At 62.3% G+C, this 56,463-nt stretch carries 52 protein-coding genes, 1 other RNA gene and 1 pseudogene (1 of these 54 only partly in view); 31 read left to right on the forward strand and 23 right to left on the reverse strand.

Annotation, left to right across the window (positions count from 1 at the left end; all coding sequences use genetic code 11):
- Positions 1-204 (reverse strand): annotated as a pseudogene (locus ACHFFR_RS01640) (peroxide stress protein YaaA); the annotation flags it as partial.
- Positions 205-257: 53 nt separating this feature from the next.
- Here ACHFFR_RS01640 and rnpB point away from each other — a divergent pair.
- An RNA gene (gene rnpB / locus ACHFFR_RS01645) (RNase P RNA component class A) lies at positions 258-599 on the forward strand.
- 33 nt (positions 600-632) lie between these two features.
- On the opposite strand, the gene ppgK is transcribed toward rnpB, so the two are convergent.
- Together ppgK and map are read right to left on the reverse strand one after the other, a co-directional pair.
- Positions 633-1,403, reverse strand: coding sequence for a polyphosphate--glucose phosphotransferase (gene ppgK, locus ACHFFR_RS01650; RefSeq protein WP_394262528.1), 771 nt, complete (start codon positions 1,401-1,403; stop codon positions 633-635).
- A gap of 50 nt (positions 1,404-1,453) precedes the next feature.
- Positions 1,454-2,362, reverse strand: coding sequence for a type I methionyl aminopeptidase (gene map, locus ACHFFR_RS01655; protein WP_394262529.1), 909 nt, complete (start codon positions 2,360-2,362; stop codon positions 1,454-1,456).
- A 68-nt stretch (positions 2,363-2,430) separates the two neighbouring features.
- Here map and ACHFFR_RS01660 point away from each other — a divergent pair, with 68 nt between their 5' ends.
- The 5 genes from ACHFFR_RS01660 to ACHFFR_RS01680 all read left to right on the forward strand — a co-directional run bounded on the left by ACHFFR_RS01660 (position 2,431) and on the right by ACHFFR_RS01680 (position 6,946).
- Positions 2,431-2,664 carry a hypothetical protein gene (locus ACHFFR_RS01660; RefSeq protein WP_394262530.1) on the forward strand — a complete coding sequence of 78 codons (234 nt, stop codon included), beginning with the start codon at positions 2,431-2,433 and terminating at the stop codon, positions 2,662-2,664.
- Between the two features lie 119 nt (positions 2,665-2,783).
- Entirely contained in the window at positions 2,784-3,443 is a 660-nt protein-coding gene (locus ACHFFR_RS01665; RefSeq protein ID WP_394262531.1) for a histidine phosphatase family protein, read from the forward strand.
- A gap of 118 nt (positions 3,444-3,561) precedes the next feature.
- Positions 3,562-5,130, forward strand: a complete 1,569-nt coding sequence (locus tag ACHFFR_RS01670; RefSeq protein ID WP_394262532.1) for an FGGY-family carbohydrate kinase — start codon at positions 3,562-3,564, stop codon at positions 5,128-5,130.
- A gap of 5 nt (positions 5,131-5,135) precedes the next feature.
- A complete protein-coding gene (locus ACHFFR_RS01675; protein ID WP_394262533.1) occupies positions 5,136-6,176 on the forward strand; it encodes an NAD(P)-binding domain-containing protein in 1,041 nt (346 codons plus the stop codon).
- A gap of 8 nt (positions 6,177-6,184) precedes the next feature.
- Positions 6,185-6,946: a DeoR/GlpR family DNA-binding transcription regulator gene (locus tag ACHFFR_RS01680; RefSeq protein ID WP_394262534.1), complete on the forward strand. Its 762-nt coding sequence runs from the start codon at positions 6,185-6,187 to the stop codon at positions 6,944-6,946.
- A 2-nt stretch (positions 6,947-6,948) separates the two neighbouring features.
- Here the strand turns inward: ACHFFR_RS01680 and glnA are convergent, their stop codons facing one another.
- The 3 genes from glnA to ACHFFR_RS01695 form a co-directional block, all read right to left on the reverse strand.
- A complete protein-coding gene (glnA, locus tag ACHFFR_RS01685) occupies positions 6,949-8,337 on the reverse strand; it encodes a type I glutamate--ammonia ligase (RefSeq protein WP_394262535.1) in 1,389 nt (462 codons plus the stop codon).
- Positions 8,338-8,469: 132 nt separating this feature from the next.
- Positions 8,470-9,168 carry a DUF4191 domain-containing protein gene (locus ACHFFR_RS01690; protein ID WP_394262536.1) on the reverse strand — a complete coding sequence of 233 codons (699 nt, stop codon included), beginning with the start codon at positions 9,166-9,168 and terminating at the stop codon, positions 8,470-8,472.
- A gap of 69 nt (positions 9,169-9,237) precedes the next feature.
- Complete coding sequence (locus ACHFFR_RS01695; RefSeq protein WP_394262537.1) at positions 9,238-10,374, reverse strand: MFS transporter; 1,137 nt, start codon at positions 10,372-10,374, stop codon at positions 9,238-9,240.
- A 194-nt stretch (positions 10,375-10,568) separates the two neighbouring features.
- Between ACHFFR_RS01695 and ACHFFR_RS01700 the strand changes: the two genes are divergently transcribed.
- Positions 10,569-11,003: a hypothetical protein gene (locus ACHFFR_RS01700; protein WP_394262538.1), complete on the forward strand. Its 435-nt coding sequence runs from the start codon at positions 10,569-10,571 to the stop codon at positions 11,001-11,003.
- Positions 11,004-11,109: 106 nt separating this feature from the next.
- On the opposite strand, the gene sucB is transcribed toward ACHFFR_RS01700, so the two are convergent.
- Entirely contained in the window at positions 11,110-12,804 is a 1,695-nt protein-coding gene (gene sucB, locus ACHFFR_RS01705; RefSeq protein WP_394262539.1) for a 2-oxoglutarate dehydrogenase, E2 component, dihydrolipoamide succinyltransferase, read from the reverse strand.
- 14 nt (positions 12,805-12,818) lie between these two features.
- Complete coding sequence (gene lpdA / locus ACHFFR_RS01710; protein ID WP_394262540.1) at positions 12,819-14,192, reverse strand: dihydrolipoyl dehydrogenase; 1,374 nt, start codon at positions 14,190-14,192, stop codon at positions 12,819-12,821.
- Between the two features lie 147 nt (positions 14,193-14,339).
- On the opposite strand from lpdA, the gene ACHFFR_RS01715 reads away from it, so the two are divergent.
- A complete protein-coding gene (locus ACHFFR_RS01715; protein WP_394262541.1) occupies positions 14,340-14,669 on the forward strand; it encodes an oxidoreductase in 330 nt (109 codons plus the stop codon).
- Here the strand turns inward: ACHFFR_RS01715 and ACHFFR_RS01720 are convergent.
- A complete protein-coding gene (locus tag ACHFFR_RS01720; RefSeq protein WP_394262542.1) occupies positions 14,666-16,075 on the reverse strand; it encodes a leucyl aminopeptidase in 1,410 nt (469 codons plus the stop codon). The two genes, ACHFFR_RS01715 and ACHFFR_RS01720, sit on opposite strands and share 4 nt — an antisense overlap.
- Positions 16,076-16,200: 125 nt before the next feature.
- Here ACHFFR_RS01720 and ACHFFR_RS01725 point away from each other — a divergent pair, with 125 nt between their 5' ends.
- Positions 16,201-16,641 (forward strand): hypothetical protein, encoded by a 441-nt coding sequence (locus tag ACHFFR_RS01725; protein ID WP_394262543.1) that lies wholly within the window; start codon positions 16,201-16,203, stop codon positions 16,639-16,641.
- Here the strand turns inward: ACHFFR_RS01725 and ACHFFR_RS01730 are convergent.
- Positions 16,638-17,333 (reverse strand): DUF3043 domain-containing protein, encoded by a 696-nt coding sequence (locus ACHFFR_RS01730; RefSeq protein WP_394262544.1) that lies wholly within the window; start codon positions 17,331-17,333, stop codon positions 16,638-16,640. The two genes, ACHFFR_RS01725 and ACHFFR_RS01730, sit on opposite strands and share 4 nt — an antisense overlap.
- Before the next feature lie 106 nt (positions 17,334-17,439).
- Here ACHFFR_RS01730 and ACHFFR_RS01735 point away from each other — a divergent pair, with 106 nt between their 5' ends.
- The 4 genes from ACHFFR_RS01735 to ACHFFR_RS01750 all read left to right on the forward strand — a co-directional run bounded on the left by ACHFFR_RS01735 (position 17,440) and on the right by ACHFFR_RS01750 (position 21,497).
- Positions 17,440-18,783 (forward strand): dipeptidase, encoded by a 1,344-nt coding sequence (locus ACHFFR_RS01735; protein WP_394262545.1) that lies wholly within the window; start codon positions 17,440-17,442, stop codon positions 18,781-18,783.
- Positions 18,783-19,898: a hypothetical protein gene (locus ACHFFR_RS01740; RefSeq protein WP_394262546.1), complete on the forward strand. Its 1,116-nt coding sequence runs from the start codon at positions 18,783-18,785 to the stop codon at positions 19,896-19,898. Before ACHFFR_RS01735 ends, ACHFFR_RS01740 begins: the two co-directional genes overlap by 1 nt.
- A 135-nt stretch (positions 19,899-20,033) precedes the next feature.
- Positions 20,034-20,390, forward strand: coding sequence for a HesB/IscA family protein (locus ACHFFR_RS01745; protein ID WP_394262547.1), 357 nt, complete (start codon positions 20,034-20,036; stop codon positions 20,388-20,390).
- A gap of 60 nt (positions 20,391-20,450) precedes the next feature.
- Positions 20,451-21,497: an FKBP-type peptidyl-prolyl cis-trans isomerase gene (locus ACHFFR_RS01750; RefSeq protein WP_394262548.1), complete on the forward strand. Its 1,047-nt coding sequence runs from the start codon at positions 20,451-20,453 to the stop codon at positions 21,495-21,497.
- Between the two features lie 205 nt (positions 21,498-21,702).
- On the opposite strand, the gene ACHFFR_RS01755 is transcribed toward ACHFFR_RS01750, so the two are convergent.
- The gene (locus tag ACHFFR_RS01755; RefSeq protein WP_394262549.1) at positions 21,703-22,317 is read right to left on the reverse strand and encodes a superoxide dismutase; all 615 of its coding nucleotides are present in this window, start codon (positions 22,315-22,317) and stop codon (positions 21,703-21,705) included.
- 195 nt (positions 22,318-22,512) lie between these two features.
- Between ACHFFR_RS01755 and ACHFFR_RS01760 the strand changes: the two genes are divergently transcribed.
- Positions 22,513-22,947: a hypothetical protein gene (locus tag ACHFFR_RS01760; RefSeq protein ID WP_394262550.1), complete on the forward strand. Its 435-nt coding sequence runs from the start codon at positions 22,513-22,515 to the stop codon at positions 22,945-22,947.
- Complete coding sequence (trpD, locus tag ACHFFR_RS01765; protein ID WP_394262551.1) at positions 22,947-24,008, forward strand: anthranilate phosphoribosyltransferase; 1,062 nt, start codon at positions 22,947-22,949, stop codon at positions 24,006-24,008. Before ACHFFR_RS01760 ends, trpD begins: the two co-directional genes overlap by 1 nt.
- An 8-nt stretch (positions 24,009-24,016) precedes the next feature.
- Here the strand turns inward: trpD and ACHFFR_RS01770 are convergent, their stop codons facing one another.
- The 3 genes from ACHFFR_RS01770 to ACHFFR_RS01780 are packed head-to-tail and all read right to left on the reverse strand — an operon-like array spanning position 24,017 to position 26,514.
- Complete coding sequence (locus tag ACHFFR_RS01770; protein WP_394262552.1) at positions 24,017-24,295, reverse strand: Lrp/AsnC family transcriptional regulator; 279 nt, start codon at positions 24,293-24,295, stop codon at positions 24,017-24,019.
- A 49-nt stretch (positions 24,296-24,344) separates the two neighbouring features.
- On the reverse strand, positions 24,345-26,114 hold the full coding sequence (locus ACHFFR_RS01775; RefSeq protein ID WP_394262553.1) for a DEDD exonuclease domain-containing protein: 1,770 nt from the start codon (positions 26,112-26,114) through the stop codon (positions 24,345-24,347).
- 28 nt (positions 26,115-26,142) lie between these two features.
- Positions 26,143-26,514 (reverse strand): hypothetical protein, encoded by a 372-nt coding sequence (locus ACHFFR_RS01780; RefSeq protein ID WP_394262554.1) that lies wholly within the window; start codon positions 26,512-26,514, stop codon positions 26,143-26,145.
- Positions 26,515-26,671: 157 nt separating this feature from the next.
- On the opposite strand from ACHFFR_RS01780, the gene ACHFFR_RS01785 reads away from it, so the two are divergent.
- Entirely contained in the window at positions 26,672-27,895 is a 1,224-nt protein-coding gene (locus ACHFFR_RS01785; RefSeq protein WP_394262555.1) for a pyrophosphate--fructose-6-phosphate 1-phosphotransferase, read from the forward strand.
- 173 nt (positions 27,896-28,068) lie between these two features.
- Positions 28,069-29,421 (forward strand): class II 3-deoxy-7-phosphoheptulonate synthase, encoded by a 1,353-nt coding sequence (locus ACHFFR_RS01790; protein ID WP_394262556.1) that lies wholly within the window; start codon positions 28,069-28,071, stop codon positions 29,419-29,421.
- A gap of 33 nt (positions 29,422-29,454) precedes the next feature.
- Here ACHFFR_RS01790 and pknB read toward each other — a convergent pair whose 3' ends face one another.
- The 3 genes from pknB to ACHFFR_RS01805 all read right to left on the reverse strand — a co-directional run bounded on the left by pknB (position 29,455) and on the right by ACHFFR_RS01805 (position 34,675).
- A complete protein-coding gene (pknB, locus tag ACHFFR_RS01795; RefSeq protein WP_394262557.1) occupies positions 29,455-31,509 on the reverse strand; it encodes a Stk1 family PASTA domain-containing Ser/Thr kinase in 2,055 nt (684 codons plus the stop codon).
- A 66-nt stretch (positions 31,510-31,575) separates the two neighbouring features.
- Positions 31,576-33,051 carry a LysM peptidoglycan-binding domain-containing protein gene (locus ACHFFR_RS01800; protein WP_394262558.1) on the reverse strand — a complete coding sequence of 492 codons (1,476 nt, stop codon included), beginning with the start codon at positions 33,049-33,051 and terminating at the stop codon, positions 31,576-31,578.
- Positions 33,052-33,625: 574 nt separating this feature from the next.
- Positions 33,626-34,675 (reverse strand): polyprenyl synthetase family protein, encoded by a 1,050-nt coding sequence (locus ACHFFR_RS01805; RefSeq protein WP_394262559.1) that lies wholly within the window; start codon positions 34,673-34,675, stop codon positions 33,626-33,628.
- Between the two features lie 115 nt (positions 34,676-34,790).
- On the opposite strand from ACHFFR_RS01805, the gene ACHFFR_RS01810 reads away from it, so the two are divergent.
- The 3 genes from ACHFFR_RS01810 to ACHFFR_RS01820 all read left to right on the forward strand — a co-directional run bounded on the left by ACHFFR_RS01810 (position 34,791) and on the right by ACHFFR_RS01820 (position 38,428).
- Complete coding sequence (locus tag ACHFFR_RS01810) at positions 34,791-35,876, forward strand: DUF4192 family protein (protein WP_394262560.1); 1,086 nt, start codon at positions 34,791-34,793, stop codon at positions 35,874-35,876.
- 119 nt (positions 35,877-35,995) lie between these two features.
- Positions 35,996-36,400 carry a universal stress protein gene (locus ACHFFR_RS01815; RefSeq protein ID WP_394262561.1) on the forward strand — a complete coding sequence of 135 codons (405 nt, stop codon included), beginning with the start codon at positions 35,996-35,998 and terminating at the stop codon, positions 36,398-36,400.
- A 183-nt stretch (positions 36,401-36,583) separates the two neighbouring features.
- Positions 36,584-38,428, forward strand: a complete 1,845-nt coding sequence (locus ACHFFR_RS01820) for an RNA polymerase sigma factor (RefSeq protein WP_394262562.1) — start codon at positions 36,584-36,586, stop codon at positions 38,426-38,428.
- A gap of 132 nt (positions 38,429-38,560) precedes the next feature.
- On the opposite strand, the gene ACHFFR_RS01825 is transcribed toward ACHFFR_RS01820, so the two are convergent.
- Entirely contained in the window at positions 38,561-39,172 is a 612-nt protein-coding gene (locus ACHFFR_RS01825; RefSeq protein ID WP_394262563.1) for an exonuclease domain-containing protein, read from the reverse strand.
- Positions 39,173-39,546: 374 nt separating this feature from the next.
- Complete coding sequence (locus ACHFFR_RS01830) at positions 39,547-40,344, reverse strand: Rossmann-like domain-containing protein (RefSeq protein ID WP_394262564.1); 798 nt, start codon at positions 40,342-40,344, stop codon at positions 39,547-39,549.
- Positions 40,345-40,448: 104 nt separating this feature from the next.
- Here ACHFFR_RS01830 and ACHFFR_RS01835 point away from each other — a divergent pair, with 104 nt between their 5' ends.
- The 3 genes from ACHFFR_RS01835 to ACHFFR_RS01845 are packed head-to-tail and all read left to right on the forward strand — an operon-like array spanning position 40,449 to position 44,632.
- Positions 40,449-42,578, forward strand: a complete 2,130-nt coding sequence (locus ACHFFR_RS01835) for a type IIA DNA topoisomerase subunit B (RefSeq protein WP_394262565.1) — start codon at positions 40,449-40,451, stop codon at positions 42,576-42,578.
- Positions 42,579-42,620: 42 nt separating this feature from the next.
- A complete protein-coding gene (locus tag ACHFFR_RS01840) occupies positions 42,621-43,655 on the forward strand; it encodes a GNAT family N-acetyltransferase (protein WP_394262566.1) in 1,035 nt (344 codons plus the stop codon).
- A complete protein-coding gene (locus ACHFFR_RS01845) occupies positions 43,655-44,632 on the forward strand; it encodes a GNAT family N-acetyltransferase (protein ID WP_394262567.1) in 978 nt (325 codons plus the stop codon). The genes ACHFFR_RS01840 and ACHFFR_RS01845 overlap by 1 nt, the downstream gene beginning before the upstream one ends.
- Before the next feature lie 9 nt (positions 44,633-44,641).
- On the opposite strand, the gene ACHFFR_RS01850 is transcribed toward ACHFFR_RS01845, so the two are convergent.
- On the reverse strand, positions 44,642-47,050 hold the full coding sequence (locus tag ACHFFR_RS01850; protein WP_394262568.1) for a DNA topoisomerase (ATP-hydrolyzing) subunit A: 2,409 nt from the start codon (positions 47,048-47,050) through the stop codon (positions 44,642-44,644).
- 112 nt (positions 47,051-47,162) lie between these two features.
- Between ACHFFR_RS01850 and ACHFFR_RS01855 the strand changes: the two genes are divergently transcribed.
- Positions 47,163-47,720, forward strand: a complete 558-nt coding sequence (locus tag ACHFFR_RS01855; protein ID WP_394262569.1) for a DUF5998 family protein — start codon at positions 47,163-47,165, stop codon at positions 47,718-47,720.
- The gene (locus tag ACHFFR_RS01860; RefSeq protein ID WP_394262570.1) at positions 47,717-48,817 is read left to right on the forward strand and encodes an alkaline phosphatase family protein; all 1,101 of its coding nucleotides are present in this window, start codon (positions 47,717-47,719) and stop codon (positions 48,815-48,817) included. Before ACHFFR_RS01855 ends, ACHFFR_RS01860 begins: the two co-directional genes overlap by 4 nt.
- An 83-nt stretch (positions 48,818-48,900) precedes the next feature.
- Here the strand turns inward: ACHFFR_RS01860 and sepH are convergent, their stop codons facing one another.
- Positions 48,901-50,034 (reverse strand): septation protein SepH, encoded by a 1,134-nt coding sequence (gene sepH, locus ACHFFR_RS01865; protein WP_394262571.1) that lies wholly within the window; start codon positions 50,032-50,034, stop codon positions 48,901-48,903.
- Positions 50,035-50,215: 181 nt separating this feature from the next.
- Between sepH and ACHFFR_RS01870 the strand changes: the two genes are divergently transcribed.
- Genes ACHFFR_RS01870 through ACHFFR_RS01885 form a run of 4 tightly spaced genes read left to right on the forward strand, consistent with a single transcriptional unit; the run spans position 50,216 to position 52,098 of the window.
- On the forward strand, positions 50,216-50,515 hold the full coding sequence (locus ACHFFR_RS01870) for a DUF4193 domain-containing protein (protein ID WP_394262572.1): 300 nt from the start codon (positions 50,216-50,218) through the stop codon (positions 50,513-50,515).
- Between the two features lie 14 nt (positions 50,516-50,529).
- Complete coding sequence (locus tag ACHFFR_RS01875; protein WP_394262573.1) at positions 50,530-51,141, forward strand: DUF3710 domain-containing protein; 612 nt, start codon at positions 50,530-50,532, stop codon at positions 51,139-51,141.
- A complete protein-coding gene (locus ACHFFR_RS01880) occupies positions 51,138-51,383 on the forward strand; it encodes a hypothetical protein (protein ID WP_394262574.1) in 246 nt (81 codons plus the stop codon). The genes ACHFFR_RS01875 and ACHFFR_RS01880 overlap by 4 nt, the downstream gene beginning before the upstream one ends.
- Positions 51,376-52,098, forward strand: coding sequence for a DUF3159 domain-containing protein (locus tag ACHFFR_RS01885; RefSeq protein WP_394262575.1), 723 nt, complete (start codon positions 51,376-51,378; stop codon positions 52,096-52,098). The genes ACHFFR_RS01880 and ACHFFR_RS01885 overlap by 8 nt, the downstream gene beginning before the upstream one ends.
- Here the strand turns inward: ACHFFR_RS01885 and ACHFFR_RS01890 are convergent.
- Together ACHFFR_RS01890 and ACHFFR_RS01895 are read right to left on the reverse strand one after the other, a co-directional pair.
- A complete protein-coding gene (locus ACHFFR_RS01890) occupies positions 52,087-52,746 on the reverse strand; it encodes a potassium channel family protein (RefSeq protein WP_394262576.1) in 660 nt (219 codons plus the stop codon). The two genes, ACHFFR_RS01885 and ACHFFR_RS01890, sit on opposite strands and share 12 nt — an antisense overlap.
- The gene (locus ACHFFR_RS01895; RefSeq protein ID WP_394262577.1) at positions 52,743-53,411 is read right to left on the reverse strand and encodes a potassium channel family protein; all 669 of its coding nucleotides are present in this window, start codon (positions 53,409-53,411) and stop codon (positions 52,743-52,745) included. The genes ACHFFR_RS01890 and ACHFFR_RS01895 overlap by 4 nt, the downstream gene beginning before the upstream one ends.
- A gap of 45 nt (positions 53,412-53,456) precedes the next feature.
- Between ACHFFR_RS01895 and ACHFFR_RS01900 the strand changes: the two genes are divergently transcribed.
- Together ACHFFR_RS01900 and ACHFFR_RS01905 are read left to right on the forward strand one after the other, a co-directional pair.
- Positions 53,457-55,268 (forward strand): hypothetical protein, encoded by a 1,812-nt coding sequence (locus tag ACHFFR_RS01900; protein WP_394262578.1) that lies wholly within the window; start codon positions 53,457-53,459, stop codon positions 55,266-55,268.
- On the forward strand, positions 55,265-56,463 hold the 5' portion of the coding sequence (locus tag ACHFFR_RS01905; protein ID WP_394262579.1) for a class I SAM-dependent RNA methyltransferase. Its footprint extends 31 nt past the window's final position; only the first 1,199 of its 1,230 coding nucleotides appear in the window; the start codon lies at positions 55,265-55,267; its stop codon lies beyond the right edge, outside the window. The genes ACHFFR_RS01900 and ACHFFR_RS01905 overlap by 4 nt, the downstream gene beginning before the upstream one ends.

Here is a 56,463-nt window from a genome sequence, read left to right on the forward strand (position 1 = left end):
GATTTGGGCGCGGATCTCCGGCTCGATTGACGTGCCCACTTTGAGGATCGTCAGCGCATCGGCTCTGCTGGATACCTCCTGGAGCTCTCCAATGATCTGCTCGCGCAGCCCGTTGTGTGCCGAACCGGCAAGGGAGTCGAGCTCGAGCGCGGGGCCATCGTCCGGCGTCGTTTTTCCCGCGGAAGGCGGCAGAAGGATGAGCATACGTGTCCTTTCACGCATCAATCGGGTGGCTAACAGCAGGTATAATCGTATCCGCAGTTGGCCGGGCGGCCGCGTGTGAACACGAGGAACGTCCGGGCTCCACAGGGACACGGTGGTGGGTAACGCCCACTCGGAGCGATCCGCAGGCCAGTGCCACAGAAAGTAAACCGCCAGCCTCGGCTGGTAAGGGTGAAAGGGTGAGGTAAGAGCTCACCGCGGCCCAGGTGACTGGGACGGCATGGTAAACCCCACCGGGAGCAAGACCGAGCAGCGCGCTATGAGTGTCCCACTCGCGCGCGGGTTGGTTGCTCGAGCCCACTGGTAACGGTGGGCCTAGATAGATGGTCGCCACCGCTTTTGCGGAACAGAACCCGGCGTATAGGCCAACTGCACTGTGGCCCGCTTCGGCGGGCCACACGCATGTGCGGCTACTGCGTGAGCGTCTGCTTCGCGTACAGCGCCGATCCCACGATGCCGGCGGAGTTGAGCAGGTCTGCGGGCACAATCGGTGCGTTGGTGTCGATCAGCGGCACGAACTTCTTGTGCTGCTTGGAGACCCCGCCGCCGACAATGAAGAGGTCGGGGGAGAAGAGCATCTCGATATGGCCAAACACCTTCTGCAAGCGCTCGGCCCACTCCTCGAAGCTGAGCTCCTCGCGCTCGAACACGGCTGAGGACGCGAAGTGCTCGGCCTCCATGCCGTTGTCGAGAATGACGTGCCCAAGCTCGGAGTTGGGAACGAGCACGCCGTCCGAGACCAGTGCAGAACCGATGCCAGTGCCAAGCGTGAGCATGATGATGGTGCCCTTTTGCCCGTTCGCAGCGCCGTAGTAGACCTCGGCGTAACCGGCCGCATCGGCGTCGTTCATCACGGCCACCGGGCGCTTGAGCTTGCGCGAGATCACGCGAGCCGGGAACTGACCCTCCCACTCTTTGGAAAGGTTGGCCATGAACGGAATCTGCCCGCGCACAATCGGTGCGGGGAAGGACACGCCCACGGGAACCTCGTCGGGGAGCTCGAAGTGCTCGACGATCTGGCGGATGATCTTCGCGATCTCCTTCGGCTCCGCATTTTCCGGGGTCGGGATGCGGTAGCGCTCGTCGAGGAACTGGCCGGTCTTCAGGTCGACGGGCGCGCCCTTGATGCCGGAGCCTCCGACGTCCACGCCGATCGCGACTTTGCGATACTTCTTCTTCATTGTTCTCCTGCGGTTGGGGCGCTAGCTGCGGATGTGCTAGCGCCGGTTCGCTAACTTTGCGGGATTGCCCGGGTCGTCTGGCCCTGCGAGGGCAGGGTGAGGATCTCCGCGCCGTCGTCGGTCACAACGATGGTGTGCTCGAACTGGGCGGTGCGGCCGCGATCCTTCGTCAGCACGGTCCAATCGTCATCCCACTGCCACCAGTCGATCTCACCCAGGGTGAGCATCGGCTCGATGGTGAAGACCATGCCGGGTTCGATGAGCTGGTTGTAGCGCGGTGCGGTGTCGAAGTGCGGGATGATGAGCCCCGAGTGGAACGCCTCACCCACGCCGTGGCCGGTGAAGTCTTCGACTACGCCGTAGTCGAATCGCTTGGCGTAGCTCTCAATGACGCGGCCGATCACGTTAATCTCGCGCCCCGGCTTGACCGCCTTGATTCCTCGCATCATGGCCGTGTAGGTGCGCTCGCACAGGAGGCGAGATTCCTCATCGACCTCGCCGACGTAGAACATCGCGTTCGTATCGCCGTGCACGCCGTCAATGTAGGCGGTCACGTCAAGGTTGACGATATCGCCTTCCTCGAGCGGACGATCGTCGGGGATGCCGTGGCAAATCACCTCATTGATCGACGAGCAAATGGACTTCGGATAGCCCATGTACTCCAGCGTGGAGGGATAGGCGCCCTTGGAGACCATGTAATCGTGCGCAATCTTGTCGATCTCATCGGTCGTGACGCCCGGCGCGATGGCGGCGCCAGCCAAATACATGGCGTCGGCGGCGATGGTGCCGGCTGCCCGGATCTTCTCGACGATCTCGGGCGACTTCACGTCGGAGGTGGTGACCACCTCGGGACCATCGTGAAAGAGATACTCTGGCCGTTCGATGTGTGCGGGAACGGGCCGGATGGGCGATACGTTGCCCGGTTGAAGATTTCCAAGTGGAGCGCGATCTGCTTGCATGGCGATAAGCTTAGCAAGCGTGGCCGCGAGGTCGAATTGCAGGTGGCCACCGACGACGTAGGAGAGACATGGCCTTTTGGTACAACATGAACACTGGTGAGGTGGCCGAATCGACGGAGCCGCCGTTTGACGCCTCGGAGCGCATGGGCCCGTACGACACGAAGGACGCCGCCAAGAACGCCTACCTCACGGCCGCAGTTCGCAACGCCGACGCCGACATCAGCGAAAAGGCGTGGAAGACCGCGGGAGAAGATGACTTCGATCGCGACCAGCGCAAGTGGAAAGAAGCCTGGGATAAGTAGCGCCGCTGGTCACGCGGCGAGCGAAGCCGCGCTCACCAGCCCAAAGGGCGCTGATAGCCTGACGGCGTGCGCAGCGCCCTTCGGTGCGCGATGACAACAATTTGACGAGGAGTTAATCGGTGCGACTCATTCTTGTTCGCCACGGCCAGACCTACAACAACGCATCCAACACGATCGACACGGCTGTGCCGGGTGCAGTACTGACGGAAGAGGGCTGGACGCAGGCGAACGACGTCGTCGGCAAGCTCATGGCGTTTGCACCGGAAGCCGTGTGGGCGTCGAATCTCACGCGCACCCAGCAAACCGCCACACCGCTTTCCACGCGACTCAGCCTGGACATCAACGTTCACGAGGGCTTCCGCGAAATCGAAGCCGGCTCGCTCGAGGGAGGCACGTCCGAGGACGCTTACCGCGAGTACTCGCAAATCATCGTCGGCTGGATCCAGGGCGACATGGACGTGCCCATGGTCGGGACTGACGTGACGGGCACGGCGGTTCTTCAGAGATTCGACGACGCCGTCCGCGCGGCTGAAGCACAAGGCGCGGCAACCGCGGTGGTCTTCGCGCACGCTGGCATCATCTCGTTCTGGGTGGGCATGCGCGGGGGAGTGACCACCGACAAGGAGGATTTCGTCCCGCTGTCCAACACCGGAATTGTGGCGCTGAGCGGCTCATTGGACGAGGGCTACCGCCTCGAATCGTGGATGCATCTCACGTACGAGCTGCCCGAGGACGAGCCGATGAGGGAACTCGCCGAGGAGATCGCCGAAGAGCTCTAGCCGTGCTCATGTGAGCACGTTTTCCACTTTAACAATTTTTCTGTGTAATTCCACATTCTAGATGTTAGATTTGTGAATGCCCGCCATGGGATCCAAATTCAACGAGGAATGAGGGAATATGTCCAATCTCAATCACGACGGCCCACTCGTCATTGCCCTAGACTCATCGACCACGTCAACGAAGGCGATCGTTGTTGACACCTCCGGTAACATTGGCCACATCGCAAAGCGTAATATCCAGCTCCACACCCCGGCGATGGATTTTTACGAGCACACCCCCGAACGCTGGTGGGAGACCTCTCGCGACACGATCGCAGAGGTTGTCTCCAAGCTCAGCTCCCAGGAACGAGAGCGCGTTGCAGCGTTTGGTCTGACTCACCAGCGCGAGACCTTCGCACCGTTCGATGAGAACGGCAAGGCCATCCGCAACGGCATTCTCTGGCTCGATTCGCGAGCAGCCGACCAGATCGCTCGGTACGGCAGCGCTCACGTCCATGAGTTGTCCGGTAAGCCTGCGGGCGTGACGCCCGGCATCTACAAGATGGCGTGGGTGAAGGAAAACGAACCTGAATCGTTCGAGAAGGCACACAAGATCGTTGACGTGCTCGCCTACATCACGTTCAACCTGACCGGCCGATGGGCATCGTCCGAGGCCGCGGCAGACTCACTTGGCCTCCTCAACATCACCGAACGCGATTACTCAGACGAGCTGCTTGAGATCGCAGGCGTGCGTCGCGAGCAGATGGCCGATCTCGTCACGCCCACCGAGGAGATCGCTCCTCTCAAGGATGAGCTCGCCGACGAGTGGGGGCTCAAGAAGGGCATCCCGATCGTCGCTGGTCTCGGAGACGGGCAAGCCGCAGGAATCGGCGCGGCCGCCGTCACGCCAGAAATCGGCTACCTCAACCTTGGAACCGCGGTCAACGCCGGCGTGGAATCGCCGCACTACAAGTTCGATCCGGTCTTCCGCACCCACGTCTCGGGTATCCCCGGTAACTACGTGTACGAGGTGCTGCAGTCGTCGGGTTCGTACCTAGCCGGCTGGTTCCGTGAATCGCTCGGCGATCCGAAGCTGCTTGGCGAGCCCGATCCGGCGCTCGAAGAGGCTGCCGCTCACATCCCGCCCGGATCAGAGGGCCTGATCACCCTGCCGTATTGGAACGCCGTCCAGTCACCGCACTGGGATGCTCTTGCACGCGGCGCCGTCGTCGGCTGGCGCGGAACCCACTCACGTGCACACATGTACCGCTCGATCCTGGAATCGATCGGCTTCGAAATGCGGCACAACCTCGATTCGCTCGAGGCGGGCACGGGCGTCACGTTGCAGGGCCTGCGCGGCATGGGCGGCGGAACACGCTCGCCGCTGTGGCGCCAGATCATGGCCGATACGACCGGCCTGCCGATCACGATTACGCTTCAGGATGAGGTCTCGGCGCTCGGCGCTGCCGTGCTCGCGATGGCACACACGGGCGCGTTTGGCTCGAACGACGTCGCCACGGCAGCCAACGAGATGGCGCAGCTGGGCGACACGATCGAACCGAACATGGAACTGCACGAGCAGTACCGCGACGTGGCCGAGGTTCAGCGCAAGCTCTACCCGCAGCTGAAGGAGATCTTCACTGAGCTCCACGAGCTCAGCGCACGCTACCCGTCCACTCGCCCCGAATCACCGAAGGAAGAGGAGTAAACACGATGACGAAAGTAACGGTACTTGGAGCCGGAGCAATGGGCTCGGCCATCTGCAATCCGCTGGTAAAGGCCGGTTGGGATGTCCACCTGTGGGGCACGTGGCTCGATGACCACCTGATCGACGCGATCGACGCCGGTGAGCCGCATCCGCGCACGAACGCGATCATCTCGTCGGAGGTCACCACCTACCGCAGCGATGACCTAGAGCAGGCGCTCGAGGGCGCGAACGTCGTCATCCTCGCCGTTGCCTCTGTCGGTGTGCCCAAGGTGACCGAAATGGCGCTGGGTGGAATGTCGAAGGCGGATGCCGTGTGGCTGACGTCGAAGGGATTCAACCCTGATCCAGACGGCAAGATCGAGCTGCTTCCGGCGGCCCTTCGCCGAATTGCGAAAAACAACGGATACACGCTGCCGCCGATCGTGGCCGTGGCAGGCCCGGTCAAGGCCAACGAGTGCGCCACCGGCGAGCCAACGGCAACGATTTTCGGGTGCTCGGATCTGTCGGTTGCGCAAAAGTACGCGCGTGAGGCGACGACGTCGCGGTACCGGATCGAGGCAAGCGACGACGAAGTCGGCGTCGAGATCTGCGCGCCGATGAAGAACGTCTACGCGATCTCGCTGGGCATCGCCGATGGTTTGGAGGAGGCGACGGGCTTCCCTCACCACAACCTCAAGGCCGCAACCTTCGCGCAGGCGGTGAAAGAGATGTCGGTTCTCGGTCAGGCGCTCGGCGCCAAGCCAGAGACCGCATTCGGGCTCGCCGGCGTGGGTGACTTGGAGGTAACCGGACTCTCCGGGCGTAACAAGGTGTACGGTGTACGTCTTGGGCGCGGTGAGGCTCCGGCCGAGGCGCTTGCAGAAATGGAGCGTCTGGAACAGACTGTCGAAGGTGTTCCCGCTGCTGGTTACGCCAAAGATTTGGTCAGCCAGCTCGGAGTCACCGAGGAACAGGTACCGTTGTTCTTCGCCGTCTCTCGGATTCTCGACGGCGGGATTGACGACGTGAAGGAAGAAGTGGCCGAGGCCGTTCTTCCACGACACTAGGAGGCACCGTGGCATCCCCTTCGGCCAGACGCCAGCAGATCGTGGCTACTCTCGTGAAATTCGGGGAAACCACGGTGGAGGACCTTGCCAAGGAGCTCGACGTATCGTCCATGACGATCTATCGAGACGTGGCAGAACTGGAAGCCTCCAGCCTGGTTACGCGCCGCAGGGGAATGATACGTGCGACGGACTCGTCGTTAGTCGAGTCCGCCGCCGCCATCCGCATTGCCAGTAACTCCGAGGTCAAGGACAGCCTTGCCGAGGCCGTTGCGGGCTACCTTCGGCCAGGTCTTTCAATCTGTCTCGATGATTCGACGACGAACCTGGCTCTGCTGTCCTATCTTGAGGACTTGCAACCGGCCACGGTGATTACCAATGCCGAGTTCATTGCCAAAGAGGTGCGTGCCCAGCACGAAACCAACCTTATTTTGACCGGCGGCACCTACGAGACGTGGGCCGATGCATACACGGGGCTGGTGGCAGAGCTGGGACTGGCATCGGTCCGCGCGGATGTGTGCGTCATGTCCGCCACGGCCGTCGATCTCAAACACCATTTCCACCCCTCGCAGGCGATGGCCCGCGTCAAGCGCGCGATGTTGGCGTCGTCGCGATTTTGTATCCTCGCTATCGACGCGTCCAAGCTCGAGCGCTCGGGCCTGTTCAAAGTGGGCGACCTATCCGACTTTGATGTCATCGTGGTCGACTCGCGCCTTCCCGACGACTTCGTGAGCCAGCTCGAAGAGGACGGCCGCACCGTCGTGCGCGCCTAGCGCTAGAGGTCGTAATACAGCGCGAACTCGTAGGGATGCGGTCGGTGCCGGAGCGCTTCGATCTCGTTGACGCGCTTGTTCTCGATCCACGTGGCAATGAGGTCCTCGTTAAACACGCCGCCTTCGACGAGGTACGCGTGATCTTCTTCGAGGGCTGACAGCGCGACGTCGAGAGAGCAGGGCAGCTTCGCGATATTTGCCTGTTCCTCGGGCGAGAGCTCGTAGAGATCCTTGTCGATAGGATCGGCGGGCTCAATGCGGTTGCGAATGCCGTCGAGGCCTGCCATGAGCTGAGCGGCAAAGGACAGGTAGGGGTTTGCCGCCGGGTCGGGCGTGCGGAATTCGATGCGCTTGGCTTTGGCCGAGGATCCCGTCACTGGAATGCGAATGCATGCCGAGCGATTACCCGCCGAATACACGAGGTTGATCGGCGCCTCGAAACCGGGCACGAGCCGGTGGAACGAATTCACGGACGGATTCGTCAGCGCAAGGAGGGACGGCGCGTGCTTGAGCAGTCCGCCGATATACCAGCGCGCAATGTCGGACAGGCCCGCATAGCCGTCCTCGTCATAGAACAGCGGCTCGCCGTCCTTCCACAGCGACTGGTGGCAGTGCATGCCCGAACCATTCTCCCCGAACATTGGCTTGGGCATGAAAGTCACCGTGTGCCCAGCCTGGAACGCGGTGTTCTTCACCACGTACTTGAACTTCATCGCGTCGTCAGCCGCGCCAAGCAACGTGTTGAACCGGTAGTTGATTTCCTGCTGGCCTGCCGTTCCCACCTCGTGGTGGGCGCGCTCGATATCGAGACCCACGAGCTGACAGTTGCCCACCATCGCATCGCGCAAATCAACCATCTGATCATGGGGAGCGACGGGGAAGTAGCCGCCTTGGTATTTCGTCTTATACCCGAGGTTGGGACCCTCGTCGCGGTTCGTATTCCACCAGCCCTCGCGGGAGTCGATCGAGTACGTCGAGCGGTTCGGCGTATTCTCGAAGCGGACGTCGTCGAAAATATAGAACTCGGCCTCGGCGCCGAAGAACACCGTGTCCGCGATACCGGTTGAGCGCAGATATTCCTCGGCGCGTTTGGCGATCTGCCGCGGATCGCGCGAGTACGGCTCGCCGGTGAGTGGGTCGACGACGAAGAAGTTCATGACGAGCGTCTTGCGGTCCCGGAACGGGTCGACGTACGCCGTCGTCACGTCAGGCATGAGCTTCATGTCCGACTCGTGAATCTCCGTGAAGCCGCGGATCGACGAGCCGTCGAACATCAGACCTTCCTCAAGCTCCTCACGGGTGAACGCCTTTATCGGAATCGAGAAGTGCTGCATGACCCCGGGAAGGTCACAAAAACGCACGTCAATAAACTCGACGCCTTGGTTAGTCATGAAGACTATGGCTTCGTCCACGCTTGAAAACACGGGCTGCCCCTTGTGTAGGAGTTGTCTGACAAGGAGAATTCTACGGCCTAGGACAGGGTGCAAAAAGAACACGGCCACATAGTGGCCGTGTTCATGTGATTAGCGTCCGCGCATCGCCCGGCGATCGGGGCGGGCGTTGAACGGATCGATGCCCTTCGGAATCGGCAGGGCGTTCGTTGGAATCGCCTTCATGCGAGCCGAGACGGCCGCGACCTCGTCGTGGCTCATCACCTTCGGCAGGCGCTTGATGTGCTTTTCCAGCTTTCTGAGCTTGATCTGATCCTCACCGTTACCGGCCTTGATCACCTGCACGGGCGCGGAGGGCGCCACGCGCTTGATGGCCTTGCGCTCATCGGCGATCAGGCGGTTCACGCGCTCGGAGGGGCCTTCGGCAATGAGTACGACGCCGGGGCGCCCGATTGCTCGGTAGATCATGTCCTGGGTGCGGGCATTGAAGCGCACAGGCTCCTGCTCGATCACCCAGCCGCGCTTGATATTCGAGAGAACGGCGCCAACGGCTCCGGGCATGCCATCAATCTGAGAGTAGGAGGCGCGCTTGACCAGCTGGACGAGCACGAGCAGCGCGAGGGTCACGCCCATCATGAGGCCGATCAGCGGCCAAAGGATCCACTGGCCGGTCGTCACCGTACCAATAACGCCGATGAGAACACCGACGAGGAGACCACCGAGAATAGCCCACGGAGCCCACGAGTAGCTCTTCTTCGAAACGCGGTAGGCGTCCGCTAGGTAGCTATACCACCGCTTCTTCTTTGGCTTGTTCTTCTTGTCCTTGGCCATCGCACTTCCTTGCTTAGATAATCCGCTTTTGAGTTTAGTTGATGGATGCGACTTGCTCAAAAGCCGCACCTAGCGGGCAGCAAAACGCCGTGTATCCGCGCGGCCAATTGTTCCGGCGACGCCGGCCATGCCGAGCCCGCATAGGGCGGCGGCGAGGAAACCGACGTCGATATTCGTTTCCAAAAGTGGGCCAACGGCCGCGCTAGCTGCCGCGACGCCGAGCACGTTTGCCGAGACGATCACGGTGTTGGCCACGCCGTCGCCGCCCATCGGCGCCCACTGGCCCGCGAGCGTGAAGATTGAGACGCCGACTGGGCCGATAAAGATGCCCGCCATAAAGAGGAAGAAGGCGAGGTTTTCGCCGGAGGTTGCGAGCGTGCACGCCGAGGCGCCAATGAGCAGGCCGAACCCGCCGATGAGGATGCGCGAGACGAGGGTGAACCGCGCGGGAAGCGCCACGGCAACGAGCGCGGTGATCGCCGCGCTCAGGCCCATGGCCGAGTAGATGAGGCCGCCGAGCCCCTCAAGCCCGGTGGTCTCCGCGAAGGCCGTTACGGAGGTCTGCATGGCGCCGAAGTACATGCCCATGAAGACCATCGCAAGGAACGGGGTGCGTACGCGGCTGAGAATGTAGACGAACGAGGGCGTGCCGGATCCGTCGGCGGCGATTGACGGTCCGCGCGCGTGGCGCGAAAGCGCGAAGGGGATGACGCACGTGGCAACGAGCGCGGCCGCGACGAGGATGGGCGCGCCGGGGGAGACAGTGGCAGCGATGATTCCGACCGCGGCGGGGCCGAGCACGAAGTTGAGCTCATCCAGGACCGTCTCCCACGACATGGCGGCGGGCAACTGTTTGGGCGTGGCGATGGGATACCAGCGCACGCGCGAGAGCGGGCCGATCGGGCTCGTCGTGATGCCCACGGCCGCCGAATTGGCAACGAGTAAGACCGTGGCCGGTTCGCGCGATGCGAGCCAGACCAACAGAAGCATGAAGGCGACGTTGAGAGGCGCGATGATCAGAAGCGGGCGGCGCTGGCCGAAGGCGTCGGTCAGGCGGCCGATCAGCACATTTCCGATGCCATTCGCGATTGCGAAACCGGCCGAACAGTAGGCGGCAATCCCGACCGAACCTGTGGATGCGACGACGAGCGTGAGCACACCAATAATGACCATGGCAGTCGGCAGACGGCCAAGGAATGAAATCAATAGGTAGGGATACCCAACAAGCTTGGGGAGTTCTCGATATCCCGAAAAGGCCGAGCCGAAACTACTCAACGATGTCCGTTCTCTTGTGCAATGTAATGATCCTAGCGACGTCGCTAGGCGAGAGCCATATCTGTGGATAAAGATCACGCGCGGGCCATCGCGTGTGGTGGGGTAGCCCCATGGATGTTCGCCGGATGCCGAGGTGGGTTGTGCTCGCCGCGCTCTTTTCTGCCGTGCTCGGCGCCGGCGTGGGTATGGGTCGCACGACGACGGACTGGCTCGACTTCGCCCAGTCGCGCGTTGATGCCCGCAACGCCGCGCTCACGTCAGGCTCGTGGGACATGCTGGCGGCCCTCACGGCGCCCGATTCTCCTGCACGCCGGGCGGACGAAGAACTGTGGGACTGGCTCGAGGCCGATGGCACAAGCGTGGAGGCCATCGAAACGCAGGTGCACTCCGCCACGGTGATTGATCGGCGCGGGCCGGTGCTTGAAGTGATCTCCGTGCAGATCGGGGCGCATCTTTCTACCACCGACAGCAACAACGTGGGTGAACCGATGTGCAGGCGCTGGCACGTGCGCGATGGCGTGCTCGTCGATATCCGGCCCTGCCCGTCCTCGTGGCACTGAGTTAAAACACAGCATCGCAGAACTGCGCATAGCCCAGTGCCACAAAAGGGCGGGCGTGGAGAATTCCACGCCCGCCCTGTGATGCGTTCTAGTGAACGGCTAGTTCTTAGAGAACGTCTGGGAAGTCACCCTCTTCGAGGCGGAACTTGACGTCGCGCAGGTAGCGCGAGGCGTCAGCGCCGTCCACGATGCGGTGATCGTAGGAGATGGACAGGATGCACTTGTTGCGGATCGCAATGACATCGTTGCCTTCCTGGTCCTTGACCACGCCAGGTGCCTTGTAGATGATGCCCGTGCCAAGAATGGCAACGTTGGGCTGGTTGATGATCGGCGTATCAGCGATCGCGCCCGCGGAGCCGGTGTTCGTGATCGTGAAGGTCGAGCCACCCAGCTCGTCGGGCTTGATCTTGCCGTCACGGGTACGTGCAGCCAGATCGACGATGGCCTTCGAGATGCCGGCGATGTTGAGATCGCCCGCATTCTTGATGACCGGAACGAACAGGCCACGATCCGTATCCACCGCGATACCGATGTTCTCAACATCGTGGTAGACGATCTCGTTACCCTCAACGGAGGCGTTGATGATCGGGTGTGCCTTGAGCGCTTCGGTTGCGGCCTGGACGAAGAACGGGAGGAACGTCAGGTTGACGCCCTCGCGTGCAGCGAAGCCTTCCTTTGCCTTGGCGCGCAGGTTCCAAATGCGCGTGACGTCTACTTCCATGAACGTGGTCAGCTGCGCTGAGGTAGCCAGCGAGTCGACCATGTGCTTGGCGATAGCGCGGCGAACGCCGGTCATCTTGGCGCGGGTGCCGCGAAGCGACGCGACTTCCTTTGCCTTTTCAGCGATCTGCGACTTGACCGTACCCTGCGGCGCGGCCGCTGCCGGTGCAGCTGCTGGTGCCGACGCCGGTGTTGCCTCGGCCTGCTTGGCGGCCTCTGCTGCGGCTTCGACATCCTGACGGCGGATGCGGCCACCCACGCCCGATCCTTCAACGGATTCGAGGTCGACGCCGAGGTCCTTCGCAAGCTTGCGAACGATCGGGGTCACGTAAGCGGACTTGCCACCTTCGGGAGCTGCCGACTTCGGTGCCTCAGCCTTGGGTTCCTTGGTCTCGGGCTCGTCAGTGGGCGCGTCCGGAGTCTTATCCTCTGGCTCTTCCGTCGGCTCTTCTTCCGGCTCGTCCTTGGCTTCTTCAGCCGGTGCGGACTCTTCTGCCGGAGCGTCGCCGCCGATGATGGCAAGAACAGTGCCAACCGATACGGTCTCGTCCTCGCCAACCTTGATCTCAGTCAGGACGCCGGCCGCGGGGGCGGGCACCTCGGTGTCGACCTTGTCGGTCGAGACCTCAAGAATCGGCTCGTCTTCTTCGACCTCGTCGCCAACTTCCTTCAGCCACGTGGTAACCGTGCCCTCTTCAACGGACTCGCCAAGAGCGGGCATCTTCACTTCGACGCCCTCGCCACCGCCGCTTGCGGGCTTATCCTCGGCCGGCTTCTCAGCGGGTTCCTCGTCCGGCTCATCTGCCGGCTCCTCGGCGGGCTCGTCAGACTCGCCACCACCGGAACCATCGCCGATGTAGCCGAGAACGGTGCCGACCTCGACGGTCTCATCTTCGCCGACCTCGATCGACTCAAGCACGCCGGAGGCAGGGGAGGGAACTTCGGTGTCAACCTTGTCGGTTGAGACTTCGAGAATGGGCTCGTCGGCCTCGACGGTGTCGCCTACTTCCTTCAGCCACGTCGTAACCGTGCCCTCTTCAACGGATTCGCCCAGTGCGGGCATCTTAATGGGTTCAGACATAACTCACTGTCTCCTTAGTTGTTATGAAGTGGCTTGCCAGCGAGAGCGAGGATCGCTTCGCCAACGGCTTCGTTTTGAGTGGGGTGGGCGTGGACCAGAGCTGCGAAGTCTTCCGGCATTGCCTCCCACGCGACCATCAGCATGCCCTCGCCAACCTGCTCTCCCATGCGGGTGCCGATGGCGTGGAAGCCGACGATCGGGCCGTCCTTCTCGCGAACGATCTTGACGAAGCCCTGTGCGCCGAGCATCTGGGACTTGCCGTTACCAGCAAGGTTGAACATGGCGGTCTCCACGTTCTCCTTGCCGTACTTCTCTTCAGCCTTCTGCTGGCTCAAACCAACGGAGCCGATCTCCGGGTTGGAGAACGTGACCTTCGGGATGAGGTCCTCGTTGATGGCCTTCGGGTTCAGGCCCGCAATTTCTTCGGCCACGAATTCACCCTGGAGGTAACCGCGGTGGGCGAGCTGGACGCCCGGGACGATGTCGCCAACGGCGTAGATATTGCCGACGCCGGTGTGCAGGCGCTCGTTGGTGATCACGAACTCGCGATCGACCTTGATGCCCTGCTCCTCGTAGCCAAGGTTAGCCGTGGCAGCGCCGCGACCAATGGCGATCAGGAGGTATTCGGCGTCGTACTGCTTGCCGTCCTGCGTAAAGACGTGCACGCCCTCGTCGTCTTCCTCCACGCGATCGAACATCGTGTTCGTCTTGAAGTTGATCTTGCGGCGGCGGAACTGACGCTCGAGCATCTTCGACACGTCGAGATCCTCGTTCGGGACGAGGTTCTTCAGGCCTTCAAGGATGGTGACTTCGGCTCCGAGCGACTTCCACACGGAGGCGAACTCACAGCCGATAACGCCGCCGCCGAGGACGATGACCGAACCGGGCACCTTGTCCATCTTCAGCGCCTTTTCGGACGTGAGGACGCGATCGGTGATCGTCTGGCCGATCGTCTTCGAGTATGAGCCGGTTGCCAGAACAATGTTCTTGCCCTTGACCTGCTCGCCGTTGACCTCGATCGTGTCTTGCGCGACGAGGCGACCATAGCCTTCGTACACGTCAATCTTTCGCGATGCGATCAGGCCCGTGAGGCCCTTGTGCATCTGATTAACGACGCCGTCCTTGTAGCTGTTGAGCGTGCCCATATCGACGCCCTCAAACGTGCCGAGAATGCCGACCTTCTCAGAATCGCGCATCTCGTCCGCGACCTCAGCCGCGTGCAAGAGAGCCTTGGTGGGGATACAGCCACGGTGCAAGCACGTGCCGCCCAACTTGTCGCCCTCAATGAGCGCTACCTTCATTCCAAGCTGTGCCGAGCGAAGTGCTGCGGCGTATCCGCCTGAGCCCGCACCAAGAACGACTACATCGTATTCCTGTGAATCAGTCACTTACCTCTCCCTCGAGATTTCGTTGCGCTGGATGTTCCAGATTCATACAGGGGTAAGTATTCCACTTTGACGTCCAAAATGCTCGATAGTTTTCGCTAACTCGTCCAATGGCTGAACCCGAACCGCGCAACAGGCTACAATCGCCAGATGGCTCTCTTCTCACGGAAAAACAAAGGTGGTCCACTGTCCCAGCGTCGTGCCCGAAAAGACACGATCGCGCATCTGGAAGAATTTGCCGCCACGCGCGAGGAGGTCGCGGCCTATTACGAGGCGGAAACCCCGCGCGATCCGAGCGCCATCGTGCTCGTTGCACTCGACGGGGAGTGGACCAGACGCAGAATTCCCAGCTTCTCCGACGCACAAAGCGTGGCCGAAGAGCTGGGAATCTCGCTGTTTGACGTGGCCGCGACCGGCTACCCGCGCGCTATGCGCGAGTGGTCCATGAAGAACCCCGGCTCGCAGTCACGCGCTGACTAGACGTCCGTCTCGAGCGCGCCGAGCATCGTGCGCAGCATGACGCCGGTGGCACCCTTCGGGGTCGCGCCGCGAGGCTTGGATCGATTGAACGACGGGCCCGCGATGTCGATATGCGCCCAGTTCGGGGCGTCCACGAACTCCTTCAAGAACAGGCCGGCCGTGAGCATGCCGCCGAAGCGGCTTCCCGAGTTCTGCAGATCGGCGACGTCGGAATCCAACGATTCGCGCAGGTGCTCGGGCAGCGGCATGTGCCAGGCATCCTCGCCGACGCGGGTCGCGATATCGGTGATGGTCGCCGCGTAGTCGTCGGTTCCCATGATGCCGGTGGTGCGCTCGCCAAGAGCCACCATCTGCGCGCCGGTCAGGGTGGCAATGTCGATGATCTTGGTCGACTTTTCCTCGCTTGCCATGAGCAGTCCGTCCGCCAGGACGAGGCGGCCTTCGGCGTCGGTGTTGTTGATCTCCACGGACGTGCCGTTGCGGTAGACGATGACGTCATCGGGGTGTCCGGCCGTGCCAGAAACCATGTTCTCCGCGAGGCAGAGCCAGCCCACGGTCTTCTTTTGCACGCCCAGGCGAGCCGCCGCGATCAGCGTGTTGAGTACCGTGGCAGCGCCGGCCATGTCCGTCTTCATCTCCGTCATGGCATTGCTTGGCTTGAGAGAGTATCCGCCGGTATCGAACGTGATGCCCTTACCCACGAGCGCAGTCGTCTCACCCTCCACGCCCTCCGGGCTCCACTCGATGCGCACAAGACGCGAGGGGTTGGCCGAACCGCGGCCCACGTGTATGAGTCCGGCAGCGCCGATCTCCTCGAGCTCCTCCTCGCGGTAGACCTTCACGCTGAGCCCGGCCGCCGTCGCCTCGTCTTCGGCGATCTGCGCAAACGTCTCGGGCACGAGGTCGTTGGGCGCAAGGTTGACCAGATCGCGGGTGCGGTTGATCTGTTCTGCGATGATCTGGCCGCGGGTGAGGGCCTCGTCATCGTCGGTTGGAAGAACGAGCGCGCCAAGCGGAGTCTTCTTGGGCTCCTTGTACTCACTGAACACGTACGCGCCGGTGAGCGTGCCCTCGACAGCCTCGGCGACGTCGTCGATCTCGGTTGCCACGACGACCTCGTCCACGCCCGCCGCAATCCGGGCAAGATCGCCGAACGCGTCGCGCGTCGTCGTCTTGTCATCGCGCAGCACGACGAAGACGACCTTGGAGGTGTCCGTCGGATTCACGAGGCGAACCACGCCCGTCTTGGGCGCATCGAGCGTCGCGAGCGCGGTTTCAATACCGGCGACGACGTCGGAGTCATCAATGAGAGTGTCAACAGAAAAAGACTCGTCCGCCTTGTGCGCAAAAACTGCGAGGTGACGAGCGAGATCTTGGTTAAATTCTTGGGAAATAATTTGGGTCATGTGGCCAGTATAGAGCCGGACCATCGGGGGAGCGATTTCGCACCCTAGCCCGGGGGCTTACCCAGATGGTGGGGTGAAGTGATTAGAATCGCCATGAGTCATTGGATCAAGGAGATGAATCTGCAGTGAGCCAACAGAATTTGAGCGACACGCGAACCCGCGCGCACGGCTGGCCGCTCGCGATCATCATTGCGCTGTGTTTGGGCGCTGCAATCATCACGTGGCGCGCCGTCGTCGCCGCGACCGAGGCGTTCGTATCAGGGGAGTACCTGATCGGTGTGACCTCGATGTTGGCAGCGCTCCTGTGGATCCTTGGCTGCGCCGGAATCGTGCACAACGGCCGGCGCATGCGCGTCGTGGCCCTCGTGTCGTGCGTGCTCAACCTTGTGGGAGCCGGCATCGGGCTCGCCTCGCCCGATCTCTTCTCGCGTGTGAACCCGTGGTTCGAGGCGGGCGCAACGTACTTCTATCTTCCGACCATCGGCGCTGTTATCGCGCTGGGATGGCTCGTGTGGTCGCGTCCGGCCGCGGTCGCCGCTCGCCAGGTCGGCGAATCTCGCAGCTAGTCCTTGGCTTTCTTCGCCTTCTTGGCCTCGCGCTTAGCGCGCCGAGCCTCGGCCAGATCGTCAGGGGTGCCACCCTTGGGGTATTCGCCACGGGCAACCTGAGGAGAGGGGAGGCGCCAGCGGCGCAGGTAGAACCCGCGGCCGATCATCTGCATGAGAAGACCCTTGGGTGCCTCACCGAAGCGATACTCGACGAGATCCCTCGCGCGCCTGCCGGTAATAAACGCGACGATCGCCATGAGGATGAACACGCCGTAGAGAACCCACACGATTGGGGTAACGATGTTAGGCCAGCGTGGCAGAAGGATCATGATGGGCAGGATCAGCAGGGCGATCGGCATGAAGAAGGTGGAGATCGGAGCGCTGGCATCGACGTAGTCGCGTGCCAAGGCGCGCTCGGGCCCGCGGTGCTGGGGTGGCATGTCGCGCTGATTTCCCGTGCGCATCGCCTCTTGCTGCTTTTGGTAGAGCTCGCTGGATTGCGCGCGCCGTTCGGCCTTGTGAGCGCGCTTTTCCTCGCGGCTCATCGACTTCGTATCGGAGACGAGGGGGCGACGACGCGCCGCTTCCACATCGCGACGGCGCGGGGTCGGGGCACCCTTTGAGGGGGTGTATCCCTTGGGAGTCTGAGCCTTGGCAGGCTGAGTTTCCTTACGCGGGAATTCTTCCGGCTTCTTCTTTGATCCGAACACTATATTCCTTCAACTGACGAGCTGTCCGCCCTCAGTGTAGTTGTTGCACGCCACAATCGCCGATTCATTTCGGGTTAATCACGCCACCCGGGGCTAGGCTACAGATATGACTTATCAGGATGTAATCGCTTTCGTCGATGAGCGCATGGCGCAGTCCACGGAAGATCTCGTTGACCTCGTTTCCATTCCCTCCGTCTCTGCCGACACGTTCGATCAGGCTCACCTGAGCGACTCGGCAACGTGGGTGGCCGAGCGCGCGAAGGCTCTGGGCTTGGACACCCAGATCATCGAGCTCGTCACGGCATCTGGGAAGAAGGGGCGCCCGGCCATTCTCGCTACGCGCGATGCGGCGCCCGGTAAGCCCACCGTCATGCTCTACGCCCACCACGACGTCCAGCCTCCCGGCGATTCCGATCTGTGGGATTCTGAGCCCTTCACCGCGGTCGAACGCGATGGTCGCCTCTATGGCCGAGGTACGGGAGACGACAAGGCCGGCGTCGTCGCACACCTTGCCGCCATCGCAGCGGCCCGCCCAGGCGTCGGAATTACGCTCTTTATCGAGGGCGAGGAGGAGATCGGCTCGCCCACGTTCGTCGACTTCCTCGAGACTTACAAGGACACGCTCGCAGCGGACGTCATCGTCGTCGCCGATTCGAACAACTGGCAGGTGGGAACCCCCGCGCTGACCACGTCTTTGCGCGGCGTCACGCAGGTCACCGTCACGGTTAGCGCGCTCGACCACGCCCTGCACTCGGGCATGTATGGCGGCCCCATTCTCGATTCCGTCACGCTCGCCGCGCGGCTCATTTCGACCCTGCACGACGAGAAGGGGAACGTGGCCGTCAAGGGCCTCGTCTCCCGCGACGACACCGACGTCGACTATCCGGAGGAGCAGTTCCGCCGCGACGCCGGAGTGCTCGAGGGCGTTGAACTCGTGGGCGAGGGCTCGATTACCTCGCGCATGTGGACCAAGCCGGCGATCTCCGTGACCGCCATGGACGTCACGCCCGTGGACCTCGTGTCGAACACGATCATCCCGTCCACCACCTTCGTGCTCTCTCTGCGCGTTGCCCCCGGTCAGGACGCCGGGGAGGCAGCGGACAAGCTGATCGAGCACCTCACGGAGAACGCTCCCTTCGGCGCGCACGTCGACGTCACTATCGACGAGCGCGGGCCATCCTTTGAGGCAGGCGAACCCACCGAGACGTTCAAGCTCATGCAGTGGGCGCTGGAGCAGGCGTGGGGAACCGAGTCCGTGGAGATCGGCGTGGGTGGGTCCATCCCGTTCATTGCTGACCTCTCCGCACTGTTCCCGGAGGCGCAGATCCTCGTGACCGGCATCGAAGACCCGGACACCCGCGCGCATTCCGAGAACGAATCGCTCCACCTTGGCGACTGGCGCAACGCCATCGTCGCAGAGGCGCTCTTGCTCACGCGCCTAGGGGAGTAATGAAGGTATCGCTCGTGTGCTCGGCGCTGCCGGGCATGGGACCCCGTGCCGTCCTCGAGCGGGCGGTGAGCGGCTGGCTCGGCGCTCGCGGCGGCGACGACGTCGCCGGGCTGGCAACCTCCGAGGGCGAGACCACCGCTCACGTTGGCACCGGACTCGACGACGTCGTGCGCCTGCGCCACCCGGACGCGACGGCCACGAGTCCCGACGACGACGCGCCGCGCCGGATTCACTGGACGTGGCAGGGCGGGGCGCTCATCGACCTCGCCGACGCCATGACATGGGCGGGCGAGGGCGATCCGATTGGTTCGACGGCGTTCCTCGCCAGTGACCTGCGCGAGCTCAGGGCAACGGGCGCGAGGTCGGTGCATGTGCACGTGCCCAGGTTCATGAATCGCAGCGACCTCGGCGTGGGGCTCCTCGGCGCGCTCGCGGGTGAACCGATCGATGTGCGCGAGGAGCCGCGCGATCTTACTGAGCAGCTTGCGAAGGCCCAGCGGGCGGTGTCGGACATGGCGATAACGCTCACGTACCCGGCGGACATGCCCCTGCTCGGCGTGCACGGCATGGCTCGCATGTGGGATCAGGCGGGCATGGATGGCCAGGTCGCCCAGGATTTTGAGCGTCATATTGGCGGGTGGGTCCACGAGCTGGATCGCGCGGGAGCGGCATCGACGAGGCGCTCGCTCCTTGGTGGAGTGAACGTGGATCCGCGAGTGGGCTCGTCTGGAACCGGCGGCGGACTTGGCATGATGATCGGCCTGCTCGGCGGAGCGCGCCACCTCATCGGGGACTACCTCGTCGGCTCGGCGCTTCCGAGCGACGCCGACCTCATCGTCTACGTGTGCAGCGCGATCGGCGTCGACCTTCCCAGCGGCCTGCACGCAGCGACACGCCACGGCGAGGAACTCGGCGTTCCCGTGGTGCTCCTCACCGACAGCGCGGGCATGCGAAAGGGTGAGCTCCCGCGCCTTGGACTCCACGGTAGTTATGAGCTACGGCCCGAACGCGCGTTTGGCGGCGGCGTGGAGGATATGGACGCAATCTCAACGATTCCGGGGCGTCTGGATGACGCGATAGCGCGGATCGCCACGACGTGGGGATGGGATTTTTAACGGACGCAGGATTAAATAATTCGCGATTCACGTTAGGATGAGCGTTGCGCCACAAGCTAATGGTGGCGGGGCGCATTGTCAGACCATGCGGTCCAACCGGTAAGGTACCAGTTATCGATTTATTTGGAGGTAAACATGAGCGAGACGCTCGATACGACACCCCAGACCCACGGCGTGAACCTCACCGAGGTTGCGGCCAACAAGGTCAAGTCCCTTCTTGAACAGGAGGGCCGCGACGACCTTCGTCTTCGCATCGCCGTCCAGCCCGGCGGCTGCTCGGGACTCATGTACCAGCTGTACTTCGACGAGCGTCTCTTCGACGACGATCACGTGCGCGACTTCGACGGCGTCGAGGTACTCGTGGACGCCAAGTCGGCTCCGTACCTCGATGGCGCGACGATCGACTTCGCCGATTCGATCGAACGTCAGGGCTTCACCATTGATAACCCGCAGGCCGTTGGCACCTGTGCCTGCGGTGAATCGTTCCACTGATAAGGCTCAAGTGTTCCCCACCAAGGCGGTGGGGAACACGCGTGTTCTAGGAGTACATTGATGCGGAAACTCGCCATTGTGGCCGCGCTTTCACTAACAGCTACCCTCGCGGCATGCGGGTCAGATGAGCCCGAGCCGACGCCGGATCCGACCACCGAGCCGAGCGCTGAGGAAACCATCGAGTACGGCACCGAGATGCCGAGCGTCGACGTTACCGGCGAGTACCCGATTCTTGATTTCCCCGACTCTAACCCCGTTGAGGGCCTCCAAGTTGAGGTGCTCGAAGAGGGCGATGGCCGTGTGATTGACGAACAGGACGTCGTCGTCGCGCATTACGTAGGTCAGGTCTGGGGAGAATCCGATCCGTTCGATTCCTCGTTCGAACGAGGCGAACCCACATCGTTCTCGCTTCAGGGCGTGATTAGCGGATGGACCGAGGGACTATCGGGCTTGCCGGCTGGGTCCAAGGTGATCATCTCCGTACCGCCGGAGTATGGCTATGGAGAAGGCGGGCAGCCCACTGCCGGCATCGGTGGCACGGACACGATCGTGTTCTACATCGAGGTGCTCACGGCGTTTGGCGCGGATCAGGCGGGCGATGCCAACGCGACCATGCAGGTGGAACTCGATGAGCTTCCGGTCGCTATCGACGGCAATCTGGGTGAGCCCATCACGATTACCGTTCGCGACGACTCGGAGGAGCCCGAGGGCGAACCCGTTGTGACCGTCATTGCGCGCGGAAGCGGTGAGCCGCTCGGCGGCGAGGGCGCCACGCTGTACCACCAGTACGCAATGTCCCTGTGGGACAACTCGATGAGCGAGGTCACGTACGGCCAGTTCGGTCCCCAGCAAATCAAGCTCGGCGGAGGGAGCTTCTTCGACGCGCTCGAAGGCATCCCGGTTGGCTCTCGCGTGCTCGTTGAGGTGCCGGCGAACGACGGAGGCGACGGCGAGGTGACGGCTCCCGCCTATGCGGTGGTCATCGACATCATCGACCAGCTTCCGGCTGACGACGCCACCGACGACGGCACTGATGAGCCAACTGACGAGGCGACAGACGACGCGACGGATGAGGCGACTGACCCGGAGGCCGACGAGACCAACTAGGGGCGCCGAGTCTGGCGCTAGGTTAGGCGCCTAGGCCTGGCAGCAGGTCTGTCGGAAGATCTGGCGGCAGGTCTGGTAGCAGGTTTCAGACATGAAGGAGGGGGCTCGTGCGAGCCCCCTCCTTCATGTCTGTGTAATTTCAGTGTCTGTGTAATTTCAGTGTCTGCGTAATTGCAGTCTCTGCGTAATTACTATGCCTGCGTGATTACTTCACGAGCAGGTTGGTGGTCTTTGCAGCCTCGAGGCGAGATGCGACATCCTCCCAGTTGAAGATGTTCCACACGGCCTTGACGTAGTCAGCCTTGACGTTGAGGTAGTCGAGGTAGAACGCGTGCTCCCACATATCGAGCATGAGAACCGGAACGGTGCCCACCGGCACGTTCGACTGCTGGTCGTAGAGCTGGTAGGTGGTCAGCTTACCTGCGATCTGGTCGTAGGCGAGGACGGCCCAGCCGGAGCCCTGGATGCCGGTTGCGACCGCTGTGAACTGCGCCTTGAACTTATCGAAGGAGCCGAAGGCATCCTTGATGGCTTCGAGCAGTTCGCCCTCGGGCTCGCCGCCGCCGTTGGGGGAGAGGTTCTTCCAGAACACGGTGTGGTTCGTGTGGCCACCGACGTTGAATGCGAGGTCCTTCGAGAACTGGTTGACCTTGGAGAAGTCATCTTCTTCGCGGGCCTTCTGAAGGTTCTCAAGAGCGGTGTTCGCGCCCTGAACGTAGGTGTTGTGGTGCTTGCTGTGGTGCAGCTCCATAATCTTGCCGGAGATATGCGGCTCGAGTGCGCCGTAATCATAATCAAGTTCGGGAAGAGTGTAAGTCATGTCAACCTCCATAATTCACAACCAATCTGATTGTGATCGTTTGCTTTTCAATTATCGCTGATATTCGACATAGGTCTAGTGACTAAGCATGAAACTTGGCGGACAGCGTAACCGACCACCCATGAGATTCAATTCAATCTTTTGTGCCTAACTCGGTACTATTGAGAGCGAACACAGAAGAATGTGGAGGACACAATGGCAAACGAGGTTCAGGCGACGACGTCAGCCGACGTCGACGAAAAGTCGCTCGAGGTTCTGGTCTACTCAGACAATCGCGATACCCGCAACGAAGTGATGCAGGCCGTTGGCCGCAGGGTTGCCAAGGGAGCGCCGCGGATTAACTGGACCGAGGCTGCGACCTGGGAAGGCGCCTACCTCAAGGTGGAGGAGAACCATTACGACCTACTGATCCTCGATGGCGAGGCCGCCAAGCTCGGTGGCATCGGGTTTGGCAAGATGGTTCGCGACGAACTCGTTCCGGACATGCCCTACATCATCCTCATCGGCCGCCCGCAAGACGAGTGGCTCGCCCGCGTATCGAAGCCGAATGCCGTTCTCGAGCACCCGGTTGATCCGCGCACCCTGTCGGCAACGGTTGCGGAGATCCTCAAGGAGAAGGTACGCGCTTAATGCCTGCCTACACGTGGCCAGAAATTACCACCAAAGTCATTAACCGCGTGGATCTGACGGCCGATGAAACGGCGTGGGCGATGGACAAAGTCATGTCCGGCGAAACCTCGCCCGTTTCTCTTGCTGGTTTCCTCACGGCACTTGCGACCAAGGGTGAAACGACGGACGAATTGCTCGGCTTGGCTGACTCCATGCAGTCGCACGCGGCCCCGGTTAATTTGACCTCCGATTCCCTTGACATCGTCGGCACGGGCGGTGATCGCCTGCGCACCGTCAATATTTCGACGACGGCCTCCATCATCATTGCCGCTGCAGGTATCAAGGTGGTCAAGCACGGAAACCGTGCATCGTCGTCGAAATCAGGTTCTGCGGACTGCCTCGAGGCGCTTGGCGTTGACTTGAATCTCCCGATTCACTCTGTCGAGAAGATCTTCGACGACATCGGAGTGACCTTCCTGTTCGCGAATCTCTTCCATCCGTCCATGAAGTACGCGGCGACTGCGCGCCGTGAACTGGGCGTGGCAACCGCGTTTAATGTGCTCGGCCCGTTGACGAACCCCGCTCGCCCCCAGGCTGGCGCCATTGGCGTGTCGAATAAGCATCACGCGCCGCTCGTCGCCGGAGTTCTTGCTAAGCGGGATAACCGTGCGCTCGTCTTCCGCGGCACGAATGGGCTCGATGAGCTCTCGACCGTGTGCGGCAACGAGATCTGGGAAGTGCGTAACGGCCATGTCGAGTACTACGAGATGGATGCGAGTGCCGATCTGGGTTTGGCTCAGGCGACGATCGATGACCTGCGTGGTCAAGACGCCACCTACAACGCCGGTATTGCCCGACGAGTCCTCGACGGTGAGAAGGGTCCCGTTCGCGATTCGGTCAACCTCAACGCGGCCGGCGCTATCGTGGCCGATGGTCGACTCGAAGGTGCACGCCCGGAAGACGGCACGTTCATTGAGCGTATGCGGCGCGGTCTCGAAATCGCCGAGGAGACGATTGATTCAGGGCGTGCGGCAGACCTGCTGACCCGCTGGATCGAGCTGTCGAACCGCGAATCCCGCTAGGCGCTGGCTTAGTCGAGGCCGATATCGAACGCGGCCTCGAGGTCGGCGCGCGAGAACTCCTGGAAGGCCAGATAGGTCTTCAGCTCTTTGACGCCGGAAACCTTAGCAATCTGGTCCGGAATGACCGTCGCGAGATCCTCGTGCTCGGGCACGCTGACGATGGCGATGAGGTCCACGTCGCCCGTCACCGAGTAGACGCGGCGCACGCTCTTCACGGCGGCAACCGAGTCCGCGACTTCGGGAATCTGGTCAACTTCGGCGTCGATCATGACGATAGCGGTGATCATTGTGGCTCCTAATTCTCAGATGGACACCATCTTAACGCGCCGAGCGCAATTATTCGGCGCGGGAGGGCCGCGTCGGAAGTGCAATTGCGTCACCGCCGCGCGTCGAGCGGGAGAGCAGTTCGGGTGCGGTCACCTTGAGCAGTCGAACGCCCTCGCGTAGCAGCCACTGCGAGATGAGCCTGACCTCGTCATGGCTCACGTGCTGGCTGGCAAACTTCGGTTCTTCGAGGGGCTCGTGCGTGGCATCGAGAAACTCGCCCACGGCCTCGGGACTCTCGCCCTCTCGAGTAAGCGCGCTGGCTCGCAGCACCCCGTAGTCAACCAGCACAACTTCCCACCGGTGCCCAGTCGAATACGCTGCCACAATCCGCTGATTTCCCACGAGTGAGCGGAACTCCTCGTAGTTCTTCGCGCCGCCAACAAGTGAGTACAACCGATCTCGTTCGCCGGTGGCCTGCTCGTAACGCTGCTCCGCTGCGAGTGCGCGCAGCCGCGCGAGGCTGGCGTCCGCGACGTCGCGGACGTGCCCGCCGAGCGCCTCCTCGACCGCGGAGATCTCCGCACTCTGGCGATCACCGTTCAGGCACGGCGCTGAACACTTGCCAAGCTCATGGAGGTGGCAGGCTCCTCGGCCGTCCGGCTCAGCGGGAAGGCGCTGGGTACACGACCTCAGGCCAGTCGCCGACTCGAGGAGCTCTATCGCGTTGTTCGCCTGGCGGGTGGACGTGAAGGGGCCGAGCGCGCTGTCCATCTCGGCCCGCGGGATCTTGCGGGAGACCTTCAGGCGGGGGTGTGGCTCGTTCGTCAACGTTATCCACGGCCGAGTTTGCGTGCGCCTCGAACGCCGGTTGTACGGCGGATCGAGCTCGTCAATGAGGCGAACCTCGAGCACGTTAGCCTCGAGAACGGTGGCGGTGGCAATCCCATCCACGCGGACGGCCAGATCGACCATCTCGGCCATCCGCTTCCGCTTTTCGGCCGCCGTGAAGTACTGCCGGACCCTCTTGTAGACGTTGACCGACGTGCCCACGTACAACACTTCGCCGCCGGGGCCGATGAATTGATAGACGCCGGCGCCGCGGGGCAGGCCGTCGGCGAGGGCGGCCTTGGCGCGGCGATGCTGGGGTACCGAGTCGGTGGCCGTCATCAAATCGGAAAGATGCGTGACCCCGATGCCGCCCAGCCGACCAAGGATGGTGTGCAGGACGTCCACGGTTGCCCGCGCGTCGTCGAGTGCGCGGTGATTTGGCTGAACGTCGGCACCGCATATGCGCGCGAGGGTTGCGAGTTTGTAGTTCGGGGTCTCGTCACGAGTAAACGTCTTGCGGGCAAGTCGCACCGTGTCGACGATCCTGCGCTTGGGCAATTCGATGCCGAGACCGGCGCAGGCTCCGCGCAGATGCCCCATATCAAAACTGGCATTGTGAGCCACGAGAACCAGATCCGGATCGCCGCCGATGAAATCGATGAACTGCGGCATGACCTCGGAAATATCTGGAGCGAACGCCACCATCGAGTTCGTGATCCCGGTGAGCACGGTAATGTGCGCCGGAATCACCACCCCGGGATTGACCAGGGTAGTGAACTCATCGACGATCTCCCCGCCGCGCACCTTCACCGCGCCGAATTCTGTAATGGAATCAAGGCCCGGTTTGCCGCCGGTCGTCTCCAGATCAACCACCAAGAACGTCACATCGAACAGCGACGGCCCGAGCGCATCGAGCGTCAGCTGTTCCTGGGCGGCCAGTCCACCGCCCTCGCGGTGATAGCGCGCCGGTGTGAGGTCGAGGCTTGCGCCCACCGAGTTCCTTTGTGTCATGCCCACAGGCTAAACCGAGCCTCCGACACTAAACGCGCGTGCCGTCGTCGTCGGGTCTATGCGACCACGGCGCACTGACGAACACGCCCGCGGCAACTGAACCAAAACCGATGAGTCCCAGCACAATCCACCACTGGCTCTCGAATGCGAGCACGTCGAGGAACCCGAGGATGAACAGCAGCAGGATCGCGCCGGTGACCAAAAAGAAAAGTCGCGCGAGATCGGGTTGCGAGGCGGGGGAGACGGGATCGAAGCCGGGGAGATCGGCAGGATCGAACGGCTCGTCTTCCTCGGGAGCGGGCGTCCACGTGCGAAAACCCTCAGCCGACTGCTGAGCCATCTTCTTCTCCGCCTCGATCCACTCGGCGTCCCAATCCGCGCCAGAATCCTTTTCTCGCATACGCACAAGCCTACCGCCCTGCGCACGCCAATCAATTCGAGCGCGAGCGCTCACGTAGGCCTTCGTGGGTGCGTGGAGCGCGTCAAGAAACGGTAAGATAGGAGCCGTACTCAAGCAAGAAGCGCGTTGCAGCGCCTGTCACCGAAGGAAGATACCAATGACAATTCGTCGTGTAGCACTACTGACTGCGGGAGGATTCGCCCCCTGCTTGTCAACCGCGGTTGGCGACCTCATCGAGCGGTACACGAAGGAAGCGCCCGACGCCGAAATCATCGGCTACCAGCACGGATACCATGGTCTGCTGACCGGCAACTCGATCGTGTTCGACGACGAGGCTCGCGAAAAGGCCCACATCCTCACCCGATTCGGTGGCTCTCCGATCGGCAACTCGCGCGTGAAACTCACAAACTCCCAGGATCTCATCGATCGCGGGCTCATCAAGCCCGGTCAGAACGCACTTGAGGTGGCCGCCGAGCAGCTCAAGACGGACGGGGTGGACGTCCTGCACACCATCGGTGGTGACGACACGAACACCACTGCCGCCGATCTCGCACAGTACTTGCACGAGAACGATTATGAACTGACCGTGGTCGGCCTGCCCAAGACGATCGACAACGACATCGTGCCCATCCGCCAGTCGCTCGGTGCGTACACGGCGGCCGAGCAGGCATCGATCTTCGCGCAGAACATCGTGGGCGAGCACCGCTCGAACCCCCGCATGCTCATCATCCACGAGATCATGGGTCGCAACTGCGGCTACCTCGCAGCGCAGACCACGCAGTACTACCGTGACTGGCTGGACGAGCAGGAATGGGTGCCTTCGGCGGGTCTGACCAAGGACCGCTGGGACGTCCACGCGCTCTATCTGCCCGAGATCACGTTCGATCTGGACGTCGAGGCCTCGCGCCTGCGCCGGATCATGGACGAGCAGGGCAATGTCAACATCTTCCTCTCCGAGGGAGCTGGCGTGGCTGAGATTATCGAGGAGATCCTCGAAGCCGGTGGCGAGGTCGAGCGCGACGCGTTCGGCCACGTCAAGCTCGACACGATCAACCCCGGCGAGTGGTTCGCAGACAAGTTCTCGAAGATCATCGGCGCGGAGAAGGTCATGGTTCAAAAGTCGGGCTACTTCTCGCGCTCGGCTAAGTCCAACGAGACCGATCTTGAGCTCATCCGCGAGATGACGGACTTGGCCGTGCAGTCGGCCAAGGACGGGGTTTCCGGCGTGATCGGACACGACGAGGAACGCAACGACGAGCTGCGCACGATCGAGTTCGATCGCATCGCCGGTCACAAGGCCTTCGACGTTGATCAGGACTGGTTCAAGGCCCTGATGGACGACATCGGTCAGCCGTGGGAGCCCCAGCCCAAGGCTGAGTAGGCATCTGACCTCGGCATAAACTGACGCGGAAAAGGGAACAGCTCGCGCTGCTCCCTTTTTCGTGCGCGTGCCGGGGGCGGACGGCGTCGTTTGGTGCGTGTGCCGGTGCGGACGGCGTCGTTCAGTGCTCGGACTCGAATGGCGGTACGGCGGAAAATGCCTACAATCGAACTATGTATGAAGACGCAGATGAGGCAACCCTCAAAGAAATCTCTGGTTGGAAGAATCTTCCGGCGAAGCATCAGCCGCAGTATCCAGATTCCGATTTCCTTGGGACGACCGTCGACTATCTGCGCACCATGCCGCCGCTCATCTTCGCCGGTGAGGCCGATTCGCTGAAGGAAGAGTTCGCGAAAGCGTCGCGTGGCGAGGCGTTCGTGCTCCAGGGAGGGGACTGCGCCGAGTCATTCGCGGACGCGACGGCCGATCGGATCCGTGCGAAGATCCGCACGATCTTGCAGATGGCAGTTGTGCTGACCTACTCGGGCTCCGTTCCTGTTGTGAAGCTTGGCCGGATGGCCGGCCAATACGCCAAGCCGCGGTCAAACCCGATGGAGCTGCGCGAGGGCACCGAGCTGCCGTCCTACATGGGCGACGCCGTCAACGGGCACGAATTCACCGAGGCCATGCGCGTGCCAGATCCGCACCGCCTCGTCGAGGCCTACCAGCACTCGGCCGCCACGCTGAATCTCATCCGCGCCTTCACCGGCGGCGGTTTCGCGGATATTGCGAAGGTGCACGAGTGGAACAAGGGCTTCTCGTCGAACCCTGCCTACCGCCGCTACAACCAGCTCGCCTCGGAAATCGATCGCGCCATGCAGTTCATGAAGGCCGCCGGCGCCTACTCCGAATCGCTGCGGACGGTTGACTTCTACTCCTCGCACGAGGCACTCCTGCTCGATTACGAGGACGCGATGACGCGCGTGGACTCGCGCACCGGCCTGCCCTACAACACGGGCGCGCACTTCCTGTGGATCGGGGAGCGCACCCGCGACGCCGACGGCGCGCACGTGGAGATGCTCTCGCACGTGCAAAATCCGATTGGCGTCAAGCTTGGCCCGAGCGCGACTCGAGACGAGATCCTCGCGCTGGTGGACAAGCTCAACCCCGAGGGCGAGGAAGGCCGACTCACGTTCATCACGCGCCTGGGTGCCGAGAAGATCAACGATCTGTTGCCGGCGATCATCGAGACCGTTCAGCAGGACGGGCGGCCCGTCACCTGGATGTGCGATCCCATGCACGGCAATACGATTTCGGTGGGCAAGTTCAAGACGCGGCGCCTCGATGACGTGCTGGACGAAGTTCGCGGGTTCTTCCACGTTCATCGCGAGCTCAACACGACGCCAGGTGGCCTGCATATCGAGCTGACCGGCGACGACGTGACCGAGGTGCTCGGCGGGTCCGAAGAGGTGCTGGAGGAGTCACTGGGAGAGCGCTACGAGACGCTCGTTGACCCTCGCCTGAATCACCAGCAGTCTCTCGAGCTCGCGTTCCTCGTCTCCGAGATTCTGCGCGAGAACTTCTAGGCGGGTGCTGCGGGCGTAACGCGCCTGCGCCCGCTAGACCACGGTGATCGTGACGGTGGACCCGGGCTGAAGCATCTGCCCGGCTGCGGGCGTCTGCGCCCGGACTGTGCCAAAGTAGCCGCCCAGGAAGCGGTCGTAGGACACGACGAAGCCGGCGTCTTCGAGAATCTGGGTTGCTTCGCCTTCTTGGAGCCCGAAGACGTCCGGCACCTCGACGAGCTCCGGGCCAAGGGAGACCGTGAGGGTGACGGTGTCACCGCGATACAGGGTCTCGCCGGCGACGGGGGCTTGGGCGATGATGTTGCCCTGCGGGGTGGTATCCGAGTATTCCTCGAGCGTTGTGAGAGCCAAACCGTATTCTTCGAGGCGATTCGTCGCGGCCTCGAGGCTCTCACCGGTCACGTCTGGGACGGAAATGGGTTCGCGGCCCAGAGACACCGTGATAGCGACTTCCGAGCTATGTGGCACCGATGCGCCCGCCTCGGGGGCTTGGGAGATCACCGAACCCGCCGGCACCGTTTCCGAATACGCCTCCTCGGTAACTGGCGTGAGGCGAGCCTGCGTGAGAGCGGCCGTGGCGTCGTCGCTCGTTTGCCCAACGACGTCAATCACCTCCACGTGCTCGATACCTTGGGAGACGATCATCGTCACGGTCTCGGACGGATGCAGGCCGGTTCCGCCCGGGGGATCTGTGTTGATGACGAGGCCTTCGGCGACGTCGTCGGAGAATTCTTCCGTGCGCTCGACGTGGAAGCCGAGGTTGCCGAGCGAGGCTTGGGCGTCGTCGGCGGGCATGCCGGTCACAGACGGAATATCGACGCGCAGGCCGGGCCCTTCGCTGTAATACCACCACGTGGAGTACGCGCCCGCGCCGACGAGTGCTAGGAGTAGCACGAGGACGAGGGGCCACACGCGCCGCTTGCGCCGCGGCTTGTCTGTCACCGCCGTGTCCTGCCGCCGTGCCGGCGGATGGCTCGCAGGTGCGAGGCCGGCCGGTGTAGAAGCGGACTGTGCCGAGGTGGACTGTGCGGAACCGGCCTGTGTGGAACTGGCCTGTGCTGGGTCGGAGCGGTCGAGCTGATCCAACTCGTTCGTCTTCCCTACCGGTATGGCTGCGGTCTTTCCAGGGCTTACGGGAGCGGCCTGCGAGGTCGGCTTCGAGTCTTTGACGACCGGGAAGACGGGGATCCGGCGAATGAGGATATCCTCGGGAAGCGATTCGGTAATGTCGATCAGCGCATCGAGTGCGGCGCCGGCGTTTTGTGGCCGCTTCGAGGGGCTCTTTGCAGTGAGCAGGCCGATGAGCGAATCGAGCGCTGGTGGAATCCAGCCGGCAAGATCGGTCAGGCGCGGCATCGTGTCATTGACGTGCTTGTAGGCAACCGACAGCGCGGACTCAGACTGGAAGGGCAACGCCCCGGCGATGAGCTCGTAGAGCATGATGCCGACCGAGTAGATGTCGGCAGTTTTTCCCGTGGTGCCGTCGGAGACGAACTCTGGTGCCACATATCCAACGGTGCCGAGCATCGTGTTCGTGTGGGTCGAGGTGGCGTCGGAGGCCGCGCGGGCGAGGCCGAAATCGGTGAGCTTTGCATCGAACTTCGGCTCGAGCGAGGTGGGTTCGAGGGGTTTGGCGAGCAGGACGTTTTCCGGCTTGATATCGCGGTGGATGATTCCGGCGTCGTGTGCGGCGGCCAGGCCGGTCAGGAGTTGGCGAATAAGCTCGAGACTAATCCCAAGAGGGAAAGACCCGTGCGTGTTGAGCTCCGAGCGCAGGTCCGGCCCCGAGATAAGTTCCATGACGAGGTAGGGGCGCTCGCCGGTGGGCGTGGTCGCGACGCCCTGATCGTGAACGGCCACGATGTTCGAGTTCGACAGGCGCGCAGCCGAGCGTGCTTCGGAGATGAAACGTTCGACGAAGTCCGACTGCTCAGCAAGGTGCGAGTGAATGACCTTGAGCGCGACTTCGCGCTGGAGACGCTCGTCGGTGCCCCGATACACGGTTGCCATGCCACCGCGGGCAATGCGGGCGGTGATGGCGTACCGATTATCGAGGACGGTGCCAAGGAGCGGGTCAGGTGCTTTCACGAGTTCTACAATACGTGCAAAGCCGGTCAATCCGCTGTGGACTGACCGGCTTCGCGTGTCGAAGATTTAGAAGCGAGCCATCGCTGACTTCACCTTGGCGACGTAGGTGACGGTATCGGGGCGCATGCCGTTCCTTTGCACGCCTCCCAGGCCCTGGTAGTAGCCCGCGACCGCCTGATCAAAGTTCGCTGCAGAGGAGTGCAGGGACCGGATGATCGCCACTCCCGCCACGATGTTGTCGTACGGGTCAAGGAGGTCAAGCTTACGGCCCACGAGCTGCGAGGCCCACACGCCTGACGAGGGAATGACCTGCATCGTTCCGATCGCGTTGGCGGGGGAGACTGCCGTCGCGTCGAAGCCGGACTCGACGTAGGCGTGAGCGAGCGCGAGCTTCGGGTCAACGCCCATCTGGTTCGCAACCTGGATGATCGTTTGCTGGGTCTGCGCGCGTGAGGGTACGCCCGCGTTGACGAGGGCGTGCTTGTTCTCGTTTGCTGCGGCAACCGTCGAATCCGCGTAGGTGTAGCCGGGGAAGTTGTTGGTGACCAGCTGCGGCTTGGACGTGCTCGTCGCAGGTGTACTCGCCCCGCCGATCGTCAGTTTCTGGCCGACGCTGATGCGGTGTGGATTCGAGATCGAGTTCGCTGCCTGGATCGCGGCGACTGTGGTTCCGTGGTTGCGAGCGATACGGTCAAGCGTGTCACCTGCGCGAACGGTGTAGACCGTGCCGTTGGTCGCAGGCGCTGGCGTTGCCGGCTTCGGTGCCGGTGCGGGCTTGGCAGCCGGAGTCGAGACGGCCGGTGTTCCAATCGACAGACGCTGGCCGATGCTCAGACGGTTCGGGTTCGCAATGCCGTTGTCTGCGGCAATCTTGGCGACTGTCGTCCCGTGCTGGAGTGCGATCTTGCCAAGAGTATCGCCGGCCTTGACGGTGTACGTCGCGCCTGCCGAAGCAGCCGGCTTCGAGGCGGCTGGCTTCTGAGCGGCTGGTTTAGTTGCCGCTGGCGATGACGCTGCGGGCGTTGCGGTTGCCGGGGCGGCTCCGCCGATCGTGAGCTTCTGGCCAACGCTGATGCGGTTGGGATTGGAAATCTTGTTGTCAGCGGCAATCTTGGCAACGGTCGTCTTGTGCTGGAGCGCGATCTTGCTGAGCGTATCGCCGCGCTGAACCACGTAGGTCGTCACCGCCGGCTTGCTAGCTGCCGGCTTGGAGGCCGCAGGCTTGGTAGCTGCTGGATTAGTAGCTGCCGACTTCGCCGTGACAGGCGACGGGATGCGAAGCTGCTGACCGGGGAAGATGAGGTGCGCGGACCGGAGCTGGTTTTCGCGCACGATCGCGTCGACGCTCGTGCCGGTTCGCGTGGCGATCTCACTCAGCGTGTCGCCAGGCTTGACCTGGTAGTTCATGAGTGGCGTGGTGAAGATGGGGGTCTTGACCTCGGCGAGATCTGCGGCTGGTACAGCCTGCGCCGTGGGAGCGATGACCGTGGCTGCCGTTGCGGCGGCGAGTGCTGCGCCCGACCGCTTGATCCATGACGACATGGAGCCTCCGTATGGTGCTAAATTTACAAATGTGACAACTGTGCCTTGAGATGTAAATGTTATAAATGTTTCATCTGAGACAATAACCGACTTCACTGCGTGTTGCCACTCAAAAACCAGATTCTGGTGTATGTTTCACCCCTCAAGATCGTCGAGTGTAGACATTTGGGGCAAAAATGGCGCATTTGAGCGGCCGAAGAGAGGTCGAACCCCAACACCCGCGACCAAATAGCCGACTGGTACATACGTTTCTAGGCCGGTCTTCGCGGCAGCCGTTGATTTGAGGGGCGCTCAGGGCACGATCTTCGCTATATGGCGACATCGAGCTCTCAGCACCCCGCAAATTCACGCGAACGCCCGAGACCGAACACGCCACCGGCGATCCACTACAGGTACTGGCGTGGAGAGAGCAGGAGCGTGCCGGTAGAAGGGATCGCCAAAGCGACAGCGGGAGAGTGCCGGTAGCAGGGAACGCTAAAGTGACAGCGGGAGCGTGCCGGTAGCAGGGATCGCCAAAGCGACAGCGGGAGAGTGCCGGTAGCAGGGATCGCCAAAGTGACAGCGAAAGCGGGGCTTAGTGGCGGCGATCCTTCAGCGAACTCATCACAGACCGCAAAATGGGTGCATCGGGTAGATCCTCGGCGGCCTCTAGAGCAGCGCTCTCATATTCGTCGATCATTGATTCGTGGGCATCGAAGGCGCCGGAATCTTTAACGATGCGCTGGATGTCCTTGACGTCCGCGTCCGTCAACTCTCGGCCAAGAGAATCGTCGATGAGGGCTACATCCGAGGCGGTCGCCATGCCTCGCGTGAGAGCGAGGAGGACTGTGCGCTTGCCTTCGGTGATGTCGCCGCCAGCAGGCTTGCCCGTGTCCTCGGGATTTCCAAATATGCCGAGCTCGTCATCGCGCAACTGGAATGCGAAGCCGAGTGGCAGGCCCACGCGCGAGAGTCTCCCGAGATCGTCATCGTCAGCGCCGGCAAGCGCGCCGCCGATGAGAAGCGGAAGCTCCACGGAATAGCGCGCGGACTTGTGGCGAAGAACGAGGAGGGCATCCTGGATAGCGCTGGCTTGATCGTTGTTCATGGCCGTGAGTTCGGCGCGGAAGTCGAGATACTGACCGAAGGCGGTTTCGGCCGTCATGCCATGGTAAATAGTGCGCGCGCGAGTCAGCGCGTGTGCGTCCTTATGCTCAGCTTTCTCGAACTCCAGCGCTCCAAGGGATAGGAGGTAGTCGCCGGAGAGGATTCCAGCCTTCCTGCCGAAGTCCGTGGAATCACCCATCATTGACATGCTGCGGTGCGAGGTGGCGTAACTGCGATGGATGGCGGGCAGACCGCGGCGAGTATCTGATTCGTCGATGATGTCGTCGTGGGCAAGCGCGGATAGTTGATAGAGCTCGAGAGCCGTGCCCGCGTGCACTGGGAGGCCGGGGCCCTCGTAAGCCTCATAGCCCGCCGCGAGGAGCAGCGCGCGTGTGCGCTTGCCGGCCTCTGACAGTAGGAGAGCTGGGCGCACGAATTCCTTCCACGCGGCCTCGGCGATCGCATCATCGATAAATGGTGCGCGGGTCGTGAGGACCTCGGAGATTCGGGCGGACACTGCGGAGCGAAAGTCGTGCATGCCTCGAGCCTATCGGTAGATCGAAAAGTTAACCACATGTCACGAACCGCAAGGATTATCCACATTTGGGCACTTCTCGAATTCACGCGAACGGCCATTCCACTTGAATGGGCGCATGGAGAAATTACGTTTACGAAACCCTCATGAATCACTCGCGCTCATCCCGCATCTCATTGGCTTCCGGCCCATGAATGCCATCATGCTCTGGGCCCTCACCTCCGGCCCCGACCATTCAAGCGGCCCCATTATCCGCATCGAAGTGGAGGACGACCTCCCGCACGATCTCATCGACGTCGTGATCGACTTCGTCGATACCTTCGACGTCGAGGACCTCGTCATCGCATGGTACGGTTCCGATCTCGAGGCCATGATCAACAACCACACGGCGGTCGAGATCCTCGACACCGCAGGCGTAGCCGCCCAGCACTTCATCGACAAGACTCTTCCTCCACCCGACGACGGCTACGTCACGGTCTCGCTCACTGATTACACGCACTGGGCAGGCTGCCTGAGCCTGCGCGATGTGCCATATGCGGGCTTCGATGAGCTCGTCGCCGAAGGCGTCGTGCAGTCGTTCGACGAACTCAACGAGTCCCCGGCATTAACAGAGCTCGTCTTCCACGGATCGGCACCTTTCGACAGCGAACCCAAATCCGAGCAGTCGCGGGAGCCGTGGAGCGTCCGGTCGGGCGCCGTCATTGCCGCGAGAGCGGAGCGCTTGCGCACGAGTCAGCGTCGAAAGTGCGGGAACGCGTGGCACCGAGCCCTCGAGGATATTCGTGCGGGATTGGCGCCCGAGGAGGCCGCGCCAACCGATGAGATCATCGGTCTGCTCAACGCGGGGCTCGACAGCATCTTGCTCCGAGATCGGGTGATCCTGGCGGCGGTGAACTCCAATATCACCGAGATCCTCAAGGTGAAAAAGCACGAGATTGCCAGGCTTCTCGGTGAAGCGACGACCACCACCTCCGAGCACCTGACGGCGATCATCGAGCTCGTGGAGTACATCGCCGCCTTCTCAGACGACGACGATCCGGCGGCCTTTGCCGTCGCTGCGTATTTGCGCTGGTGGGCGGGGGACTTGGAGACTGCGTGCAACAATGCGGTTGCAGCCAGTGCGTCCAACCCGCACTACTCACTTGCGAAGCTTGTACTCCACGCACTCTTCGTGGATTTGCCCGCGCCGATTTCCGACATGTGAGCGCCCAGAGCGTAACTGAGCAGGTCACAGCGCCGCGGATGTCGCAGTGCGTCAGGGAAGGGGCTCTTGGCCGCCAATGTGAGTATTCTCGTAGCGTGACATCTACGTTAGGGGGACCCATGAAGGTCGTTGTACCGATTGTTGGGGAGACGAATGACGAGGCGCTATCCGTTGCCATCAAGATTGCTCGGCAACAGGAGATGACCTTGGTGGCGATGTTGAGTCGCCCGGTGTCGGAATTCGATCAGGAGAGCGTCGACGACGAAATCGACGCGCTGTGCGATCGGCTCGACAACGAAGACATCGCATACTCAACGGAGGTGCGGCTGGGCGAGGAGGATCTGGGCCTGGCTGTGGCCAAGGTTGCGGCGGACGTTGAGGCCTCGCTCGTCGTGGTGTCACTGGCGCAGCCTCCGACGAACGGAAAGCTGCTCCTTGGGTCGCAAATCCAGCGCTTGCTCGTCGGCAGCCCGTGCTCGGTGCTTGTTGTGCGCGAGAAGACTCTGCTCGAACAGGGGGAATAAATTACCGGAAAAACCGTTTGCCCTAGTGAGCAAATGCGAGTTTTCGCTGAATCTCCGCTATAATATGCAAGTTGTACTCACTGGCGTTTCGAAAGGTTGCACGTGGCCGCATCAAAAGCAAAGACCTCTACCTCATCCTCGTCCGCACAGAAGGTAAAGGTTGATGTTAGCTCACTGTCAGGAATGAAGGTTCCTGAGCTTCGTGAACTCGCGAAGGACCTCGATCTCGACCTCAATTCGCGTGCCGTCAAGGCAACCCTCGTCGAAGAGATTTCTCAGGCTCTTGTGGCCAAGGACTCCGCCTCGAAGAAGCCTGTCTCTGAGAAGGCGAAGCAGGTTGGCAAGGCAAAGCAGGCTGGCAAGTCAAAGAAAGCTGAGAAGGAAGAGCCGGCTAAGGCTAAGCAGACCAAGAAGTCGGAGACTGCGAAGAAGGCTGAACCGGCTAAGAAGGCAGCGCCAGCAAAGAAGGCAGCGCCAGCAAAGAAGGCACAGTCGACGACGACGGCCACGTCGGATGCACAGGCAGCGTCCGCGAAGAAGGCAGCGCCAGCGAAGAAGACCAAGCAGACCGCTAAAGCCGAACCCAAGGCGACCAAGGTGGAGGCCACGCCGGAGGCCAGTGCGGACGTGACGGAAGCTGAACTCAAGGCGTTGAAGGTCGGCGAGTTGCGAGACAAGGCAAAGGACCTCGGCGCGGATAAGATCTCTGGCCTGCGCAAGCAAGACCTCATCGATCTCATCATCAAGCTTGCAGGCACTACCGCTGCGCCGGCGTCTGCCACGGCTGACAAGCCGGCGTCCAAAACGGCCAAGCCCACCGAGGCTGTGGACGAGGACGAGATCGACTCAGCAGATGAGGACGAAGACTCGACTCCCGCGACTCCGGACGATCCGGAGGATCTCGAGGACGAGGACATGGACCTCGACGAGGATCTCGACGATTCCTCCGACTCGGCAGAGAGCTCGGATGAAGCCGAGGATGAGGATGCGGACGAGGACGATGAAGACGGCGAAAAGTCCGTCATCGTGACCGCGTCGAACAAGGAATCGAAGGGCGCGTTCGTCGTCAAGGATTCCGATGACACCGATGAGCCGGCTCAGCGCGTTCACGTCGCCGGCGCGACCGCCGATCCGGTCAAGGATTACCTCAAGCAGATCGGCAAGGTCCCGCTTCTGAATGCCGCCGAAGAGGTCGAACTCTCGCAGCGCATCGAGGCTGGCCTGTACGCCCAGCACCTGCTCGACACCACCGAGATTGAGGACCGCAAGTACCGCCGAGAGCTCGAGATCATCGCTCGTGATGGTCGCAATGCGAAGAACCACCTCCTCGAAGCAAACCTCCGCCTCGTCGTCTCTCTGGCGAAGCGCTACACCGGCCGCGGCATGCTCTTCCTCGATCTCATTCAGGAAGGCAACCTCGGTCTGGTTCGAGCAGTTGAGAAGTTTGACTACGCAAAGGGCTACAAGTTCTCGACCTACGCAACGTGGTGGATCCGCCAGGCCATCACGCGCGCCATGGCAGATCAGGCCCGTACGATTCGTATTCCCGTCCACATGGTTGAAGTCATCAACAAGCTGGCGCGCGTCCAGCGCCAGTTGCTCCAAGACCTCGGCCGCGAACCCACCACGGAAGAGCTCGCGCGCGAACTAGACATGACCGAAGAAAAGGTTATAGAGGTTCAAAAGTATGGTCGTGAACCGATTTCCCTTCACACCCCGCTGGGCGAGGATGGAGATTCAGAGTTCGGCGATCTCATTGAGGATTCGGAGGCCGTTGTGCCTGCCGACGCCGTCGGGTTTACCCTGCTTCAAGAGCAACTCCATCAGGTGCTCGATACGCTCTCAGAGCGCGAGGCCGGCGTCGTCTCGATGCGCTTTGGTCTGACGGACGGTCAGCCCAAGACGCTTGATGAAATTGGCAAGGTGTATGGCGTGACTCGTGAGCGAATCCGCCAGATTGAGTCGAAGACGATGTCCAAGCTCCGCCATCCGTCGCGTTCGCAAGTCTTGCGCGACTACCTGGAGTAACGCGGGTACCTGGAATAACGCGGCTACCTGGAGTAGGGCGGTTACCTGAAGTGACGCGCGTACTTAAGTAACGCGACCTCGTGAATCGCGGCTAGCTCGAGTGATATACCTGCACCGGAATCGGAATCACCGTTATGTGCGAAGCGCGCCCCAACTGCGGGCGCGTTTCCATTGGGCGGGGAGGACCTCGACGTCGTCGCGGTTAAGGTCGACGTTCGTATAGCGCTGGCCTCGTTCTTCGAGGTCGACGAAAACGCGGAAGATCGCTGCGCACGTGAGGGCGTCGCTCATGCTGCGGTGTGCCTGGCCGGGGCGGATGTCCAACCGCTCGGCGAGCCCGCGCAGGGAGTGCGAGCCGGGCTCGAGATAGATGCGGGACTGATCCATGGTGCACACGCACGACTCCTCATCGATGCGTTCCATCAATCCGGCGCGCGCGAATTCGCTATTGAGGAATTCCCGATCGAACTTTGCGTTATGCGCCACAATCCGCCGCCCGTGAAGCTGAGTGGCGAGATCCGAGGCGATCTCGGAGAAACGTGGGGCGCGTGCGAGATGGTCGTCGGTGAGTCCGTGAATGTGGACGGCGCCCGTCGGACGGCCAGGATTGACCAGAGTATGCCAGCGAGATACCTCGGCAAAGTCGGAGTCGAGGTGAATGACGGCTATCTCGATTACACGATCCGTGGCCCGGTCCAACCCGGTTGTTTCGATGTCGAGAATGGCATACTTGCTGAGACTCATTGCGCCATTGTCTCATAGCGGCCGTTTTTGCCCGGGGCGAACCGGCGTGAGATGAGGGGAATAAAAATAGCGTTTCGTGCTTTGATCGTAGTGTGAATGCATTAATTGAAACACCGTCTCTGACAGCCGCTGACCGCTGTGACGCCTGCTCCGCGCAGGCGTACGTCCGTGTCGAATTGTCATCTGGTGAGCTCCTGTTCTGTGCACACCATGCGCGCAAGCACATGCCGGCACTGGAAAAGGTAGCGATCAATATCGTTGACGAAACCGACCGAGTATCTCAGTAGTCAGCACAACTCCAACTAGCGGGGGCGAGTTCGAAAGAACTCGCCCCCGGTTTATGTCCGCATTCCCCGGGTCATGCCAGCAGGCCTTTATCCCGGCCTACCCGAGACCTCGCAGTGATTCACGGACACTCCGCCCTCTTGCCAGCTCAGCGGCGGCTGCGACCCGGCCGGTCGAAGATCCGCGATGAACTGCGAGAACGCCGGCCGAAGTTTGCGCATGCTTGCACCGCCAGAGATGAGATCGTAGGCGCTATCGGGATCTGTGACCACCGTGGGCGCGACGATGTCCACAAGCCCACGGTAGGCCTCGGGAGCGTAAGGCGCAGAGGGGCCAACGAGGATCGTCAACGCATTCGCGGAGAGTTCAAGAAGTCGGGGGAGCGTCTTGTTCGTGAACGTCATCCCCGTGATAAACACGATCTGCGCGTCTGGCAACAGATACTCAGCGGCCTGATCGGGAAGATCACCCGGCTGCGGCCGGCGCTCGAGAATCGTGAGATCCGCGTGTCCGAAGCACGCCAGCTGACCTCGAAAGTGCCCGATCATCACGGTTCTTTTCCCGGCCGTTAGATGATGAGCTTCGGTAAAGATCGAGCTGGTCGGAAATCTGCGCGCTAGATCCGCGGTGTTGACGTGGCTGTTAATCGCGGCGGTGCCAAGGGCAGATTCAACCGGATCCCACGAGGTGACGAGCTGTGCGACGTCGCGCAGGCTCGCCCCGACCAACCGCTCATGCGTTTTGGCTCCCCGATGCTCCTCCGGAATGGCCGCGATCCCGGCCCCCTGATCAGTCTGAACGAACGCAGCCCGATGGCTGAGCGCCCTGCGCACCGGAATATCTGGCACCGCCTCGAGGAACGGGGTGTAGAAATCCCATGCTGACATGTGGCCTCCATCTGTGATCGTTGCGGCTTCATCGTACGGCAATGTGGTGTGCAACGCGTCGCCACCTCACCTAGTTTGCGGGCAAATCAGGCTAGGATTCTGGCGTGCCACCATCTAAGAAGCAGGAATATACTGCCCGCCATCTCTCGGTCCTCGAGGGTCTCGAGGCGGTGCGCAAGCGACCCGGAATGTACATCGGCTCCACCGATTCGCGGGGGCTGATGCACTGCCTGTGGGAGATCATCGACAACTCGGTCGACGAAGCAACGGAAGGCTACGCCACCAAGATTGAGATCACGCTGTTTCCCGATGGGTCAGTCAAGGTCAGCGACGACGGTCGTGGCATTCCCGTCGATGAGGTGCCGGGCACCGGCGCATCCGGCGTCGAGGTCGTCTACACGAAGCTGCACGCCGGTGGTAAGTTCGACGGGTCGATGTACGGCTCCGCGGGCGGCCTGCACGGTGTGGGTGCCTCCGTGGTCAACGCCCTGTCCGAACGCCTCGATGTGGCCGTGCGCCGAGATGGCAAAGTCTGGGAGATGTCCTTCCACCGCGGCGAGCCCGGTGTGTTCAAGGATGGCAGAACCCCCAAGCCCGACAACCCGTTCACGCCGTTCACCACTCAGTCCGAACTGCAGGTCACGGGCAAGGTCGCGAAGAAGAACACCGGCACGACGGTCCGATACTGGGCCGATCCCGAAATCTTCCCCACGGATACGGAATTTGACTATCCGCACCTCGTCGAGCGAGCTCGCGAGAAGGCGTTCCTCGTCCCGGGCCTGGAAATCGTCATTCGCGACGAGCGTGGCCTGCCTGGCACGCCCGGCGAAGAGAGCCCCGTCGAGGAAGTGTTCAAGTACGACGGCGGCGTGGTCGACTTCGTCGATCATCTCGCGGCTGATGCGCCCGTCTCGCGCACTATGCACATCACGGGCTCGGGTACGTTCACCGAGACGGTTCAGGAACTCGACAAGAAGTCGGGCCACCTCAAGCCCCGCGAGGTCGAACGCAATTGCGACGTCGACATCGCGCTTCGCTGGGGCAATGGCTACGACACCCGCGAGGAATCGTTCGTCAACATTATTGCGACGCCCAAGGGTGGCACTCACCTGACGGGCTTCGAGGCGGGCCTCGTCAAGACCGTCCGCGCGCAGATCGAATCGCGCGCTCGCCAGCTCAAGGTCACTGCCCGCGATCCGCGCATCGACAAGGATGACATCCTCGCCGGCCTGACGGCCGTCATTGCCGTGCGCTTCCCGGAGCCGCAGTTCGAAGGCCAGACCAAAGAAGTGCTGGGAACGGCGCCGATTCGCGCCATCGTCTCAAAGGTGGTGGAGGAGGGGCTTACCAAGGAGCTCACGTCCTCCAAGCGCGATGCTCGCACGGAGAACCTTCGTATCCTCGAAAAGATCGTGGCCGAGATGCGCGCCCGCGTGGCCGCGCGCACCCAGAAGGAGATCTCGCGCCGCAAGAACGCGCTGGAGACCTCCACGCTGCCCGCGAAGCTGGCTGATTGCCGCTCGGAAGACATCGAGCAGACTGAGCTGTTCATCGTCGAGGGCGATTCGGCCCTCGGCACGGCCAAGCTGGCGCGAGATTCCGAATTCCAGGCGCTTCTTCCGATCCGTGGAAAGATCCTCAACGTCCAGAAGGCATCGCCGTCCGACATTCTCAAGAACCAGGAAGTTTCATCGATCATTCAGGTGGTCGGGGCTGGATCCGGGCGCACTTTTGACGTGGATGCCGCACGCTACGGCAAGGTTATTTTCATGACCGACGCCGACGTCGACGGCGCTCACATCCGCACGCTGCTCCTGACACTGTTCTTCCGCTACATGCGCCCGCTCGTCGAGGCCGGCCGGGTCTATGCGGCCGTGCCGCCACTTCATCGAGTCGAAGTGGCAGGCAAGGGGCGAAAGAAGGGCGAATACATCTATTCGTACTCGGAAGCGGAGCTACGCCAGATTCTCAGCCGACTTGAGAAGCAGGGGCGTTCGTACAAAGAGCCCATTCAGCGATACAAGGGTCTGGGTGAGATGGACGCCGATCAGCTCGCCGAAACGACGATGGATCCCAACCAGCGGACGCTGAGGCGAATCTCTCTCGAGGACGAGCAGGCGCTTCGTTTCGCGGAGGAGACCTTTGAACTCCTCATGGGTTCCGAGGTTGCTCCCCGTAAAGATTTCATCATCGACGGCGCTGACGACATCTCGCGCGAGCAGATCGACGCCTAGCCGGCGGCGACGTTAGTCCTAGTTATAGGTACACTAAGAGCCATGCACACGGGAAAGTTAACGGGACGAACGTTGGAGCAGCGCCTCGCTGCTCCCAGTGAGCTCCCTCTTCCCAGCGCACACCTAGGCCTGACGTGGCGCTCGTTGTGTAACGACGATCTCGACGACGTCCGCGACCTCCTTGACGAGTCGGCAGACCCGAGGATTTTTGATGACGTCCGTATCCTCCGGCTCGTCACGCCCCTAATCGATGACACGCAAAGCAAGAACGCGAACGTCGACGCGCTTGTCGGCTGGGACTCCGCCGGGCGGCTCCAGGCGATCGGGATCGTGAGCCTCCACCCCAATCCGCTCACCGAAGTTCAGGCAGACATCCTTGGCGTAACTCGACCGCAGTGGCGAGGCCGCGGAATTGGCCGTGCCCTTCTGGAATGGCAAGACGGGCGCGCTCGCCAGATGATGCTCGGAGCGGGCCACGACTTGCCGGCGTCGATCCGCTCGCGCGTTCGGTCGGATAACATGGGCCGTCGTCGTCTTCTCGCTGCCGGTGGCTTTTCGCCCCAGTGGCGCTGGACGTTCATGGATCTTGACCTCACCGACGAACACCGGGAGATGGCGAAGGACGCGCGCGTGCGGCTGGCCGAGCGCGGGATGTCGCTGCGTCACCTTGACGAGAGCGACTCCGAGGAAGTTCGCCGTCTCCACAACCGAGTTTCGATGGTCATGGAGCGGCGCCAACCGCTCAGCGCGCAACAGTGGCAGGAGCGCCTCGAGGATTCCGACCACGAAGCATCGACGATCTTGACCGATGGCGCGAACCTCGTCGGGTACTCGCTGTGTTCGGCATCCGGCACGGGGGAGTGCTTGCGCGTCATCTACTACGGCATCGATCGTGGCTTCCGCCACGACGGCAACGGAACCGACCTCATCCTCTCGCAAATTGACCACGCACTTGATCGGGGTTTTAAGCGAATGTGCGTGCCCATCGTCTCTGAAAACACGCCAGCAACCGAGTTTCTCACCACCCACGGATTCTTCGAGGGTGACTCCCATATCCTCTACTCGATCGATATCTAATGGACGTCCAGACTTGGCAGTGGAAGCCACTGCACGCCGCGAATGTGCCCGAGATTCTCGACCTAATTTTGAGGATCGAGGAGGCCGACGACGCCTCCATTCGCACGTCGGCTTCCGAGGTCGAATCCTATTTCCACGATTCGCACGTGTGGCGCGCGCAGGGAGCCTGGGTGGGCTCAGAGCTCGTGGCGTTCGGCCTGGCTCGCACACTCGCCGACAACTCCGGTGACCTGCCGATTACGGTCTCTGGCGGTGTGGCTCCCGAGTGGCGCGAGCACGGCGTCGGGCAGGATCTCATGGAGCGGCAGCTCATTACGTCTCGCGCGGTGGCCGGCGAACTCGGACTCGACTCCGCCACCGTCCAGATGTACATCGAGAGCTCGCAGAGCGTCCTCATTGATCTCGCACGCGAATTCGAATTCACGCCGCACTCGCAGTTCATCCAAATGCGCCGCAGCCTCGACATGCCGATCGATAGCGTCGAGACCTCTCAGTACATCCAGATCGTCAAGCTCTCCGAAGACTGGATCAAAGACTCTCGCAAGGCCCATAACAAGGTGCTCGCTGACGCCACGTCGTGGACCAAGATGAACTCGGAGTCCTGGCGAGAGCGAATCTCCCAGATGGAAGAGGACTGGTGCCTCGTGGCACTCGACCTGTTCGGTGACCGCCCGCGGCTCGCCGGATACCTTCTCGCCTCGCGCTTCACGTCCGACATCGAGGGCCCCGATGGTCAGCCCATTTACGACGAGGGATACGTGGAAGAGATCGTCGTGCTACCCGAATGGCGTGGCAAGCACGTCGCATCCTCGCTGATTATGACCGCGATGGAGCGCTTCAAGGCTGACGGGCTCATGCACATCGGGCTCGACGTCATCAAGGACGCCAACGACGAAGGCTCAGACCTCGTCACGGTATTCGAACACTTGGATTTCCAGCGAGTGTCCGAAACCTACATCGTCACAACAACCGTCTAGCACCCTCGGCTAGCCGATAGCGCGCACCACCGTCTTGAGCTGCTCGCCAGAGCCGTCCCTGCGCTCATCCACCTCGGGTAGCGCGAGGGGCTTTCCGCCCTGACCTGTGGCACGAGCGGGGGATTCACCGACCCACGCCATCTGCAACACATCCTCGCCTCGCAGGAACCTGTGTGCGCGCACGCCACCCGTAGCGCGGCCCTTGGCGGGGAACCGATCAAGGGGAGTTACCTTTGCGGAGCCGGGCACCGTACCCGGAAGAGCATCGGCCGAGCCTGCGATGGTCACCACGCTGTGGGCAGCGAGATCGTTGTCTGGCACGACGCCGAACGCGATGACTTGAGCACCATCGGCGAGGCGGATGCCTGCAACGCCCTGACCACCGCGGCCCTGCGGGCGCACCGCCGACGCGCTGAAGCGCAGGAGCTGCGCGTTGGAGGTGACGAGGACGATCTGGTCGTCATCACCAGCCGGCATTGCGCCGACCACGCGATCGCCGTCGGTCAGTTTGATGACGTCGATGGCACCCTTATCGGGGATATCGGGATTGACCCGCTTGATCTTGCCCTGAGCTGTGGCCACTGCGAGAACCTGGGCGTCGTCGTCGAGGGAAACGAGCCCGACGACGTGCGTGCCCTTGCCCATCAGCAAGATTTCCGTGACTGGGACGCCGCCCGTGAGGCTGGGCGCGCCTTCCGTATCCGGAATCGCTGGAATATCGACGACGTTCAGGCGCTGAACCGAGCCGTCCGACGTCAGGACGCCAACACTCGAGAGGTTGGATGTGAAGACCTTGGAGGCAATCGTGTCATGGGCAGCGCGCGGGCCACTGCGAGCGGGCTCGGTCTCGGAGACGATGCGCGCGATGAGGCCGTCGCCGGAGAGCACAACCCATGCCGGGTCGTCTGCGACCTTGAGCGAGCCGCGCGCCGACGGGGCTGCCACCGTGTCCGTCTCGAGGAGCACCGTGCGCCGCGGCGTGCCGAACTCGCGTGAGACCTGAGCGAGCTCGTCGGAGATGAGAGCGTGGAGGCGCTCCTCAGAGCCGAGAATCTCGGTGAGATCCTCGATGGTCTCCATGAGCTCGTTCTTCTCCGTCTCAAGTTCGATCTGGCTGAACTTGGTCAGCCGGCGAAGGCGAAGCTCGAGGATGTACTCGGCCTGAACCTCGGTCAGGTCGAAGACTTTCATGAGGCGGTCCTTGGCGATCGTTGAATCGTCCGAGGATCGGATGACGGCGATCACCTCGTCAATATCGAGAATCGCGATGAGCAGGCCCTCGACCAGGTGCAGGCGAGCCTTGGCCTTATCGAGGCGGAATTGAGTGCGCCTGCGCGTGACCTGCACGCGGTGGTCGAGGAAGACCTGCAGCAGTTCCTTCAGGCCAAGCGTGCGCGGCTGGCCATCGACGAGCGCAACATTGTTGATGCCGAACGACTCTTCGAGCGGCGTAAACTTGTACAGATTGGCGAGCACAGCTTCGGGATTGAACGAATTCTTCACCTCGATGACGAGGCGCGTGCCGTGATTGCGGTCCGTGAGGTTCTGAACGCCGGAGATGCCCTGCAACTTCTTGGACTGAACCGCGTCCTTGATCTTGTCGATGACCTTCTCCGGCCCCACGAGATAGGGAAGCTCGGTGAAGATAATGCCCTTGCGCCGGGCGGTGATGTTCTCGATGTGCGCGCTTGCGCGGGTGCGGAAGATGCCGCGGCCGGTTTCGTAGGCCTGGCGCACGCCGTCGAGTCCGACGATCTTGCCACCTTCGGGCAGATCGGGGCCGGGGATGTAGCGCATGAGCTCGTCGAGAGTCGCATCCGGGCTGTCGAGCAGGAAGCGCGCGCCAGCAACGACCTCCACGAGATTGTGGGGCGCCATGTTCGTGGCCATGCCGACGGCGATGCCGGACGAGCCATTGACGAGCAGGTTCGGGATGGCGGCGGGCAGGACGTCGGGCTGCATGTACGTGTTGTCGTAGTTGGGCACCATGTCCACGACGTCCTCGTCGAGGGAGGCCGTCATCGCAAGCGCGGCCGGAGCCATGCGAACCTCCGTGTACCGCGGAGCCGCGGGGCCATCGTCGAGAGAGCCGAAGTTACCGTGGCCATCGACCATCGGCAGACGCATCGTGAACGGCTGGGCGAGGCGAACCATCGCGTCGTAAATCGCCGTGTCGCCGTGCGGGTGGAGACGGCCCATGACGTCACCAACGACTCGGGAGGACTTCACGTGGCTCTTGTCCGGGCGTAGACCCATCCGATCCATCTGGAACAGGATGCGACGCTGGACGGGCTTGAGGCCGTCACGGGCGTCGGGCAACGCGCGCGCATAGATCACCGAATAGGAGTATTCGAGGAAGGAGGTGCGCATCTCCTTGGAAACGTCGATGTCAACAATGTGCTCTTCGGTTTGGGCCATTTATCTATTATCCGTTGATACGGAGCGGATGTTTGGGAGGGCCGCGCCCGTGTTGCCGTGATATTGACCGCCTGCTTTCGTAGATTGGGCGCGCCTTTGAGACAATGGGACAATGATTGATGTTCGCTTGGAACTGGATGCGGCTCTGGCCGCGCTCGTCTCGGATGAATCGCCCGTCTTGGCTGACATTCGCCATGCGATTGGCGAGGATTCGGTGCAGACGTTTTACGTGCGTCCAGAGACTGTGTTTGACGCGGATTCGGTCTACGACCGCATCGTTTCCTTCATCGTGACCGAGCGCCGCCTCGTGCTCGTCTATTCGGATACGAATTACGAAATGGATACGCGCGGCGAATACGTGACGACGACGCAGTCCATTCGGCTTGCGGACATCAAGGAGCATCACGTGGTGCGCCGCCGTCAATTCCAGGGCGAACTCGTGGGCGAGCTTAATTCGATCCTTCTTCGCCTGCGCTGGGGTGCCTCGTTCAATCAGGACCTTCAGGTTGGCGCTTGTGACGATCCCGCCTGCACGAACGATCACGGCTACATCGGCATCGCGACCAACGAGGATCTGCAGATTTTCCTCGACCGCCACACCGATTCGGCCTACTTTGCCGAGGGAGTTCACTTCATCGAGGAACTCGACACGATTTTGGGAGACCTGTGAATCTGACCGGCGCCACCTTGCCCGGGCGGGAGAACCTCGCGGGCGTCATGCCTAGTGCCCTCGCCGCGATCGGCGCGCTCGAGGGGGAGACGCCCTTCGAGTTCCCGGCGTCCCCGCGCGCATGCGTGGTGCTCGTGGATGGGCTTGGCTACCACCAGCTTCACGGCCGGCTCGGACACGCCCCGAACCTGCGCGCTTTCGGCGCTGATCGCTCCATTTCCACCGTCGTTCCATCGACGACGGCGGCCGGGGTCACGGCGCTTGGCACCGGACTCATGCCGGGGCAGACGGCCATGGCGGGCTACGCGCTGCGCGTCCCGGACACGAACACTGTCTTCAACCTCATCGCGTGGAATTCTCCGATGGCAAGGCCCGAACGCTGGCAGACCCAGCCCACAGTGTTCGAAACAAGCTCCGCCGATCTGGTCAAGATTCAGCCGCAGAAGTACGTGGGCTCTGGCTTGACCCGCGCGGGGTTGCGAGGTGGCCGAACCGTCGTCGCCGAAAACCTGCCAGCCCGAGTCGATGCCACGGTGAACGAGCTTCGCGCCGGCGCCGATCTCGCCTACCTCTACTGGGACAAGATCGATGCGACCGGCCACAAGTATGGATGGACCTCCGAGCAGTGGATTGCCGAGCTCGAGCGCTTCGACGCCGAATTTGGCCGACTCGTTCGCACCCTGCCGCCCGGCACGCTCGTGGTGCTGACGGCCGATCACGGCATGGTCGACGTGAGTGAACGCGTGGACGTTCGCGACTTCGACGAGCTCGCCCTCGACGTGGACGTGGTGGCGGGGGAGTCCCGCGCCGTGCAGATCTACACGGCGGCGCCCCGAGACGTCGCCGATCGTTGGCGGGCTTTCTTCGACGACGACGCCTGGGTGGTCACGAAATCCGAGGCGATCGAGGCGGGTCTATTTGGCCCGGTCACTGACTTCACCGAGCGCGTGATCGGAGACGTATTCACGTTCCCCAAAGGCACGCTTGCAATTGTTGACTCGCGCTTTCAATCACCCGGAGCAATTGGACTCATCGGAGTTCACGGCTCGCTGACCGAGCAGGAAATGCACATCCCACTCGCGGTGGACGTCATCTAGCCGCCCTGATCGCTGGAGCGTTAGTTGCTCAGGAGTTAGCTGCTCAGGGTGCTCGTTGCTCAGCGTGCTAGTAACTTAGCGCGCTAGTTGTCTTTCGAGTACCCGAAGACGATTTCATCCCACGAGGGCATGGCCGGCCTGTCACGGCGGCGCTTCTTCTTGGGCTTGTCATCCTCGGTCTTCAGGTCAGCTTCATCGACGACGCCGGGCAGCTCCTGTTGACCAGGAAGCGGGGCGTCGTCTGGTGCCGATTCGGCACTCGGTACCGACGAGAGGCTCGATGCAGGTTCACCATCGGCGTCAGTGCCTGGTTCAGGAGCGGATTCGGAGCTCGGTGCAGAACTCTGTGCGGAACTCTGAGAGGATGTGCCCGCGGAGGGCGAGGGGAACGCCAGAATCGTTGCGTCGACGGCGGCGTAGGGCTCGGAGTGCGCCGGATGGGCGCCGTCGAACTCGGGTTCGTCCGGCATCGGCTGGGAGGTGCCGCGCTTGGAGTTGAGCGAGGCAAGCATCGTGTCGATATCCGTGGGTCGTCCGGATGAGGCCGGTTGCGCATCGATGGCTGACATCTTGTCGGCAGCAGGGCTACGCGGCTTGTCGGTCTCCTCCGGTACCTCCGGCGACGGCGGAGTGTTGAGCTTGCGCCACGGGTTGGTGGGCGCCGGAATCTGATTCTCGGTTAGCCACGTCGCTTCGTCATTGCGGGCCTGAACGGTCTGCGCCTTGGTGTTGATCCGCCATAGGGCCGAGTGATCGCGCCCGCCACTTTCATAGCGTGCAACGAGAGTCCACGGCTCGCCCTGATCGCGGTAGGCATCCCACGTGATGCTCGAGGACTCGACGTCACGCGAGACCAGACGGGAAATGACGAGCTCCTCGAGAGTCATGCCGCCGGCGTCGTGACCGAGACGATAGGAGCGAGCAAGCTGAGCGGTGTACTCGCGCTCGGCAAAGATCGGGAAGGCGAGCCCGTTGAGCTGGCTCGGAGGCAGTGAGGAAATCTCGGATACGTCGGCAACGCTCAAGCCGGCGCGGAAATGCGCCTGGATCTCACGCGGGGTAATCGGGCGCGGCTCGGAATCCTCACCCTGGTTGATATCAGTGCGCAACGCGGCCCGGAGCTCGTCAGTAATCGGCAAGACGTAGCGATTACCCTCGGAGTCATTCAGACTGAGCTTTTGCCCGTCCGTCAGCCCCAGCAGTTCGAGCTCAATCATATGTGTCCTCCTACAGTACTCTCTCAAGCGTGCCACTTCCGCACAACCAAGTGGGTTTCAACTGTTGGCGTGTTGCTTGCGTCGAGATTATCTCACTAAATCCGCGTTTAACGCCTGATCTTGTGAAATGTTGATAGCTCTGGTAAAAAGACCATGAACATTCACCGATTGAGGAACGAACATGGCAACAGATTATGATGCGCCGCGCAAGCAAGACGAGGAGCTCAAGGAAGATTCCCTGACTCAGCTCAAGGCGCGTAGCACTGACCATCAGTCGAGCTCCGTTGATGAAGACGAGGTTGAGGCCGCCGAGGGTTTTGAGCTTCCTGGCGCGGACCTGTCGAACGTCGAGTTGTCCGTTGCAGTTGTTCCTGCGCAGGATGACGAATTTACGTGTTCGCAATGCTTCCTCGTTCATCATCGCTCTCAGCTAGCCTACGAGGAGGGCGGCATGCCCGTATGTGCGGATTGCGCATCGTAGGCTGAGGAGTAGACATGGCGTGGTTTTCCCGAGGGAAGAACAAGGACGAGGAACCCGAGGAGATCTCGGAAGAGTTGGAGACTGCGGTCCCCACTGAAGGACCATGGGACGCCGGCGACGTCGAAATCGGCAAGCGCCTCGATGCGGGCTCACTGTGGATTCCACTCGTACCAGGAGCGTCCCTCCAGTTCACGCTGGACCGCCGGCGCAAGACTGTGCTCGGCGTCGTCTATGCCAAGAATGGATCGGCCCTGCAGCTGCAGGCTTTCGCCGCGCCGCGATCGCGCGGAATCTGGGACGAGGTCCGCCGCGATATGCAAACCTCAATCGCGAAGCAGGGCGGTTCCTCCCAGGAAGCCACCGGTCCATTCGGTGACGAGCTGCGGGCGCGAATGCCCATTCCGAATTCGAAAGACTTCTCGCCGCATCGCTTCCTCGGTATCGATGGCCCTCGCTGGCTCTTGCGCGCGACGATCTATGGCAAGGCCGGAGCCGACGACGCCGCGGCGGAGGAACTCATCGACATTATTAAGGACGTCGTGGTTGATCGCGGCCAGACCCCGCACCCACCGCGCGAGCTCCTGCCGCTCGAAATCCCCGAGCAGGTCAAAAGTAAAGAGCAATGAGTAGGCATACCGAGCTGACGGGCACCGTCCGCTCGATGACGTACCCGGGAGCGCAGCGCCCCCAGGTGCGCGTGCGCCTCGAGGTGGGGGACGCGACGATCGCGCTCGTGTTCATGTCCCGCTCCACGATCGAATGCATCGACATCGGATCCACCCTCACAGTGTCAGGCGCGCTGACAACCGATCGTGGCACCCCCACAATGTTTAACCCACGTTTCGTGGTGAAGGGTTCACATGGATAACGAGCAGACCAACGCGGAGCATGACGCGAGCGAGATCCCGGCAGAGGCCGTTGCCTCATCGGGTCTGCGCGCCGTCATTCAGGACGACTTCGACATCATGGAGGCCGTCGGCGGCGTTCGCGGAATCATCGAAGCGGTGGTTCCCACGGTCGTCTTCCTCGTGCTGTATACGGTCACGGGTGAGCTCAACCTTCCCCTCGTGGTCTCAGTCGGCTCGACCGCCGTCTTCATCCTCATCCGCGCGATTCAGCGCATTCCGATCACGCCCGCGCTCGGTGGTCTGTTCGCGATCGCCCTGTCAGCCTTTATCGCGTGGCGCAGCGGCGAGGCGTCGGACTTTTTCGTGTGGGGGCTGATCACGAACGCGGCCTACCTGTTCGGGCTCGTAATCTCGCTTGCCGTGCGCTGGCCGGCGCTCGGCCTCCTCATCGGCGCCCTTCGTGGGGATGCGACCTCCTGGCGATCGAGCACCGATCCGGCCAAGGTCATCACGCGGCGTCGCTACACGTACATCACTTGGATGTGGGTGGGCTTGTTCGCTGCGCGCCTGCTCGTCCAAGCCCCGCTCTATTTCGCCGACGCCACGGAGGCCTTGGGAGTTGCCAGGCTCTTCATGGGCGTGCCGTTCTTCGCCCTCATCGCGTGGTTCACATGGATGATGGTTCGCGGGCTGCCGGATGTCGAGTCGGAACAGGCGCAGCGATCAGCTGAGTAGCGCTTCGACCTCGGCCATGTCCGCGCCGGCGCTTCGCCCAACGATAAACAACAGTTGATCCCCGGCGTCGACGCTCATGTCCGTGGCCGGGAACAGCGGTTCGCCGTCGCGGATCACGCTTGCAATAACGATGTCTGGCGGCAACGCGACCCTGCCAAGCGGCTTGCGCGTGACGGGGGAGTCGGCGCTGACCGTGCCGTGGTAGAGACTCGCACCTGACTGGAACTTCATCCGGCGCACGAGCCGGCCTGTCGAGATCGCTTCCTCGATGATTTCGGACATGATCTGCGGGGTCGAGACCGCCACATCCACGCCCCACGATTCGTCGAAGAGCCACCCGTTGGCCTGATGGGAGACGCGGGCGATGACGCGCGGAACTCCGAACTCGGTCTTTGCGAGCAGCGAGATGACGAGGTTCGCCTTGTCATCTCCCGTGGTGGCGACGACGGCGTCGGTAGTATCCGCGTCCGCGGCCTCGAGCGTGCTGAGCTCGCAGGCATCGCCAAGAATCCAGTCGGCCTCCGGAACGGAGGCAACGCGCATGGCCTCGGGCTTGATGTCAACGATCGTGACCTCGTGGCCGGCCGCCGTCATGTCCCTGGCAACGAGGCGGCCAACGGAGCCGGCTCCCGCAACAAGAATCTTCATAGCGCATCATCTCCCACGCGATGGTTGAGAACTCGCTGAACCGCGTTCGTCTCGGACACGTGGGCGAGGAGGCGAAGCTCATCGCCGTCTTGGACGACCGTCGTCTGAGTGGGGAGCACGAGCTCGAGTTCTCGGGTGATGTAGGCGACGCGAGCGCCCGTGTTGCGCTCAATATCTGCGATGGTCGTGCCGAACCACGAGGAGTCGAGGTCGACGTAGAACAGGGCCGTGCCGGTGGCCGAATCGATGTGCTCGATGTGCGGGCCGAGGGGGATGAGCCGGTGCATGACCTGATCGGCCGTCCACGGGACGGGCGCCACGATGTCGATCCCGAGCTTGTTATAGACCCCGGCACGCGTGGAATCGTAGATGCGGGCGACGACGTTATCGATGCCGAACGTCTCGCGTACGACTCGCGCCGCGATGATGTTCGAGTTATCGCCCGAGGAGACAGCCGCGAACCCGGTGGCCTCCTCGATGCCAGCTTGGCACAACGCGTCCCGATCGAAGCCCACGCCGGTGACCTGCTGGCCGGAAAAGTCATCTGGCAGTCGGTTAAACGCGCGGGAGTTTTGATCAATCACCGCTACCGAGTGGCCTCGATCTTCAAGATTTACTGCGAGATTCGCGCCGAGGCGACCGCAACCCATAATGACGAAATGCACGCTACGAACGCTACCGCAATTCAAAATAAAGCGTAACCTTTCACTGTGCTTAACATCAGGTCCATGGTGCCGGGCTCGGACATCGCGAGCTCGCGGGCAAGCGCGCTCTCGACAGTCGCGCTCGTCATGGTCATCGTTCCGCAGATCGTGCTGCGCGCCATGTCCTATTCCGAGCGGTCCACGGGCGCGTTCATCGCGCTTGGCACCGGTTTGGCGACCTTCCTCGCCGCACTTGTCATCGCGCGGATTGCGAACCGGGAGGTGCCGCGCCGCTCGTCTCACCAACTCGCCGAACGCCACGTCGCCCGCTGGGCTGGCCTGCTGGTATCGGCTGCGCGGATCTTGGGATACGCGCTGCTTGTGATCCTGGGCGTCGAGCTCGCGGTGACGTCGCTCGAGGCCATCGTGACCGTGTCGTGGAGCGCCTGGCTCGATCCGATCCTCATCCTCCTCTTGGCCATCCCGGCGCTGACCGGGCTCGGCAAACGCGGCCAGCGATGGATCATCGTGTTCTCGTTTACTGCAACGGCCGCACTCGCCGCGATCCTCGTTTACGGGCTCATTCAAGAGGCGATCGGGGCGATCGACTTCGAGAACATTCGGCTCGCGCGCCAAGACGCCTACGCCTCCGAGCGCGTGCCGGAGGAGACGAGGCAGTTCTTCGAGGCCGCCCTCGGTGGCGCCCTCCTCGGCGCCGTGACCTCGCTGATCTCTGAGCGCGTCATGGCACCGACGGCCGATCGCCGAGTCTCCTCACGCCGGCTCGCGGCTGTTATGGGCTCGGCATTCCTCATCATCGGAGTGACGCTCTACTTCGTCGTCGTTCTCCAAATGCCCGGCAAACGCGTGCAGATCCCGTCCTTGTCGATCGCTATGGCATTCTTCGGCGACGTCGGCCAGGCGATTCTCGTTGCCCTGTACGTTCTACTCGGGCTCGGCGTCTCGTACGCCGCCTACAGTCAGCTGCCGCGCCTGCTGCGCGAACTCGCCCTCGACGTCCTGCTCCCGCGCAGACTCGCCGCGGCGGACGCCGTCGCGCCACGGCGGCTCATTATCGCGATCATCGCAGGCTTGGCCGCGGTGGTCACGATCGTCCTCGACTCCACGCGCTCGATCTCCGCGGTATTCGTGTTGACGATGTACACGGTCGTCGCGCTGACCTCGCTCGCGATGGTCTTCCGGGCCAAGAGCACGCTCAACGATTCCACGGATTCTGCGCAGCGGCGCACGGCTCGGTTCTTGAAGTGGCTCTTCCGCGGATACACCGTGGTCTCGCTCCTCGTGGCCGCCGCCGTGGTGGCGACTCGGCCAACGTGGGCGCTGGCGGGTCTCGTCGCACTGTCCGTCCCCGTCATCTTCCTCGTGCTCTATTCGCGCGGCCAGGAGAAGCTGACCGCGCAGCTACAACTGGGGTCACTCACGTCCGGCCGCCACCTGCCCACGCGCGTTCACGGCGTCGTGCTCATCGAGCGCGTGGACGAGGCGACGATCCAAGCGGTCACGTGGGCACGAGCGCTTCGGCTGTCGTCACTGACCGCTGTGGCGGTGGATATCGACCCGACGCAGACGCGCAACATTCGCGACGCGTGGACGGCGGCCATGGTCCCGGTGGATCTGACGATCCTTGGAGAGCCCAAGGGAGCCGTGCGCGGGCCGGTGATCGAATACGTTCGAGCCCGTCACGCCGATCACGCGAACGACCTCATGGCGATCATCATTCCGCGCCTCATTTCCTCGCGTTCGTGGGAGCGCTTCTTCCTGCGGCACTCGACCCCGCGCGTCGTCTCCGACCTGCGCCTCGAGCCCAACGTCATCATTGCCGAGGTGCCCTATCGCCTTGGAGAGGACGAGCGATGAGACTCGAGATTCATGACATCGGGCACGGCGGAGTGGGCATCGCCCGCCACGACGGCCGGGTGGTCTTCGTTCGCGGCGCGCTTCCAGGGGAGGTCGTCGACGCCGAGGTGACGGCTGAGAAATCGAAGTTCCTCAACGCCGTGGTCACCGACGTAATCGAACCGAGTGCGTATCGAGTGGAGCATCCGTGGCCAGACGGCGCAGCCGGGCGCACGGGCGCAGCCGACTTCGGCCACGTGAGCATCGAGGGGCAGCTGGCACTGAAGACGGCCGTGGTTCAGCAGAACATCCGCCGCATCGGCGGGGCCGAGCTGGCCAAGGAGCTCACCGAACAGCTCGGGCAGGTTGACGGCGTGGGTGAAGGCGTCAGCGTTCGCGGCGTTGATCGCGGCGATGGCTGGGGAACCCGCACGCGCTTCGAGGTCACGAAAATGGACTCGGGCGTTGGCATGTACCTCGAAAAGACGAACGACCTCGTGCCTATCCACGAGATGCCTCTAGCCGTGCCTGAACTCGCCGATCTTGACGTGTGGGGCAGCGCCTGGGACGCCTCGATCGAACCGGGCACGCGCGTGAAAATCGTGGCGCCGGCCTCCGGGCCCAACGTCGTCGTGACCGATGAGGCGTGGGCAGCGCCGGGGGAGCCCGCCGAGCAATACGTGTGGGAGCGAGCCACGACCACCGACCAGATCTTCGATTACCGGCTCAGCGCCAGCGGGTTTTGGCAGGTCCATGACAGGGCGCCCTCGACTCTCCTTCGCGCGGTTCTCGACGGCGCTCAGGCCGCGCCTGGCGAGCGCGTCGCCGAGCTCTTTTCGGGTGCCGGACTCTTCACCCTGCCCCTTGCGCTCGCCGTGGGGGAGAGTGGGTCTGTGCACGCGTACGAGGGCTCCAAGCGCGCGGTGGCAGACGCGCGCTACAACCTGCGGGACACGCCGTGGGCGCGGGCGGACGTGCGCCGCATTGATTCGCGGATTGCCGGCGAGATCGCGGATGCCGACGTCGTCGTCGCTGATCCGCCCCGATCCGGCCTCGGAAAGCAGACCGCGGCGAAACTCGCGCAGCTTCGTGCGCGAACAATCGTCCTCGTGTCGTGCGACCCTGCGGCGATGGCGCGAGACGTGGCACAATTGGTAGCGAATGGGCGACATGCGGTCAGCATCGACGCGATCGACATTTTCCCCAACACACACCA

Source organism: Trueperella sp. (assembly GCF_043424875.1).
In the GTDB taxonomy this organism is placed as follows: domain Bacteria; phylum Actinomycetota; class Actinomycetes; order Actinomycetales; family Actinomycetaceae; genus Trueperella.

Excerpts from the sequence above, each read along its gene's own strand:
- glnA (WP_394262535.1), bottom strand. The coding sequence starts at position 8,337 with ATGACTAACCAAGGCGTCGAGTTTATTGACGTGCGTTTTTGTGACCTT.
- ACHFFR_RS01700 (WP_394262538.1), top strand. The coding sequence starts at position 10,569 with ATGCCGAGGTGGGTTGTGCTCGCCGCGCTCTTTTCTGCCGTGCTCGGC.
- ACHFFR_RS01690 (WP_394262536.1), bottom strand. The coding sequence starts at position 9,168 with ATGGCCAAGGACAAGAAGAACAAGCCAAAGAAGAAGCGGTGGTATAGC.
- ACHFFR_RS01820 (WP_394262562.1), top strand. The coding sequence starts at position 36,584 with ATGAAGGTTCCTGAGCTTCGTGAACTCGCGAAGGACCTCGATCTCGAC.
- ACHFFR_RS01770 (WP_394262552.1), bottom strand. The coding sequence starts at position 24,295 with ATGATCACCGCTATCGTCATGATCGACGCCGAAGTTGACCAGATTCCC.
- ACHFFR_RS01855 (WP_394262569.1), top strand. The coding sequence starts at position 47,163 with ATGATTGATGTTCGCTTGGAACTGGATGCGGCTCTGGCCGCGCTCGTC.
- ACHFFR_RS01845 (WP_394262567.1), top strand. The coding sequence starts at position 43,655 with ATGGACGTCCAGACTTGGCAGTGGAAGCCACTGCACGCCGCGAATGTG.
- ACHFFR_RS01805 (WP_394262559.1), bottom strand. The coding sequence starts at position 34,675 with ATGCACGACTTTCGCTCCGCAGTGTCCGCCCGAATCTCCGAGGTCCTC.
- ACHFFR_RS01885 (WP_394262575.1), top strand. The coding sequence starts at position 51,376 with ATGGATAACGAGCAGACCAACGCGGAGCATGACGCGAGCGAGATCCCG.
- ACHFFR_RS01815 (WP_394262561.1), top strand. The coding sequence starts at position 35,996 with ATGAAGGTCGTTGTACCGATTGTTGGGGAGACGAATGACGAGGCGCTA.
- ACHFFR_RS01840 (WP_394262566.1), top strand. The coding sequence starts at position 42,621 with ATGCACACGGGAAAGTTAACGGGACGAACGTTGGAGCAGCGCCTCGCT.
- ACHFFR_RS01880 (WP_394262574.1), top strand. The coding sequence starts at position 51,138 with ATGAGTAGGCATACCGAGCTGACGGGCACCGTCCGCTCGATGACGTAC.
- ppgK (WP_394262528.1), bottom strand. The coding sequence starts at position 1,403 with ATGAAGAAGAAGTATCGCAAAGTCGCGATCGGCGTGGACGTCGGAGGC.
- ACHFFR_RS01780 (WP_394262554.1), bottom strand. The coding sequence starts at position 26,514 with ATGCGAGAAAAGGATTCTGGCGCGGATTGGGACGCCGAGTGGATCGAG.
- ACHFFR_RS01735 (WP_394262545.1), top strand. The coding sequence starts at position 17,440 with ATGACTTATCAGGATGTAATCGCTTTCGTCGATGAGCGCATGGCGCAG.
- ACHFFR_RS01850 (WP_394262568.1), bottom strand. The coding sequence starts at position 47,050 with ATGGCCCAAACCGAAGAGCACATTGTTGACATCGACGTTTCCAAGGAG.
- ACHFFR_RS01715 (WP_394262541.1), top strand. The coding sequence starts at position 14,340 with ATGGCTCTCTTCTCACGGAAAAACAAAGGTGGTCCACTGTCCCAGCGT.
- ACHFFR_RS01890 (WP_394262576.1), bottom strand. The coding sequence starts at position 52,746 with ATGAAGATTCTTGTTGCGGGAGCCGGCTCCGTTGGCCGCCTCGTTGCC.
- ACHFFR_RS01800 (WP_394262558.1), bottom strand. The coding sequence starts at position 33,051 with ATGTCGTCATGGATCAAGCGGTCGGGCGCAGCACTCGCCGCCGCAACG.
- ACHFFR_RS01675 (WP_394262533.1), top strand. The coding sequence starts at position 5,136 with ATGACGAAAGTAACGGTACTTGGAGCCGGAGCAATGGGCTCGGCCATC.
- ACHFFR_RS01785 (WP_394262555.1), top strand. The coding sequence starts at position 26,672 with ATGACAATTCGTCGTGTAGCACTACTGACTGCGGGAGGATTCGCCCCC.
- sepH (WP_394262571.1), bottom strand. The coding sequence starts at position 50,034 with ATGATTGAGCTCGAACTGCTGGGGCTGACGGACGGGCAAAAGCTCAGT.
- ACHFFR_RS01660 (WP_394262530.1), top strand. The coding sequence starts at position 2,431 with ATGGCCTTTTGGTACAACATGAACACTGGTGAGGTGGCCGAATCGACG.
- ACHFFR_RS01745 (WP_394262547.1), top strand. The coding sequence starts at position 20,034 with ATGAGCGAGACGCTCGATACGACACCCCAGACCCACGGCGTGAACCTC.
- ACHFFR_RS01760 (WP_394262550.1), top strand. The coding sequence starts at position 22,513 with ATGGCAAACGAGGTTCAGGCGACGACGTCAGCCGACGTCGACGAAAAG.
- trpD (WP_394262551.1), top strand. The coding sequence starts at position 22,947 with ATGCCTGCCTACACGTGGCCAGAAATTACCACCAAAGTCATTAACCGC.
- ACHFFR_RS01670 (WP_394262532.1), top strand. The coding sequence starts at position 3,562 with ATGTCCAATCTCAATCACGACGGCCCACTCGTCATTGCCCTAGACTCA.
- ACHFFR_RS01740 (WP_394262546.1), top strand. The coding sequence starts at position 18,783 with ATGAAGGTATCGCTCGTGTGCTCGGCGCTGCCGGGCATGGGACCCCGT.
- ACHFFR_RS01750 (WP_394262548.1), top strand. The coding sequence starts at position 20,451 with ATGCGGAAACTCGCCATTGTGGCCGCGCTTTCACTAACAGCTACCCTC.
- ACHFFR_RS01875 (WP_394262573.1), top strand. The coding sequence starts at position 50,530 with ATGGCGTGGTTTTCCCGAGGGAAGAACAAGGACGAGGAACCCGAGGAG.
- ACHFFR_RS01775 (WP_394262553.1), bottom strand. The coding sequence starts at position 26,114 with ATGACACAAAGGAACTCGGTGGGCGCAAGCCTCGACCTCACACCGGCG.
- ACHFFR_RS01825 (WP_394262563.1), bottom strand. The coding sequence starts at position 39,172 with ATGAGTCTCAGCAAGTATGCCATTCTCGACATCGAAACAACCGGGTTG.
- ACHFFR_RS01870 (WP_394262572.1), top strand. The coding sequence starts at position 50,216 with ATGGCAACAGATTATGATGCGCCGCGCAAGCAAGACGAGGAGCTCAAG.
- ACHFFR_RS01810 (WP_394262560.1), top strand. The coding sequence starts at position 34,791 with ATGGAGAAATTACGTTTACGAAACCCTCATGAATCACTCGCGCTCATC.
- map (WP_394262529.1), bottom strand. The coding sequence starts at position 2,362 with ATGCAAGCAGATCGCGCTCCACTTGGAAATCTTCAACCGGGCAACGTA.
- ACHFFR_RS01830 (WP_394262564.1), bottom strand. The coding sequence starts at position 40,344 with ATGTCAGCATGGGATTTCTACACCCCGTTCCTCGAGGCGGTGCCAGAT.
- ACHFFR_RS01790 (WP_394262556.1), top strand. The coding sequence starts at position 28,069 with ATGTATGAAGACGCAGATGAGGCAACCCTCAAAGAAATCTCTGGTTGG.
- ACHFFR_RS01755 (WP_394262549.1), bottom strand. The coding sequence starts at position 22,317 with ATGACTTACACTCTTCCCGAACTTGATTATGATTACGGCGCACTCGAG.
- ACHFFR_RS01720 (WP_394262542.1), bottom strand. The coding sequence starts at position 16,075 with ATGACCCAAATTATTTCCCAAGAATTTAACCAAGATCTCGCTCGTCAC.
- sucB (WP_394262539.1), bottom strand. The coding sequence starts at position 12,804 with ATGTCTGAACCCATTAAGATGCCCGCACTGGGCGAATCCGTTGAAGAG.